This window comes from Corynebacterium callunae, from assembly GCF_046592015.1.
In the GTDB taxonomy this organism is placed as follows: Bacteria; Actinomycetota; Actinomycetes; order Mycobacteriales; family Mycobacteriaceae; genus Corynebacterium; species Corynebacterium callunae_A.
In genome coordinates this window covers 115344-171197 of the sequence record NZ_JAWVOB010000002.1, presented here as the reverse complement: position 1 = coordinate 171197, position 55854 = coordinate 115344, and the positions used below count along the sequence as shown (strand labels likewise).

At 53.9% G+C, this 55854-nt stretch carries 64 protein-coding genes and 2 riboswitches (2 of these 66 running past the window's edge); of the genes, 13 read left to right on the top strand and 51 right to left on the bottom strand.

Translation table 11 applies throughout. From position 1 onward, the window contains the following. A protein-coding gene (gene mycP, locus SFC07_RS03895) for a type VII secretion-associated serine protease mycosin (protein ID WP_411206916.1) crosses the window boundary here: on the top strand, nt 1-620 show its 3' portion. The gene continues 586 nt to the left of window position 1, outside the view; 620 of the gene's 1206 nt are visible here — the last part of the coding sequence; its start codon lies off the left edge, out of view; the stop codon is at nt 618-620. On the opposite strand, the gene SFC07_RS03890 is transcribed toward mycP, so the two are convergent. The 23 genes from SFC07_RS03890 to rpsH form a co-directional block, all read right to left on the bottom strand. After that, nucleotides 617-1045: a TIGR02611 family protein gene (locus SFC07_RS03890; RefSeq protein WP_411206914.1), complete on the bottom strand. Its 429-nt coding sequence runs from the start codon at nt 1043-1045 to the stop codon at nt 617-619. The genes mycP and SFC07_RS03890 overlap by 4 nt on opposite strands. A 124-nt stretch (nt 1046-1169) precedes the next feature. Beyond that, nucleotides 1170-2477 (bottom strand): class I SAM-dependent methyltransferase, encoded by a 1308-nt coding sequence (locus SFC07_RS03885; RefSeq protein ID WP_411206913.1) that lies wholly within the window; start codon nt 2475-2477, stop codon nt 1170-1172. A gap of 97 nt (nt 2478-2574) precedes the next feature. Beyond that, nucleotides 2575-4137, bottom strand: coding sequence for an FAD-dependent oxidoreductase (locus tag SFC07_RS03880; RefSeq protein ID WP_411206912.1), 1563 nt, complete (start codon nt 4135-4137; stop codon nt 2575-2577). A gap of 17 nt (nt 4138-4154) precedes the next feature. After that, entirely contained in the window at nt 4155-5411 is a 1257-nt protein-coding gene (gene eccB, locus SFC07_RS03875) for a type VII secretion protein EccB (RefSeq protein ID WP_411206911.1), read from the bottom strand. A gap of 130 nt (nt 5412-5541) precedes the next feature. Next, nucleotides 5542-7998 (bottom strand): DUF6541 family protein, encoded by a 2457-nt coding sequence (locus tag SFC07_RS03870; RefSeq protein WP_411206910.1) that lies wholly within the window; start codon nt 7996-7998, stop codon nt 5542-5544. A 77-nt stretch (nt 7999-8075) separates the two neighbouring features. Next, entirely contained in the window at nt 8076-8960 is an 885-nt protein-coding gene (gene truA, locus SFC07_RS03865) for a tRNA pseudouridine(38-40) synthase TruA (protein ID WP_411206909.1), read from the bottom strand. Nucleotides 8961-8976: 16 nt separating this feature from the next. Next, nucleotides 8977-9657 carry a hypothetical protein gene (locus SFC07_RS03860; protein WP_411206908.1) on the bottom strand — a complete coding sequence of 227 codons (681 nt, stop codon included), beginning with the start codon at nt 9655-9657 and terminating at the stop codon, nt 8977-8979. Nucleotides 9658-9750: 93 nt separating this feature from the next. Beyond that, nucleotides 9751-10254, bottom strand: coding sequence for a 50S ribosomal protein L17 (rplQ, locus tag SFC07_RS03855; RefSeq protein ID WP_411206907.1), 504 nt, complete (start codon nt 10252-10254; stop codon nt 9751-9753). Nucleotides 10255-10310: 56 nt separating this feature from the next. Next, the gene (locus tag SFC07_RS03850) at nt 10311-11327 is read right to left on the bottom strand and encodes a DNA-directed RNA polymerase subunit alpha (RefSeq protein ID WP_411206906.1); all 1017 of its coding nucleotides are present in this window, start codon (nt 11325-11327) and stop codon (nt 10311-10313) included. A 107-nt stretch (nt 11328-11434) separates the two neighbouring features. Further along, nucleotides 11435-12040 (bottom strand): 30S ribosomal protein S4, encoded by a 606-nt coding sequence (gene rpsD, locus SFC07_RS03845; RefSeq protein WP_411206905.1) that lies wholly within the window; start codon nt 12038-12040, stop codon nt 11435-11437. Nucleotides 12041-12063: 23 nt separating this feature from the next. Further along, nucleotides 12064-12468: a 30S ribosomal protein S11 gene (gene rpsK, locus SFC07_RS03840; RefSeq protein WP_015650421.1), complete on the bottom strand. Its 405-nt coding sequence runs from the start codon at nt 12466-12468 to the stop codon at nt 12064-12066. Nucleotides 12469-12470: 2 nt separating this feature from the next. Further along, the gene (gene rpsM / locus SFC07_RS03835) at nt 12471-12839 is read right to left on the bottom strand and encodes a 30S ribosomal protein S13 (RefSeq protein WP_411206904.1); all 369 of its coding nucleotides are present in this window, start codon (nt 12837-12839) and stop codon (nt 12471-12473) included. A 185-nt stretch (nt 12840-13024) separates the two neighbouring features. Further along, a complete protein-coding gene (infA, locus tag SFC07_RS03830) occupies nt 13025-13243 on the bottom strand; it encodes a translation initiation factor IF-1 (RefSeq protein WP_003854422.1) in 219 nt (72 codons plus the stop codon). 194 nt (nt 13244-13437) lie between these two features. Next, nucleotides 13438-14187 carry a L,D-transpeptidase gene (locus SFC07_RS03825; protein WP_411206902.1) on the bottom strand — a complete coding sequence of 250 codons (750 nt, stop codon included), beginning with the start codon at nt 14185-14187 and terminating at the stop codon, nt 13438-13440. Nucleotides 14188-14331: 144 nt separating this feature from the next. Continuing rightward, complete coding sequence (gene map / locus SFC07_RS03820) at nt 14332-15126, bottom strand: type I methionyl aminopeptidase (protein WP_411206901.1); 795 nt, start codon at nt 15124-15126, stop codon at nt 14332-14334. A gap of 210 nt (nt 15127-15336) precedes the next feature. Next, the gene (locus tag SFC07_RS03815; RefSeq protein WP_411206900.1) at nt 15337-15891 is read right to left on the bottom strand and encodes an adenylate kinase; all 555 of its coding nucleotides are present in this window, start codon (nt 15889-15891) and stop codon (nt 15337-15339) included. Continuing rightward, nucleotides 15891-17213 (bottom strand): preprotein translocase subunit SecY, encoded by a 1323-nt coding sequence (secY, locus tag SFC07_RS03810; protein ID WP_411206899.1) that lies wholly within the window; start codon nt 17211-17213, stop codon nt 15891-15893. Before secY ends, SFC07_RS03815 begins: the two co-directional genes overlap by 1 nt. A gap of 448 nt (nt 17214-17661) precedes the next feature. Then, entirely contained in the window at nt 17662-18108 is a 447-nt protein-coding gene (rplO, locus tag SFC07_RS03805) for a 50S ribosomal protein L15 (RefSeq protein WP_411206898.1), read from the bottom strand. Between the two features lie 7 nt (nt 18109-18115). After that, nucleotides 18116-18301 carry a 50S ribosomal protein L30 gene (rpmD, locus tag SFC07_RS03800; RefSeq protein WP_015650414.1) on the bottom strand — a complete coding sequence of 62 codons (186 nt, stop codon included), beginning with the start codon at nt 18299-18301 and terminating at the stop codon, nt 18116-18118. Between the two features lie 3 nt (nt 18302-18304). Continuing rightward, nucleotides 18305-18940: a 30S ribosomal protein S5 gene (gene rpsE, locus SFC07_RS03795; RefSeq protein ID WP_411206897.1), complete on the bottom strand. Its 636-nt coding sequence runs from the start codon at nt 18938-18940 to the stop codon at nt 18305-18307. Between the two features lie 40 nt (nt 18941-18980). Continuing rightward, nucleotides 18981-19385: a 50S ribosomal protein L18 gene (gene rplR, locus SFC07_RS03790; RefSeq protein WP_411206896.1), complete on the bottom strand. Its 405-nt coding sequence runs from the start codon at nt 19383-19385 to the stop codon at nt 18981-18983. Nucleotides 19386-19388: 3 nt separating this feature from the next. Beyond that, complete coding sequence (rplF, locus tag SFC07_RS03785; protein ID WP_411206895.1) at nt 19389-19925, bottom strand: 50S ribosomal protein L6; 537 nt, start codon at nt 19923-19925, stop codon at nt 19389-19391. Between the two features lie 18 nt (nt 19926-19943). Beyond that, a complete protein-coding gene (gene rpsH / locus SFC07_RS03780) occupies nt 19944-20342 on the bottom strand; it encodes a 30S ribosomal protein S8 (RefSeq protein ID WP_411206894.1) in 399 nt (132 codons plus the stop codon). Nucleotides 20343-20712: 370 nt separating this feature from the next. Here rpsH and SFC07_RS03775 point away from each other — a divergent pair, with 370 nt between their 5' ends. The 6 genes from SFC07_RS03775 (at nt 20713) to SFC07_RS03750 (ending at nt 27386) form a co-directional block, all read left to right on the top strand. Further along, the gene (locus tag SFC07_RS03775; protein ID WP_411206893.1) at nt 20713-21252 is read left to right on the top strand and encodes a GNAT family N-acetyltransferase; all 540 of its coding nucleotides are present in this window, start codon (nt 20713-20715) and stop codon (nt 21250-21252) included. 10 nt (nt 21253-21262) lie between these two features. Next, nucleotides 21263-21407, top strand: a riboswitch (cobalamin riboswitch). 98 nt (nt 21408-21505) lie between these two features. Next, nucleotides 21506-22660 (top strand): hypothetical protein, encoded by a 1155-nt coding sequence (locus SFC07_RS03770; RefSeq protein ID WP_411206892.1) that lies wholly within the window; start codon nt 21506-21508, stop codon nt 22658-22660. 19 nt (nt 22661-22679) lie between these two features. Then, nucleotides 22680-23723 carry an oxidoreductase gene (locus tag SFC07_RS03765; RefSeq protein WP_411206891.1) on the top strand — a complete coding sequence of 348 codons (1044 nt, stop codon included), beginning with the start codon at nt 22680-22682 and terminating at the stop codon, nt 23721-23723. Between the two features lie 2 nt (nt 23724-23725). After that, the gene (locus SFC07_RS03760) at nt 23726-24883 is read left to right on the top strand and encodes an energy-coupling factor transporter transmembrane component T (RefSeq protein ID WP_411206890.1); all 1158 of its coding nucleotides are present in this window, start codon (nt 23726-23728) and stop codon (nt 24881-24883) included. Next, nucleotides 24880-26562: an ABC transporter ATP-binding protein gene (locus SFC07_RS03755; RefSeq protein WP_411206889.1), complete on the top strand. Its 1683-nt coding sequence runs from the start codon at nt 24880-24882 to the stop codon at nt 26560-26562. Before SFC07_RS03760 ends, SFC07_RS03755 begins: the two co-directional genes overlap by 4 nt. Further along, entirely contained in the window at nt 26559-27386 is an 828-nt protein-coding gene (locus SFC07_RS03750) for an ECF transporter S component (protein WP_411206888.1), read from the top strand. The genes SFC07_RS03755 and SFC07_RS03750 overlap by 4 nt, the downstream gene beginning before the upstream one ends. Before the next feature lie 132 nt (nt 27387-27518). Here the strand turns inward: SFC07_RS03750 and SFC07_RS03745 are convergent, their stop codons facing one another. Continuing rightward, nucleotides 27519-28145: a hypothetical protein gene (locus SFC07_RS03745; protein ID WP_411206887.1), complete on the bottom strand. Its 627-nt coding sequence runs from the start codon at nt 28143-28145 to the stop codon at nt 27519-27521. Nucleotides 28146-28280: 135 nt separating this feature from the next. Continuing rightward, nucleotides 28281-28350, bottom strand: a riboswitch (cobalamin riboswitch). Between the two features lie 145 nt (nt 28351-28495). Here SFC07_RS03745 and SFC07_RS03740 point away from each other — a divergent pair. Together SFC07_RS03740 and SFC07_RS03735 are read left to right on the top strand one after the other, a co-directional pair. Then, the gene (locus tag SFC07_RS03740; protein WP_411206886.1) at nt 28496-29293 is read left to right on the top strand and encodes a formate dehydrogenase accessory sulfurtransferase FdhD; all 798 of its coding nucleotides are present in this window, start codon (nt 28496-28498) and stop codon (nt 29291-29293) included. 50 nt (nt 29294-29343) lie between these two features. Then, entirely contained in the window at nt 29344-30153 is an 810-nt protein-coding gene (locus SFC07_RS03735) for an aldo/keto reductase (protein WP_411206885.1), read from the top strand. Here SFC07_RS03735 and SFC07_RS03730 read toward each other — a convergent pair. The 21 genes from SFC07_RS03730 to rpsJ form a co-directional block, all read right to left on the bottom strand. Continuing rightward, nucleotides 30150-30812: a SpaA isopeptide-forming pilin-related protein gene (locus SFC07_RS03730; protein WP_411206884.1), complete on the bottom strand. Its 663-nt coding sequence runs from the start codon at nt 30810-30812 to the stop codon at nt 30150-30152. The genes SFC07_RS03735 and SFC07_RS03730 overlap by 4 nt on opposite strands. A gap of 47 nt (nt 30813-30859) precedes the next feature. Beyond that, nucleotides 30860-31573, bottom strand: coding sequence for a hypothetical protein (locus tag SFC07_RS03725; protein ID WP_411206883.1), 714 nt, complete (start codon nt 31571-31573; stop codon nt 30860-30862). Nucleotides 31574-31657: 84 nt separating this feature from the next. After that, the gene (locus tag SFC07_RS03720) at nt 31658-32347 is read right to left on the bottom strand and encodes a hypothetical protein (RefSeq protein WP_411206882.1); all 690 of its coding nucleotides are present in this window, start codon (nt 32345-32347) and stop codon (nt 31658-31660) included. Then, on the bottom strand, nt 32286-32657 hold the full coding sequence (locus SFC07_RS03715; RefSeq protein WP_411206881.1) for a hypothetical protein: 372 nt from the start codon (nt 32655-32657) through the stop codon (nt 32286-32288). The genes SFC07_RS03720 and SFC07_RS03715 overlap by 62 nt, the downstream gene beginning before the upstream one ends. Before the next feature lie 588 nt (nt 32658-33245). Further along, a complete protein-coding gene (locus SFC07_RS03710) occupies nt 33246-34619 on the bottom strand; it encodes a SpaH/EbpB family LPXTG-anchored major pilin (RefSeq protein ID WP_411206880.1) in 1374 nt (457 codons plus the stop codon). After that, nucleotides 34616-35539, bottom strand: a complete 924-nt coding sequence (locus SFC07_RS03705) for a class C sortase (RefSeq protein WP_411206879.1) — start codon at nt 35537-35539, stop codon at nt 34616-34618. The genes SFC07_RS03710 and SFC07_RS03705 overlap by 4 nt, the downstream gene beginning before the upstream one ends. A gap of 49 nt (nt 35540-35588) precedes the next feature. Next, entirely contained in the window at nt 35589-37157 is a 1569-nt protein-coding gene (locus tag SFC07_RS03700) for a SpaH/EbpB family LPXTG-anchored major pilin (protein ID WP_411206878.1), read from the bottom strand. Nucleotides 37158-38034: 877 nt separating this feature from the next. Next, entirely contained in the window at nt 38035-38610 is a 576-nt protein-coding gene (rplE, locus tag SFC07_RS03695) for a 50S ribosomal protein L5 (RefSeq protein WP_411206877.1), read from the bottom strand. Beyond that, entirely contained in the window at nt 38610-38924 is a 315-nt protein-coding gene (rplX, locus tag SFC07_RS03690) for a 50S ribosomal protein L24 (protein ID WP_411206876.1), read from the bottom strand. The genes rplE and rplX overlap by 1 nt, the downstream gene beginning before the upstream one ends. A gap of 2 nt (nt 38925-38926) precedes the next feature. Next, nucleotides 38927-39295 (bottom strand): 50S ribosomal protein L14, encoded by a 369-nt coding sequence (gene rplN, locus SFC07_RS03685; RefSeq protein WP_411206875.1) that lies wholly within the window; start codon nt 39293-39295, stop codon nt 38927-38929. A 374-nt stretch (nt 39296-39669) separates the two neighbouring features. After that, the gene (gene rpsQ / locus SFC07_RS03680) at nt 39670-39948 is read right to left on the bottom strand and encodes a 30S ribosomal protein S17 (protein WP_411206874.1); all 279 of its coding nucleotides are present in this window, start codon (nt 39946-39948) and stop codon (nt 39670-39672) included. Nucleotides 39949-39950: 2 nt separating this feature from the next. Further along, complete coding sequence (rpmC, locus tag SFC07_RS03675; RefSeq protein WP_015650395.1) at nt 39951-40181, bottom strand: 50S ribosomal protein L29; 231 nt, start codon at nt 40179-40181, stop codon at nt 39951-39953. Then, the gene (gene rplP / locus SFC07_RS03670; RefSeq protein ID WP_003854302.1) at nt 40181-40597 is read right to left on the bottom strand and encodes a 50S ribosomal protein L16; all 417 of its coding nucleotides are present in this window, start codon (nt 40595-40597) and stop codon (nt 40181-40183) included. Before rplP ends, rpmC begins: the two co-directional genes overlap by 1 nt. 2 nt (nt 40598-40599) lie before the next feature. Beyond that, nucleotides 40600-41346 carry a 30S ribosomal protein S3 gene (rpsC, locus tag SFC07_RS03665; protein ID WP_015650394.1) on the bottom strand — a complete coding sequence of 249 codons (747 nt, stop codon included), beginning with the start codon at nt 41344-41346 and terminating at the stop codon, nt 40600-40602. Next, the gene (gene rplV / locus SFC07_RS03660) at nt 41346-41708 is read right to left on the bottom strand and encodes a 50S ribosomal protein L22 (protein ID WP_411206873.1); all 363 of its coding nucleotides are present in this window, start codon (nt 41706-41708) and stop codon (nt 41346-41348) included. Before rplV ends, rpsC begins: the two co-directional genes overlap by 1 nt. A gap of 3 nt (nt 41709-41711) precedes the next feature. Then, nucleotides 41712-41990, bottom strand: a complete 279-nt coding sequence (rpsS, locus tag SFC07_RS03655) for a 30S ribosomal protein S19 (RefSeq protein ID WP_003854296.1) — start codon at nt 41988-41990, stop codon at nt 41712-41714. Between the two features lie 16 nt (nt 41991-42006). Further along, nucleotides 42007-42849, bottom strand: coding sequence for a 50S ribosomal protein L2 (gene rplB, locus SFC07_RS03650; RefSeq protein WP_411206872.1), 843 nt, complete (start codon nt 42847-42849; stop codon nt 42007-42009). Between the two features lie 24 nt (nt 42850-42873). Continuing rightward, nucleotides 42874-43179, bottom strand: a complete 306-nt coding sequence (gene rplW / locus SFC07_RS03645) for a 50S ribosomal protein L23 (protein ID WP_015650390.1) — start codon at nt 43177-43179, stop codon at nt 42874-42876. Next, nucleotides 43179-43835 carry a 50S ribosomal protein L4 gene (rplD, locus tag SFC07_RS03640; RefSeq protein ID WP_411206871.1) on the bottom strand — a complete coding sequence of 219 codons (657 nt, stop codon included), beginning with the start codon at nt 43833-43835 and terminating at the stop codon, nt 43179-43181. The genes rplW and rplD overlap by 1 nt, the downstream gene beginning before the upstream one ends. Further along, nucleotides 43832-44488 (bottom strand): 50S ribosomal protein L3, encoded by a 657-nt coding sequence (gene rplC / locus SFC07_RS03635; RefSeq protein ID WP_411206870.1) that lies wholly within the window; start codon nt 44486-44488, stop codon nt 43832-43834. The genes rplD and rplC overlap by 4 nt, the downstream gene beginning before the upstream one ends. A 32-nt stretch (nt 44489-44520) precedes the next feature. Further along, the gene (rpsJ, locus tag SFC07_RS03630; RefSeq protein ID WP_003854291.1) at nt 44521-44826 is read right to left on the bottom strand and encodes a 30S ribosomal protein S10; all 306 of its coding nucleotides are present in this window, start codon (nt 44824-44826) and stop codon (nt 44521-44523) included. 781 nt (nt 44827-45607) lie between these two features. Between rpsJ and SFC07_RS03625 the strand changes: the two genes are divergently transcribed. Genes SFC07_RS03625 through SFC07_RS03615 form a run of 3 tightly spaced genes read left to right on the top strand, consistent with a single transcriptional unit; the run spans nt 45608 to nt 48724 of the window. After that, entirely contained in the window at nt 45608-46702 is a 1095-nt protein-coding gene (locus tag SFC07_RS03625; protein WP_411207031.1) for a FecCD family ABC transporter permease, read from the top strand. Then, on the top strand, nt 46703-47893 hold the full coding sequence (locus SFC07_RS03620) for a FecCD family ABC transporter permease (protein WP_411206869.1): 1191 nt from the start codon (nt 46703-46705) through the stop codon (nt 47891-47893). A 15-nt stretch (nt 47894-47908) separates the two neighbouring features. Continuing rightward, nucleotides 47909-48724, top strand: a complete 816-nt coding sequence (locus SFC07_RS03615) for an ABC transporter ATP-binding protein (protein WP_411206868.1) — start codon at nt 47909-47911, stop codon at nt 48722-48724. Between the two features lie 2 nt (nt 48725-48726). Here SFC07_RS03615 and SFC07_RS03610 read toward each other — a convergent pair whose 3' ends face one another. The 5 genes from SFC07_RS03610 to rpsL all read right to left on the bottom strand — a co-directional run bounded on the left by SFC07_RS03610 (nt 48727) and on the right by rpsL (nt 54470). After that, nucleotides 48727-49428 carry a hypothetical protein gene (locus SFC07_RS03610; RefSeq protein ID WP_411206867.1) on the bottom strand — a complete coding sequence of 234 codons (702 nt, stop codon included), beginning with the start codon at nt 49426-49428 and terminating at the stop codon, nt 48727-48729. Nucleotides 49429-49568: 140 nt separating this feature from the next. Beyond that, complete coding sequence (tuf, locus tag SFC07_RS03605) at nt 49569-50759, bottom strand: elongation factor Tu (RefSeq protein WP_411206866.1); 1191 nt, start codon at nt 50757-50759, stop codon at nt 49569-49571. Between the two features lie 393 nt (nt 50760-51152). Then, nucleotides 51153-53282 (bottom strand): elongation factor G, encoded by a 2130-nt coding sequence (gene fusA / locus SFC07_RS03600; protein ID WP_411206865.1) that lies wholly within the window; start codon nt 53280-53282, stop codon nt 51153-51155. A gap of 345 nt (nt 53283-53627) precedes the next feature. Next, entirely contained in the window at nt 53628-54095 is a 468-nt protein-coding gene (gene rpsG, locus SFC07_RS03595; RefSeq protein WP_411206864.1) for a 30S ribosomal protein S7, read from the bottom strand. Nucleotides 54096-54101: 6 nt separating this feature from the next. Beyond that, nucleotides 54102-54470, bottom strand: a complete 369-nt coding sequence (gene rpsL / locus SFC07_RS03590; protein WP_015650380.1) for a 30S ribosomal protein S12 — start codon at nt 54468-54470, stop codon at nt 54102-54104. A 393-nt stretch (nt 54471-54863) separates the two neighbouring features. Here rpsL and SFC07_RS03585 point away from each other — a divergent pair, with 393 nt between their 5' ends. Then, entirely contained in the window at nt 54864-55562 is a 699-nt protein-coding gene (locus SFC07_RS03585; protein WP_411206863.1) for a DUF1707 domain-containing protein, read from the top strand. A 133-nt stretch (nt 55563-55695) separates the two neighbouring features. Here the strand turns inward: SFC07_RS03585 and SFC07_RS03580 are convergent, their stop codons facing one another. After that, a protein-coding gene (locus SFC07_RS03580) for a DNA-directed RNA polymerase subunit beta' (RefSeq protein ID WP_411206862.1) crosses the window boundary here: on the bottom strand, nt 55696-55854 show its final stretch. Its footprint extends 3843 nt past the window's final position; only the last 159 of its 4002 coding nucleotides appear in the window; its start codon lies beyond the right edge, outside the window; its stop codon occupies nt 55696-55698.

Here is a 55854-nt window from a genome sequence, read left to right as displayed (position 1 = left end):
CAAATCCTGCTCAATTCCAACCCCTCAACGAAGCTTTGGATAGGGCCGAACAAAGCGGAGTGATTGTGGTAGCTGCAGCTGGAAACCTCAGCACCACCTGCGAGGCTGGATCAACGGTCTACCCAGCACACTCCGATACGGTGTTGGCGGTTTCAGCCCGTGCCAATGCCCACACCATTGCGGCCTATTCCATGCCTTCAACACAGCAAATTCTTTCAGCTCCCAGCACCGTTGGAGCTGGTCTTTCCCCACATGATGATGGTTTTGCAAGCGCCATAATCACCCAATCTGGGCCCAGCCCTTTTGAAGGCACCAGCTTTGCCACTCCCGTTGTTAGTGCCACTGCTGCCCTCCTGCGACAACGTTTTCCAACAGCAACCCCGCTGGAGATTCGCAACCGGATTTTTCAAAGCATTGATCCAGCCCGCGGCGCTATCGATCCCTATAGGGCATTAAGTTTTCAATCTCCCGGGGAGCCTCAGCTAACGGAGATCGCTTTGAATTTCCCCACGGCTCCCGATACTTCCACCCAAACTCGGGGCACTGTGGTGATAGCAGTGCTCTGTGGTCTGCTCTTCCTCGGAGCCGTGCTGATGGGGCTTAGCAAAAACCGTAGTTAGCGGTTCAATCCCAACCAGTGGAAAAAGTCATCGGCCCAAGGCAAGGTTCCGGCATGCCACATAGCCCAAAAAGTGATGCTGAAAATGATCCAAATAAGAATCAGCATCAGGGCTAACATCGCCATGCGGAAGCGGAAGGACTTGCCGGAATACCAATTAAAAAAGCGGTCATATTGGTGCACGCCCCAGGCCAAGAGTCTTTTAGCCCATTCCAATTCCAGGGATAAAATTCCGACGCCAATGAAGGTGGTCAACCAGCCTTGGCCCGGAAGTGGAATGGTAATCAGCCCAATAACCGTCACCAACCAGCCCAGCACCAAGGTTCCGGGGCGAACTAAGAAGCCAAACTTCTTTTGCTTGGAGCGCTCATGAGAGGCCTGCAAACGATCAATACGGTCAGAGACCATCTCGCGCATAGAACCCATGCTTAATCACACCTCGTGGGCAAGGTGTGACAATCAGGGAACATTGGCATAGGGAATCCTGGCTTCTTTTGAAAACATCCACAATAATGTTGATCCAGTTTACTCGCTGGACACCTATGAATGCCTAAACTCGCCACCACATGCGCTCAGGAACATCACCACGGCTGCCGTTTTCATCAACTTTTACGCCCAGTACCTGGTGCAATTGCACAATATTGTGTTCAAAGCCCCATTCGGAACCAGCCATATAAAGTCCGAAGAGTCGAGCAGTTGGTTCCCCGGCAATTGCTACAGCCTCGTGCCAATTACGTTTGAGGTTCTCACACCAGTCATGCAAAGTGCGCTGATAATCAAAGCGCAGGTTCTCCTCATGCAGGACCTCAAAGCCATTGTCTTGCATGTGTCGAATAATGGTGCCAGAGCCGGTGAGCTCACCATCGGGGAAAATATAACGGTCAATGAAAGCACCAGCATGGCGCGGCCGGTTATCGGGATAGGTAATGCCGTGGTTCAGCATTAGACCGCCTGCTTTGAGCTTGGAGTTCAGCAACTCAAAGTAGTCGCCATAATTACCCACACCAATGTGCTCGATAATTCCAATGGCGGAAATTGCATCAAACTCAGTTTCCGGTACATCGCGGTAGTCCATAAAACGAACCTCAGCGAGATCTTCTAGGCCTTGGCGTTTGATCTCTTCCTGAGCCCAGCGGTATTGCTGTTCCGACAGGGTAACGCCGAGTGCTTTGACTCCACGCTTAGCTGCGTAGCGGACCATGCCACCCCACCCGCATCCGACGTCGAGAAGCCTATCTCCTGCCTTGAGGCGCAGCTTCTCAAACACCAGGCGGTACTTATTTTCCTGAGCATCTTCGAGGGAGGATTCCGGGGTTGGGTAATAGGCGCAGGTATAGGTCATGGTGGGGCCAAGGAACAGCGAGTAAAAATCATTGCCCACGTCATAGTGGTAGCTAATGGCTTTTTTATCGCGATCTTTGGAGTGGCGAGAAGCAAGACCATTAATCAGAGCTTTACGCCAGGCTGGTGCCTGCTCCATCTCTGGGATGGCCTGGAATTTTAGAGCATTCATTTTGCGCAAGGTGCGCATAATACGCAGCGTGGTGCTGGCATCGGGGCGTTTAAAGCAGCCATAAAAGGCCTTGAGGGCATCAAAAATTCCATAGGGGTGGCCTGGATGCTCACCTTCCACCACAAGATCACCCATAAGGTAGGCACGTGCCAATCCGAGGTCACCAGGTGCGGTGGCAATATAGGAAATTGCATCGGTATTGGCTACGTGTAGCCGATAGGGTGCATCTTCTGGTCCTGTGGAACTGCCATCAAAAGCCGTGATGTGGAAAGGAATCGGCGCTGTGGTCGTGGCCTCGACGATGTCGGCGATGGTCATGAGGTCCTGCGCGACGGCGTTACTCATAAGTGCATTCCTACTCTGCGAAAAAGTTCTTCTCCTCCAAGGGGCTATCCCCTTAAAGAGTGCTTATGCTGCGTTAATATGCGGCTAAAACCCGAGTTTAGGCTCCTTTAACAGTCTTTTCATATAAGCCTGGGAATCTTCCCTGCGGATCCCATTGCTTTTTGAGCAGCTGCGGGATCTCGCCACCATAAAGCTGCTTAAATTCCTCCAGGCTATAAAAAGCCTCAGAATATAGGGATTTATGTCCACCAAAGGCAGCGATTTTCTTCTCAATTGCACGATTAAAAGCTCCAGGACCTGCATCTTCACCCAGCAGGTTGACCGGTACCGAGGACCAAAAACCAATATTGACCCACGTAATCTCACGCTTGAGTGGATAAAGTGGCCAGGGGTGTTGACCAGCTCCATCGGCAAGGGCTTGTGCAGAGGACAATAGTTCGCCAGCGTCGAGAGGTACTTGTTCCCCGCTTTCATTGCGGTGGTGGCGCAGGCGGATTGGGCAAAGCCACACTGGTTCAATATCGCAGCTATCAAAGAACCACTGCAAAAAATCGGGCACTTTATCAGCGGTAACTTCTACGTCTTGCACCACCCTTTCGCGGGCATGACGTCCCTTGCGCTTTTCCAGACGATCAGCAATGTCATATTCGCGGTCTAGTCCAATGAGCTTCCAATAGAAGCTTGAACGCAGCAGATCGCGGGGCCACAGTTTACGGATGCGGGGATTTTGGGCGCCAAAAGCTCGGGAGCACCAGAACCAGTCTGGGTCCCAGCGCCAAATATAATCCCTGATTTTTAGGCGGTCGCGCTTAATAGAACCCTCGTGTTGCAGGCCTCGATAAAAGCTGGTGTCTTGGGTGTAATCACTGGTGGGACCTGGTTTTGCAGTTTGGGTACCAAGGATCAGATAGGATTCGGTGGGCGAAAACACCACGCCATCAAGGTAGTCCACGCGTTCCTCCTCAAAGGAGCGCGCCACGGAAACTTCTTCCAGGGTGCGGCTTAAAACCTCTAGGTCTGAAAAGCGCACATAGCGCAAGGAAACATAATCCAGCACTGGTTCCAGCTCGATTTTTAGGCGCACGGCATAACCTAAGGAGCCATAGGAGTTGGGGAAACCACGGTAGAGGTCCACATTTTCTTCCGGCGAGCAGGTCACAATCTCACCGGTGCCAGTCAAAATATCCATTTCCAGCACAGATTCATGGGGCAAACCATTACGGAAGCTGGTTGATTCCACGCCCATGCCAGTCACGGCACCACCCAAAGTGATGGTTTTAAGTTGGGGCACCACCAAAGGCATGAGCCCATAACTTAAAGTTGCATCCACCAAATCTTCATAGGTGCACATACCTTGAACTTCGGCAGTGGAATGTTCGGCATCAATGGCAATCACACCATTCAGCGCAGATACATCTAAGCCTTGGGCGTTACCGCTGCGGCCGCGGAAAAGGTTGGAAGTCTTCTTTTTAAGGCGCACCCGCTCCCCCGGCGCAATCGCTGCAAAACTTTCTTGCAGGCGCGAAATGGCAGCTCGATGAGCATCCCATCCAACAGGGGTTATTTCTTGGGCATCAATTCCACGACCAATGGAAATGCTATTAGTGAGTTTTCCGAGGGTGGTAAAAAAGACACTATCCGGATCTACAACTGCACTCATGTAGGGCAATCATACCCCTAATACATAGGTGTCAACGCAGCCTCTCTGGAAAGTTCACTGCCCTCCGGCAGCAGCCGCAAAACACTCCACGGCACCTGTTGAGTCTGGCTTAACCCCAACGCTTCCAGCGCTTGGGCATCCACAAGATGGTGGCGCAAGCCGGAATCGGCCACTAAATAAAACCCAAATCCACTATCCACCGCTACTCCACCGCCAAGATCAGAGATAAAACTCGCCGCCACAGTATTTCCCGACAGCGCCACGCCCTCCGGCAGCTGCCCATAAAAACCAACCTTGCCTTGCCCATCTGCGCAGATCACCGGCGGTGCACTCCACTCCACCAAGGTGGTGGGCAAACTAAGCGCAGAATCCGTTTCGGGGTAGCCACCCAGCAAGGCGCGCGATTGCGCGGTGCTGCGGGAGCCTGCGTCGAGAAGCATTCCCTCAGTGAGCGCGTTGATTGGCGCGATGCCGGCCTCGCTATGCACCCACGCACGGGTGCCGGTGGTGATGATCTCCGGCAGCGGATCGGGGAAGCTAATATCTGGCAGCTGCGGAATGTTATTTAACAGGTCCGCGCTGAGATACACCCGTGGTGTGTCGGCGTTAATCCCCAGGTGGCGGCGCACAATGCGGCCATGTTCACTGTCCTCCGCGGGCAATAATTGCCGTCCCTGCGCGGTGATAAGGTGCCAGTTCAGCTCACCATTTCCGCTTTGCGATGCCCCGAGCCACCCCTGTTGCCCAGCCAACAACCTGGGTTGCGCGAGCTGCCCCGTTCCTGCAGCCACCACATGCGTGGTGCCGGACTCTGTAACTTGGCAGGCAAACCACGCAGTCTCATGCTCCTCGGTACTGATAATTCCCGGTGCATCCACCAACCCCAGCGGAATGCCACGCGGCCACTGCGCCAGAATCTCATCACTTGCGGCGGCAGGTTCCATGACCTCGCCCAAAATCAATTGCGCCGAGGCCATATTGGCAACCGGATGTACCTTATCCTCCACCCGCACAAATAGTGCCCCAGATTCTGCGCGGATTAGCCGTGCTTCTCCTGGATTTAAAGCCGGGCGGAAAAGCGCCAAGACCAGCGCGCCCACAGCCAACATTACGCAGGCCACAAGCCCAAAAACCATTGCTCGCCGACGGCTGGCCAAAGGATCGTGAATCATCCTAATATCGCGCAGCACCAAACCATGTTCAATCCTGCGTACCAAAAATTTATGCCCCGAAACCTGCGCCGAGGTGGTGGGCATCAAAATGCCATCTGCCATACGTCTTACTCCCCCACACGAATATTGCCCCCGACCTTATCTAAGGTCAGGGGCAAAATCTGCAGCAAGTGGGATTGTTCTCAAAAGTTTTTTTGAGGGAACCTTCTGCGGTTTTTAGCAGTCTAACTAGTTATTGCGTTGGCTCTGTGGCTGCACTTCTCGTCGCCGTAGGAGCTGGCTTTTCGGTGGTTTCACCTGGTGCGACAAAGTTAGGCTTTGAAGGATCGGGAGCATAGGGAAGATCATTTTCTGCAGCATCGCCAGTCAAAGCAGCGTCGGTGGGACGGTGATAATAAGGCTCATCCCATTCCGCTGCGGTTTCTGCCAGTCCCAGCTCGCCCTTGGTCTGAACTGGTGGCAGTGGCTGCGGGGAATTTCCAGGCTCGCGCATCTGATTGAGCTCTTCATCGGTGAACATATCATTCACCGCAAAAACCACCGCTTGCTGATTCTGATACACCGGGGTGACACCAGGGGTTGTCCACAGCTGATCGATCATACGGAAATTAGGATTTTGGAAAGCCCAGAATGGCCAAGGGCTGACCACAAAGAAGCCAACATTAAGATCGCGGGCTGCTTGATCAACCTGATTTACCTGATCCGGATTGTCCTCAGTGCCAGTGCCCAAGAGCTGTGGCCACCAGAACAACACTGCCGTTGCCGAACCCTCGCCTGCTGCGGGCCAGGCATAGTGTCGCGATACCGAATGCAAACCGTTATAGGCATACATCCAGCCATAAGCATCAGCTGGATCACCCATAATGTTGTATTCCATGCCACCGGGTTGTTGTGCCAACCAATCCCAGGCAGCAAGGTCTGCGGCATTCACCATGCGGTCATCATGTGGCGCCAGCATGGTATTTTCGGAGCCTTCCTCCACAAAGTCTTGCGCCCAGCTTTGCAAAGGTACAGCCACCACCAATCCCAGAATGACAGAGGCAATGCTGGAAATGGTGGCAAATTTCTTAATTGGCCCCAAGCAAATCAGGCGAATAATCGCCGCAATTGCAATGCCTGCAGCAGCAAAAGTAAACATTGCCACTGGCATGATCAAACGGTGGCCGGTGGAATAGTGCAAACCGCCGACGATGGTGAGCCAATCGCCCCAAGGATCGCCAAAAGGCTTGAGTGAATTAACGGTGAGCGCCAAGCTGAAGAAATAAAAGAGTGGCGCCCACAGGTTGCCCCGCCAGATCAAAGCGACAAGACCACCGATAGCGGCGAGTACCAGGACTGGGGTCATATCGATATCGCCAAAGAAGTCCACGTGGCGAGTTTCCATATGCAGTGCCAGCAGCCAGGATTCGGTACGGCTAACAGCTTCCTCTGCAGAATAAGCCAAGACATCTTCGGTTTGTTCAGAACCAGAGATCACCTGTGGCAGGACCAAGATCACGCCCAAGATACCGGTGACTGCCAACAGAGCAACATCTTTAAGTCGGATGAGCAAGCCCTGTTTGAAGCCCTTGACCTTCTTACTTGGCAACCACACCAATTGCAGCAACCACCACAGCAGCAGCCCAATAATCACGATGGTCGCTGGTGCTGGATGCAATTGGAACATGCCAATAAAGGCCAATGCCGTGGCAAAAATCCGCACTGGAACAGCAGGAACTGACATAAACAAAGCCAGCACAATTCCGGAAGCACCGATCGCTGCTACATAAGGCCACGCTCCTACATAGTTACCCACCCAGAAAAGAACGGGCGAGGCCATCGTTGCCAAGGCAGCAAGGCCAGCTCCCAATTGCGCGGTGAGTCCACGATTATTGAGCAGACGCCAGGCGATAAGCGCAATGGCCAGTGGCAATAACAAACCAGAAAGAACAATGCCCGTGAGGTTGGTAGCAGCAATTGGAGAAATATTGGCTACATCTGACAGCACATAGGCGCCGGCATGCCAAGCACTGGGGTAAAAGAGTTCCTGTTGGGTTTCAACATTGCGCAGCTGCCCCATCAAGGTGGAGGAAGCAATGCCGGTTTCCTCAATAAAACGCACTGTAGATGCGTGCCAGTGCACATCCCAACCCTGGAAAATATCATCAAGCCCGCGCTCAGTGCTCAGGAGAAGGTCGAGGGCGCGGTCGATAATGATCCAGGCACCTGCAATGGAGCCGGCGGCTGGCAGCAACCAACGAGGATCTAAAATTCCGCCATTGCGCATATACCCAAAAACAGCTGACCAAAAACCACGGCGAGCTTCAGGTTCGGAAGTTTCCTCGGCTTCAGAATCGTGGGTAGCAATAGCTACTGCGTCTGCATCAGTGCTTTCAACGGTTGCGTCTTCTGCTTCGGATACTGCTTCAACCGGTGGTTTTTTGCGACGGTTTTTTAAGGCCCAACCGCCGATAAAACACAATCTCCACAACAGGGCAACGCCTAGGAAGATGAGCGTGGCAATGGTGACGGAGTTGAGATCAAAGCGCAGATCCAACATGCCCAAGATCCAGGCCGCAAAACCATAAATGCCAAAGGTTGCGGGGATGGAGGCAGCAATAGCCCACGGGGCCTTAAGACCAGATACCCAAGAGACGACTAATCCTGGAACGGTAAACACTAACACCGCAATCCAAACTGTCATCAGCATTCGGATACCCACTTCACTTTCTTATTTTCCAGCATCTCTTCGGCCTCAATGGCCGAAAGTTCCCGCAATGAGTCTAGTCAAACCTCGTCTTGTTCCAGACTTAGGCTCGCGGGGACTTCACGATAAGCTCGGGTTTCCAGGGCTCTTTCCTGCATTTTCTCCGCTGGTGGATAATCAACCTGCACCAAGCTTAGTCCGCGAGCAGGGGCAACCGGAACCATTGGGCTGCGTTGGGTTTCGTCGAGAAGCGTGGCGGTAAAGTCCCGGCTGCGTCGCCCCTCCCCTACCGCCATGCACGAGCCTACTAGGGAGCGCACCATTGACCAGCAGAAAGCATCGGCAACCACGTGGGCTTCATATAATTGTGGTTCGGTGGGGGTTGAAATATCGCGCCAAGAAAACTCTTGCAGATCACGAATCGTGGTGGCGTTGGGTTTGGCTTTACAAAAGGCGACAAAGTCATGCAAGCCCAGCAGCATATCGGCTGCTTCCTGCAGACGTTCCAGCTCCACTGGCTTTGGCCACACAGCGGTATCACGAATTCGCGTGGGCAAAGGACCAGCCGGGTGGGTGGAAATCCGATACACATAGTGCCGCCGCAGCGCCGAAAATCGAGCATCAAATCCAACCGGCGCGAAGCTCACCTCCTGCACCCGAATATCTTCTGGCAACAGCCGTGCCAATCTTCGCACCAAACGCTGCGGATCGCCATCAATAGAGCGTTGTTCCAAAGCGTGAGCTGGAACATCGAAGTGCGCTACCTGACCCGCAGCATGAACCCCAGCATCTGTACGACCTGCCACTGTGAGTTCAATAGGTTCCCTTAACACTAGCGTGAGGGTTTCTTCCAGAACCTTTTGTACCGTGCGCAGGTCACTCGTACCCTGGCGCGCCCAGCCATGAAAATCGCTTCCATCATAAGCTAAATCCAGGCGCAGACGCACCGTCTCAGTTGTGGTCAAAGTTATAGGGCACCTTTCAAATATCTGCATCCTGATCTTGGCGAACGTGCTGCTGCAAAGACATACTGCTCATTTTCTCGCGATAGCTAGGAATAGAAAATACTCCAACACCTAGCAACACAAACCATAGGTAGAGGGGATACATAGCAAGTCTTTCGAAAATTCCCGGAGTCAGTCCATTACTGCCAAGCACTCCGAGCGCAATAAATCCACCGATAGAAACCAAGAGTAGCAAGAGTGTGGGTGCACCATTTACAAGGGGAATAATGCTTTTCGACGGCGCCCAGCGTGGCCACCATGCCCACAGCATGGTGCCCCACAAGCTGAAAACATGAATGAACAACATTGGAATTGAGTTATTCAGGCCGTACACCTTGGTGCTGGCACCAACAAAGGCCAGGAGTACACCACCTAGATGCATAGAGGTTTTACGGACTGCCCACAAGAAAAGGCCACCACAGAGTATGAGGAAGCCACTTAAAATGAGACCGCCATCGAACCACATATGGCCAGGGCTACATACCAAGCGTTTACCGAAGGAGTCCACAAAAGCGCCGCAGGTGCTTAGGCCGAGGTCTGAGGTGAGATAGGTGTCAAGCAGGTAAAACCCATCCCACATTGCAACTGCGATGGCTTGAGTGAATAACACAATGATCGTGCTGAGAATAAAGAGGATTCCAGAGATGCGGTAGATCACAATTTCACCGTAGTTTGTGTGAAATATAGAAAAAGTCCCTACTTCAAATTGTTACCAATTGAAGTAGGGACTTTAAGAAAAGTAAAGAAGAATTTACTTCTCTTCTGCAGCCTCTTCGGTTGCAGTCTCAGCAGGAGCTTCTGCTACCTCTTCGGTCTCAGCTTCTTCAGCCTGAGCCTCTTCAGCAGCCTTCTTGGAAGCAGCTGCGCGGGTTGCTCGGGATGCCTCTGCAGAAACAGTCTCCTCGAGAACGAGGGAGATCTGGGACATAGGAGCGTTGTCGCCCTTACGGTTCTCCAGCTTGATGATGCGGGTGTAGCCACCTGCACGGTTTTCGAACTGTGGTGCAAGATCGTTGAACAGGTGTGCAACAACGTCCTTGTTAGGAACGAGTGCCAAAACGTTACGACGATCAGCAACGGTACCGGACTTAGCCTTGGTGATCAGCTTCTCAGCGTAAGGACGCAGAGCCTTTGCCTTGGCATCGGTGGTCTTGATTGCGCCGTGCTCGAACAGGGAAGCAGCCAGGTTGGACAGAAGCTTCTTCTGGTGGCTGGCGGATCCGCCGAGGCGGGCGCCTCTCTTAGGGGTAGGCATTTAGGTGTACTCCTTGTACATTGATTTAGCGCGGCCCAATTTTTGGACCAGGCGACTTACTCGGAATCTTCCGCCTCAACATCGATGTAGCCACCAGTTTCAGCGTCATATCCTTCAAGAGTTGAAGGATCGAAGTCTTCAGGAGCATCCTTTAGGGTAAGACCCAGGCCAGCAAGCTTGATCTTGACTTCGTTGATTGACTTTTGTCCGAAGTTACGGATGTCAAGCAGGTCGGTCTCTGCACGCTCGGCAAGTTCACCCACGGTGTGGATGTCTTCGCGCTTGAGGCAGTTGTAGGAACGGACGGAGAAGTCCAGATCCTCGATTGGCATGCTGTAGGCAGCGATGTACTCGGTCTCCTGTGGGGAGGGTCCGATCTCGATGCCCTCGGCTGCGATGTTCAGCTCGCGAGCGAGTCCGAACAGCTCAACCAGGGTCTTACCTGCCGACGCCAGGGCGTCACGGGCAGTGATAGAGTTCTTGGTTTCAACGTCGATGATCAGCTTGTCAAAGTCGGTACGCTGCTCAACACGAGTAGCTTCCACCTTGTAGCTAACCTTCAAGACTGGGGAGTAGATCTGGTCGACCGGAATTCGGCCGATCTCACCACTGGTTGCAGTCAAGGTTGCAGGCACGTAACCACGGCCACGCTCGACGATGAGCTCAATATCCAGCTTTGCGGTGTCGTTCAGGGTAGCGATGTGCAGATCCGGATTGTGGATCTCAACACCAGCTGGTGGCTGAATGTCGCCAGCAGTGACGACGCCAGCGCCTTCCTTAACGAGGTGCATTACTACTGGCTCATCAGAGTCAGAAGAAAGAACCAAACCCTTGATGTTGAGGATGATGTCAGAAACATCTTCCTTGACACCATTGATGGTGGTGAACTCGTGGAGTACACCATCAATCTTCACGCTGGTTACTGCAGCTCCAGGAATGGAGGACAACAGGGTGCGGCGCAAAGAGTTACCGAGGGTGTAGCCAAAGCCTGGCTCCAAAGGTTCGATGACGAACTTGGAACGTGCGCTGTCGACGAATTCCTCAGTAATGGTTGGGCGCTGGGAAATGAGCATTGAACTCTCCTTGGGTGACGTCCGCTATTTGACGTCTTAAAGGGGCGGAAAGGATGGTGAAAAATCGGAAGATTCCTGTGCACCCGGGGCAGCCGGGTAAGCAGAAATTACTTCGAGTACAGTTCGACGATGAGCTGCTCTTGCAGCGGAACATCGATCTGTGCGCGCTCGGGCACCTGGTGCACGAGGATACGCAGGTTCTCAGGAACGACCTGGAGCCAAGCTGGAACGATTGCATCGACCAGGTTGTCCTGAGCCTCTTCGAACCAGTTCATCTTCTGGGACTTCTCACGAACATCGATGATGTCGTACTGAGAAACGCGGAAGGAAGGAACGTCGATTGCCTTGCCGTTGACCAGGAAGTGGCCGTGGGAAACAAGCTGACGAGCCTGGCGACGGGTGCGTGCCAAACCTGCACGGTAAACTACGTTGTCGAGACGGGTCTCAAGCAAAACGACCAGGTTTTCACCGGTCTTGCCTGGGCGACGGTTAGCCTCAGCGTAGTAACGACGGAACTGCTTTTCCATGACGCCGTAGATGAAACGAGCCTTCTGCTTCTCTTGGAGCTGCAGGAGGTACTCGGACTCCTTGATGCGTGCACGGCCAGCCTGTCCCGGAGGATATGGACGGCGCTCAAACGCCATGTCTCCACCGATGAGGTCGACGCGCAGACGACGGGATTTACGGGTTGCGGGGCCGGTATAACGAGCCATAATGTATTACCTTTCCTTCCCTATTAAACGCGACGACGCTTCGGCGGACGGCAACCATTGTGTGGCTGTGGCGTCACGTCGGAGATCGAGCTGACCTCGAGGCCTGCGGCCTGGAGTGAACGGATAGCGGTCTCTCGGCCCGAACCTGGGCCCTTGACGAATACGTCAACCTTCTTCATGCCGTGATCCATTGCCTTGCGAGCAGCGTTTTCAGCGGCCATCTGAGCAGCGAATGGAGTGGACTTACGAGAGCCCTTGAATCCAACGTGTCCAGAGGAAGCCCAGGAGATGACAGCACCGTGTGGATCAGTGATCGAGACGATGGTGTTGTTAAAGGTGGACTTGATGTAAGCGTTGCCGTGGGCAACGTTCTTCTTTACGACGCGACGGCCGGTACGGCGCGCGCCAGAGCGTGCTTTTGGAGGCATTTTTACTTCTTCTTTCCGGCGATCGTCTTCTTAGGGCCCTTACGCGTACGCGCATTGGTCTTGGTACGCTGACCACGAACAGGCAAGCCACGGCGGTGACGAATACCCTGGTAGCAACCGATTTCGATCTTGCGGCGGATGTCAGCCTGTACCTGGCGGCGGAGGTCACCCTCGACCTTCCAGGTGCCTTCAATAACATCACGAAGAGCAGCGAGCTGATCATCGTCGAGGTTGTCAGTGCGCAGGTCTGGGGAGATTCCGGTCTCCTCGAGAAGCTGCTTGGAACGGGCTGGGCCGATTCCGTAAATGTAAGTAAGTGCGACTTCCATACGCTTGTTGCGTGGAAGGTCAACACCAGCTAGACGTGCCATGTGGCAGAACCTTTCCGGTTGTTGCGATGGTTTTCCCCATAATCGTCCCTGCCACGCAACGCTTTCCCCGGACGGATACCGGAGGGTGGGTTGTGATTCGCAAGGCTCCAGCCATCGATGCCTGAAGGTGCGTCAACTCGGCGGGATATCCCCGGCGAGCCCTGATATATGGAGGCTAAAGCTTTTTACTTGTAGCGGTAAACGATGCGACCGCGAGTAAGATCGTAGGGCGACAGCTCTACAACGACGCGGTCCTCAGGAAGGATACGGATGTAGTGCTGGCGCATCTTTCCACTGATGTGGGCGAGTACCTTGTGTCCATTGTCGAGCTCGACACGGAACATTGCATTCGGCAAAGGCTCGACAATGCGACCCTCAACCTCAATAGCGCCTTCCTTAGCCATATCCTCCACTTTTCCAGAATTCTCCCCCTCGGGAGATTCTAAGTTTTTCCACTGCAAAATGGTGGTGTCATACGAATTGCATACACACCATCGATACAGGTTACACAAGCCCGGGGTAAATATCAAACATTTGGTGAATTTCATAAAAAGAACGCGGAATAGGGGTTCCTATTCCGCGTTCTTTGTTGGCTTTCTTAGTAGATATAAACCATGTCGCCGATATCAACGTTGTTGAAGTAGTAGATGGCGTCCTGCTGTGCAAGGCGAACACAGCCGGCAGAGGTGGTTGCTACATTGCCCTGGTGGAATGCGTGGCCACTGTAGGTGAAGTACATGGCATAAGGCATTGGGGCGTTATTGAACTCATAGGAGATTTCATCCTTAACCTTGCGGTTAATGTAGAAAGTTCCACGCGGGGTCTCTTGTCCAACGCCACCGGAGGATACGGCTACTGAGCCATATACAACCTGGCCATTTTCCTGCAGCCAAGAACGGCCACCGTCGATATCAACACAGACCTCGGCACTTGCTGGGCAAGATCCGGTGTCAAAGCGGGCAGCCTGCTCTGCGGCAATACGAGCTGCCTCGGCTTCGCGGGCTGCTGCTGCATCGCGCTCTGCTTGAGCACGCGCTGCGGCTTCCTGTTCTGCGATCTTTTGATCAATAAGTCCAGGGAAGACGGTGTTGATGGTTTGATCAACAGCAACCTTGGCACCTAGTGCAGCAGGACCCATGGTGTCGAGCTGAGCTTGGAGGTTGTTGCGGGTGACCCATGCACCTTCGCGGGCATTTGCGGCGATGGCAGAGCTACCAACAGCAAGATCTTGTGCGGATGCGGTTGCTGGAGCGCCAACAAGTGCAGCGGTTGCTGCGGCTGCGGTAAGGATGGCAGCGACGCCACGCTTAACGGATGAAGCGTAACGGGTGCGGGAAAGTTTCTGCATAAACAGCAGTATATAAGCCATCTTTAGCAAATTGATACTCAAGAGCGCAGTTTTCTTTAATTTTCGTGATTTTTAAACAGTCCAACAACGTTAAACCCCGCAACACCGGTGGTGTTGCGGGGCAGGGGCGCGTCGAAAAGCGTATTAGTAGCGCGGGGTCAAGATACGGGGGCCGCCAGCGGTGGCTGCTACGGTGTGCTCCCAGTGTGCAGCCCAGGAACCATCGAGGGTAACGACGGTCCAATCATCTTCCAGCACTGCAGAGTCCTCGGTGCCAAGGGTGAGCATTGGCTCAATGGCCAGCACGGAACCTTCCTGGATGATAGGACCCTTGCCGGGGCGACCCTCGTTGGCGAGGTAAGGATCCTCGTGCATGGTGTGGCCGATGCCGTGTCCGCCGTAGCCATCAACGATGCCCAGCAGCACACCGAACTTGGTCTCAGCCTTGCGGGTTGCTACCTCGAGGGCATTGGAAACGTCGGTGAGGCGATTGCCTGGAACCATGGCCTTGAGGCCCTCCATCAACACCCACTCGGTAGCAAGGTTAAGAGCCTGGACGTCCTCATCAAGTTCGCCGATGCCGAAAGACCATGCGGAATCTCCCACCCAGCCTTCAAAGGTGGCGCCGCAGTCGATGGAGAGCAAATCGCCCTCCTCCAAAATAACGTCCTTGGAAGGAATACCGTGGACGATAACCTCATTTACCGAGGCACACACCGAGCCTGGGAAACCCTGGTAGCCCAGGAAGGTTGGGATGGCACCGGCATCGCGGATAACCTGCTCGGCGATCTGGTCCAGATCCCAGGTACTCATGCCAGCCTTAGCCTCTGCGCGCACAACCTGGAGAGCCTTGCCAACGATTTCCCCTGCTGCTTGCATCGCATCAAGTTCGCCTGGGGTCTTGGCGGGAATGGTCTTTTTCTTGGAACGGAAACCCATCTGTGGGAATCTCCTTTTCTGCTGGACTACTGCTTGGAACAGCAGCCGTTTAAAGTTTATTTCTAAAAGAGCTATAAAAAATAGTGCTAATTACAAATTGAATCCAAAGTAAACACAAAAAGGCCGGTACCACACACATTGGGTGGGTCCGGCCTGATCTATGTTGGCCGCTTAACTTATCGTAGGTTTAGCGACCAGCTTCTGGGAAATTTACTTTCCCAGTGCCTCAAGAGCCTCGAGGGTGCGGGCGTTGATTTCCTCAACGGTGCCTTCTGCCTCGACGTTGATGATCTTCGCACCGTAGTGATCGATCAGCGGTGCAGTCTCATCGCGGTAAACGCCAAGGCGGGTACGGATAGTCTCTTCATTGTCATCTGCACGGCCGCGGGAGAGCATGCGCTCCACGACGACGTCTTCAGAGACCTGGTAGTTAACAACGCCGTCTAGCTGCTGGCCGGCTTCGGTGAGCAGGTTAGCCAGGATGTCAGCCTGCTCAACGGTGCGTGGGAAGCCATCTAGCAAGAAGCCTTCTGCAGCGTCAGATTCCGCAAGGCGGGATGCAACCATACGAGCAGTAACGTCGGTAGGAACCAACTTGCCAGCGTCGATGTACTGCTTTGCCTCAACACCAAGTGGGGTTCCCTCGCCGATGTTGGCACGGAAAAGGTCACCGGTGGAGATGTGTGGGATGCCAAGCTTCTCAGAGAGAATTGCAGCCTGGGTGCCCTTGCCGGCACCGGGAGGTCCAAGGAGAACGAGTCGCATTATTTCAGAAGTCCTTCGTAGTTGCTTTGCAGGAGCTGGCTCTCAATCTGCTTCACCGTAGTCAGTGCAACAGATACAAGAATCAGAATTGCGGTACCACCGAATGGGGTGGATCCGGCCGAACCGGCGTCAACGCCTAGATCCAGCATAATGTTTGGCAGCACAGCGATGAGCGCTAGGTATAGGGAACCGACAAAGAGCAGACGATTCATCACATAACCGAGGTACTGCGCGGTGGGTCGACCCGGGCGAATACCCGGAATGAATCCACCGTACTTCTTCATATTGTCTGCTTGCTCGGCTGGATCGTACTGCACCGAAACATAGAAATAAGAGAAGAAAATGGTCAAGGCAAAGTACAGCACAATGTACTGCCAAGAAGATGGAGTCTGCAGGTGCGCAATAACATTGCGCTGCCACCAGTTATCAGAAACTGTGGTGGAACCTGAGGTCACAATCTGGGTGATCAGGACCGGCATGTAGATCAGGGAAGACGCGAAGATAACTGGGATAACACCAGCCTGGTTCACCTTCAAAGGAAGATAAGTGGAGGATCCACCGTACTGACGGCGACCAACCATGCGCTTTGCATACTGCACCGGAATGCGGCGCTGACCCTGCTCCACGAAGACCACGCCGACAACCAAGACGAGGACGGAAACCAGGACTACTGCGAAGACCACGCCACCGGAGTTTCCAAGAATGTTCATGCCGTCGGTGGGGAGACGAGTGGCAATACCCGCGAAGATCAGCAGGGACATACCATTGCCCACGCCCTTTTCAGTGATGAGCTCGCCGAGCCACATCACCAAGATCGCACCTGCGGTCATGGTGAGGACAAGGACAATCAAGTCAAAGAAGTTACGGTCTTCTTCCAGCACGCGAATGCCGGCGCCAAGTAGCTGCTCGCGGTCTGCCAACGCCACAATGCCTGAAGACTGCAACAAAGCCAGAGCGATGGTCAAGTACCTGGTGTACTGCATCATCTTGGCTTGGCCTGATTGGCCTTCTTTTTTCAGCTCTTCAAAGTGCGGGATGACTACTGTCAACAGCTGCACAATAATCGACGCCGTAATATACGGCATGATGCCGATGGCGAAGATGGACAATTGCAGCAGCGCTCCACCGGAAAACAGGTTAATCAGCGAATAAACGCTTGATTGATCCTCGGTCAAGTCACGCAAACGACCACTGATCGTTGCGTAGTCAACTCCCGGGGAAGGGATCTGCGCACCGATGCGGTATAGAACGATCAATGCGATGGTGAAGAGAATCTTCTTTCGCAGATCGGCGTCCTTGAATGCCTGAATAATGGCGGACACATATCCTCCTGGCCCCCACCTCATCCGGAAAATTTCCAAACAGAAATTCCCACATGGCGGGAGATGTATTTTTAGATCCTGGCCCATTAATCACATTTTGATAAACGGGCACGATTGACCTATTTACCCTACCAGCTTTCGCCAGCATGAGGGATTCCAAGCCCTCATTTTGTTAGGTGAGTCATAGCCTTAAAAGCACAAACGCTTTCTAGTGCGGGTGAAATAAACACCTCCGCGCCAGAAATTATGCACCACTCCCCCTACATTTAACGCGCGCAATCAGGCCCACCCCAGCCTCATGCCCGATGTCTCCTACCCCAGCCCCGTGCTTCATATCCCGCAGGCATGACCCACAGGCATTGACCAACAAACAACAAAAAGCTCTTCCCTTCGGTTAAGAAGGAAAGAGCTTTGAGTTAAAACCCGAGGGTCCTTAAGTTCCTAGAACTTATGCAACGGTGATGGAGCCGCCAGCGGCTTCAATCTTTTCCTTTGCAGAAGCAGAGAACTTGTTTGCGGTGATGTTGAACTTAACGTTCAGATCGCCATTGCCAAGAACCTTGACAAGTTCGTTCTTGCGGACAAGTCCGGAAGCAACGAGATCAGCAATGCTGATTTCGCCACCCTGTGGGAACTTCTCTGCAAGATCTGCAACGTTAACTACCTGGTAGTCAACCTTGTTAGGGTTCTTGAAGCCCTTGAGCTTCGGCAGACGCATGTGCAGTGGCATTTGGCCACCTTCGAATGCAGCAGAGACCTGCTTGCGAGCCTTGGTACCCTTGGTACCGCGACCTGCAGTCTTACCCTTAGATGCTTCGCCTCGACCTACGCGGGTCTTAGCCTTGTTTGAGCCCTTTGCTGGGCGCAAATCGTGGAGCTTAATTGGTTCGCTCATTTGTTACCTACTCCCCCGCCACTTCTTCGACGACGATCAGGTGGCGAACTGCCAGGATCATGCCACGTACCTGAGGGGTATCGGGACGGATCACAGAGTGGCGGATTCGCTTTAGACCGAGGGAACGAAGATTTTCGCGATGCTTGGGCTTGGTGCCCACAGTGCCTTTGATCTGGGTAATCTTCAGCGCCATTTCTTACGCCTCCTGACCTGCGCGTGCACGCAGGATACGTGCTGGGGCAACCTCTTCGAGGGTCTTGCCACGACGGGCAGCAACCTCTTCAGGGCGGACCAGCTGCTTCAAGCCAGCCACGGTAGCGTGGACGACGTTGATAGCGTTGTCAGAACCAAGGGACTTGGAAAGAATGTCCTGGATACCAGCGCACTCAAGCACTGGACGAGCTGCGCCACCAGCGATAACGCCGGTACCTGGAGCAGCAGGCTTCAGCATAACGATGCCGGCTGCCTTCTCGCCCTGAACTGGGTGGGTGATGGTGCCGTTAACCATAGGAACGCGGAAGAAGTTCTTACGAGCCTCTTCTGCACCCTTCTGGATAGCAGCGGGAACTTCCTTGGCCTTGCCGTAACCGACACCGACCATTCCCTTGCCGTCGCCAACGATCACAAGTGCGGTGAAGCTGAAGCGACGACCACCCTTAACGACCTTGGAAACGCGGTTGATGGTAACGACGCGCTCGATGTACTGTGAGCGCTCGTCCTGCTGCTGATTGCGACGATCATCGCGGCGGCCGCCGCCACGACGCTCGTTGCGATCGTTTTGCTTGTTGTCGTCGGCGGATCGTCCGCCGTCACGCCGTTCACGTCCCGGCATTACGCAATCCTTCCGTTGATGTTCTTGGAAATGGTCATCATTAGAACTTCAGACCACCTTCACGAGCGGCGTCAGCAAGAGCTGCCACACGGCCGTGGTACTTGTAACCAGCGCGGTCGAAAACGACCTGCTCGATACCAGCTGCCTTAGCGCGCTCGGCGATCAGCTGACCGACCTTTGCGCCCTTGGCCTTCTTGTCACCCTCGGTTGCACGAACCTCAGGCTCGATGGAAGAAGCTGCAGCCAAAGTGTGGCCTGCAACGTCATCGATGATCTGAACGTGCATGTGACGAGAGGAACGGTGGACAACCAAACGAGGAGCCTCTGGGGTTCCACGCAGGTTCTTGCGGATGCGGAAGTGGCGGCGTGCACGGGCAACGCGACGACGAGTCGCGATGTCCTTACCGATAGAAACGCGCTTCTGCTTGTTTTCAGTGTTGCTCATTGCTTACTTACCCGTCTTTCCGACCTTGCGGCGGATCTGCTCACCCTCGTAGCGGATGCCCTTACCCTTGTAAGGATCATCCTTACGTAGGCGGCGGATCACAGCTGCGACCTGTCCAACCTTCTGCTTGTCAATGCCAGAAACTGAAAGCTTGGTGTTGCCATCAACTGCGAAAGTGATGCCATCCTTGGCCTCGATCAGTACTGGGTGTGAGTAGCCGAGGGAGAACTCGAGGTCCTTGCCCTTCAGCGCGACACGGTAACCGACACCGAAGATTTCCATCTTGATGGTGTAGCCAGTGGTAACGCCAACAACCAGGTTGTTAACCAGGGTGCGGGAGAGACCGTGCAGGGAACGGTTGGTGCGGTGGTCATCCGGACGGGAGACGATGATCTTGCCATCTTCAATAGCGGCAGTGATCGGAGCAGGAATGGTGACGTTCAGGGTGCCCTTAGGACCCTTAACCTCAACAAACTGGCCGTCAATCTTGGTCTCTACACCGGATGGGATGGTGATCGGTTCTTTTCCGATACGTGACATATTTAGTCAATCCTCCCTTTACCAGACGTAGGCGAGAACTTCTCCGCCTACGCCCTTCTCGGTAGCCTGACGGTCGGTCAGGAGGCCCTGTGACGTGGAGATGATAGCCACGCCCAGTCCGCCCAGAACCTGTGGCAGATTGGTGGACTTAGCGTACACGCGCAGACCCGGCTTGGAAACGCGGCGCAGACCAGAAATGGAGCGCTCACGGGTGTTGCTGTACTTAAGCTCGAGGGTCAAGGTCTTGCCGACCTTAACATCCTCAACAGTGTAGTTAGCGATGTAGCCTTCCTGCTTCAGGATCTCGGCAATGTTTGCCTTGATCTTGGAGGATGGCATGGACACGGTGTCGTGGTGCGCATTGTTTGCATTGCGCACGCGCGACAACATGTCGGCGATTGGATCAGTCATGGTCATAAGAGAGTGACCTGATGCCTTTCTCGTTGGGGTTCCCTACCCACCTTGGACGTTAACCGTGTGTTTTCTGGCCACTCAGCGCTCCCCGAACTCAATAGTCGGTTTGCTCGCTGCCATTTCCCACTCGGATCGCCATACATGGCGGGGGGCCTACAACAAAGTAGGGTGTTTACGATTACATGGATCTTCTAGACGCCGTATTTCTCTATGGAGTTTTCTTGCGCAAAGTCCAAACGGACAGAGTACAGGACAAAACCTAGAAAAAGCAAGTGCTTCTCGACGTCGCCATGCATCCAACCCACAACCCCGCAGCACGCCTTAAGTGCGCGGGGGGAGGCGTCGACAAGCGTTATTGCTTTAAACTGGCACTATGCACCAATTAGTTGCCCCCGACCCGCAGGGATATAAGCGCTGGGCAGAGTGCTTAAGAGAGTTTGATGGCGGCTCGATCGACGGCTCTGGCTTTAATAATCCGGCCGAAGTTGCTGATCTTTCAGCAGCCAGTTTTGCCCGCTATTTAAGCTCACGAACAGCGCTTGCTGATACCTCAATTCCGGCGCCCGCAGGCTTTGTGCACTGCACTTTTTATTGGATTGTGGATGAATCCGCGGAGTTATTGGGATTTGTGGCGTTGCGTCATGAGCTCAATCAATTTCTTTTTGAACGCGGTGGGCACATTGGCTACAGCGTGCGGCCGCGTGCGCGCAATAAGGGTGTGGCGGGTGCTGCCTTAAATTTGGCACTGCTGGAAGCACAAAGCCGTGGCATTGAGCGCACCTTGGTTTGTGCGAAGGAGACAAATCTTGCCTCCCGGCGCGTGATCGAGCGCGCTGGCGGAGTGTATGAATCCTCAATGCATGGGGTGCGCCGCTATTGGTTTGATACCGCTGCTGCTCATATTGACAGTTAGGGCTTGACCCTTTGAACTGCTATTTTTATGGTTAGTTCAGCAAGTTTCTATTTTCAGGGGAAGTTCGGTGAGATTCCGACGCTGACCCGCAACCGTATGTGTGTGCTTTTATAGGCGCTGAAGTCGGATTACCTGAAAGTATTTTGTGGCTCCAACCGTCGTGGATTACGGTTCTGCAGCCCGTGCCGAGGGCCCATTGTGTTCTTTTTGCGGGGAATCAGAATCTTTTCCCTTATTTTTAAGGACTGCCATTATGGCTTTAAAGAAACCCCTCGCGTACTCGCTTACTTTCTCTCTCACCGCCGCTGCCCTTTCTGTGGCTTTGGCACCCACCGCACAGGCGGAAATTTATGCGCCGGCAGCTACTGAGCTGCAAGCCAGTGCTGATTTCTTGAGCCGGGAATTAGCGGCTGGCCAAGATGGCATTATCGCTGGCCTCTCCGGTCTTAAAGATATTGGGCTCACCCAGGACATGCTCTTGGCTCTAGACGCACTTGATCCCGATTCCACCCAGGCTCAGATCAGCTTTAATGCCATGATGTCTGCTCTTGATGGCTATCTTTATTTTGGCGGCGAGGTTGATGCTGCCCGTCTGGCCAAAACTGTGGTGGTTGCAGATGCTTTTGAACAGCCCAATGAGCAATTGGTGGAGCAACTGGTCGACACCGTGCAGGACAATGGCCAGTTAAAAAATGAAACCGCCGGAGCACCCACCTCTGATGTCCAGAACTTTGGCCAATCATGGGGTGTGCTGGCGTTGGCTCGCGCTGGCAAAACCGCTGAAGCTCAGCGAGCTGCGGACTTCCTGGAAACCCAAATTTGCGCCGATGGTGGTGTGCCTTTGACTCAAAAAATTGAGCAAACCTGCGCCTCCACCGATCCAGATACCACTGCCCTAGCAGCCCAGGCATTTGCTCTTGTGAATGGCGTGAAAGATGAGAGCACCACTTCCACCTTGAATTACCTCAAGGCAGCTCAGGGAGATGATGGCGGAATCACGAGTCCATTTTTGGGAGCGAATGTTAACTCCACTGCCCTGGCAGCCTCGGCTTTTGCCTTAGCAGAAGAAGAGGAGCACTTTGCACAAGCACACTCTTATCTTGAGAGCGTTCGTTTTGGGAATTCGGCTGCTTCCGGTCTCTCCGGTGGTTTTGCCTGGCGCAGCAGTGATGTTGCCAGCGCCACCAGGGTCACCGATCAGATTCGTCGTGGCAGCGCCCAGGCAGCAATCGCCTATGCGGGTGGAAATTACGCCAATGATGCGGTGATTTTTAGCGATGCGCCTGCTCCTACTGATTCTGGCTCCTCCGCCGGATCTGCGGGAATCGTCATCGCAGTGCTAGCGGTTTTGGCTGCTATCGCTGGTGTATTGGGACCTTTGCTCACCACCCTGCCCGCACAGTTCTAAAACTTTTTAAGGCACCTTTATGCACTGTACTTTCCGCTCCATCGTCGCGATCCCGGCCGTAGCTAAAGCCATTGCGATTGCTGTAGCACTTTGGCTACTGCTTGCGCTCTCACCTTGGGCGCCCTGGGCACCTGCAGCGCATGCTCTCACCACCCCCTGCACTGATGAACAGGTCACGGTATTAGTGGAGGGCCACCCCATGAGCTGCGCTACTGCCGGTGGCAGCGGTTATGACGTCTTAGTGGAGGCCGGTTTTAGCATTGAGGGCACTGTTAAATTCCCGGATTTTATTTGTCGCATTAATAGCTTCCCCTCCGTGGCAGTGGATAACTGCCTAACTACCTCCCCGGACGATGCCTATTGGGCTTATTGGAAAGCTCCCCTTGGTGGCAGCGATTGGGAATATAGCAATCTGGGTGCTTTTTCAGATTTCCCGGCGGCAGGCACCGTTGTGGCATGGCAATGGGGTGCAGGTGAACGCCCCGGTGAGATCCCTGCTAAAGCAGCCTCCACCGAAGTATCCGTTACCGAGGAGGAGGATCCTTTAGCCACCTTTAACCCCAATGACCTCATCATTCCAGAGCTTGAAGAGTTCCCTACCTCGGCCACCACACCGGCTCCAACCCCTGTAGCTCCTGGTTCTCCCGCAGCGGCACCCGCAGCAGCGCCTGTGCCAAGTCCGGTGGTAAATCCTGACAATCCCCAGGAAGTGCTGGTCTACCAAGACGCTGCTGGCAACCCCATCACCAAAGAGCAATATGATGCCCTCGTTGCAGCTGCCAACAGTGGCACCCTAGCCCCCTCGGCTGCAAGCCCGACCAGTACCAGTCCCGGCACCGGCCCCGGCGCGCCAGCAAGCGCAATAACCAGCGCAAATCCAACCTCTACCCTGGTTATGCAAGCACCCGCAGCTACCCAAACCACGCTGAGCGCCACAGCCCCAGCTGCAGCCACCAATGAATCCGAAGCTTGGATGATTGGCCTGAGTTTGGCATTCACCACGGTTATTGGCGCCTCCGCACTCGGCACCTGGGTTGTGCGTCGCTCCGAGATCCAAGGCTAAAAGTGCACGCTATTAAGAGGTATTTATTATCCCGTCGCCTGGTTCATCCCTGGGCCTGGTGGGTGTGGGCGCTCGGTATCGCCGGTACGGTGAGCATGAGCAATAATCCTTATGTGCTGGCTTTAGCCTTGGCCACCTTGTGTTTTGTGGTGGCTAAAAGGCGTGGCGCTTCCCCCTGGTCACGAGCCTTTCCCATCTACCTCATCATTGGTTTTTGGATTGTGGTTTATCGCGTGGTGATGCACATTTTGGTGGGCGCAAAAATCGGAAGTATCACCTTGTTCACATTGCCCTCATTCCAGCTTCCGCAGTGGGCTGCTGGCATTAATATCCTGGGCACGGTCTATGTCGAGGGCCTGGTCATAGCGCTGATCCAAGGACTTTCGCTAGCAACCATGATTGTGGCCGTAGGCGCGGCAAACTCTTTGGCAGATCCGAAAAAGCTGCTTAAAGCCCTGCCTGGAGCTTTGAGAGAACTCGGCACCGCGATCATCATCGGCATGTCAATTGCTCCCCAAATGGCGGAATCTGCCGTGCGGATCCACCGCGCTCGTACCCTCAGAGGCGATAACACCGCAGGTCTACGCGGTTTTTCCCGCATTCTCCTACCCGTTTTTCAAGACACTTTAGATCACTCCCTCGCCTTGGCGCATTCCATGGACGCCCGCGGTTATGGCCGCCGCGCCCAAACTTCCCGCACGGAACAGCGCATCACCTCGGCTTTTGGGCTGCTGGGTATTGTCGGCGTGTGCATCGGACTTTTTGTCATTTTGGATTCCAGCTCCCCGCTGTATATCGCGGTGCCCATCTTGGTGGCCGGCTGCGGCTTTGTGGTGGTATCTCTTTTTATTGCTTCTCGACGAAAAACCTCGAGCACCTACAACCCTTTGCCCTGGGGTACCGCTGAGTGGCTAACCTGCATCTGCGGTCTATCACCCCTGCTGGCAGCCATTCTCACGCGGATTTATGATCCTGCCTCAATGATCACCACCTGGGTGCCTTTACACATTCCGAATACGATCCCACTTTTTGTAATTTTCGGATTAGTGCTCGCAGCCCTACCTGGCTATTTAACCCCCATGTTGCCCAGAAATACCCACAGAGTCAGGCGTCGAAAAGCACTTACTCCTGACATCCTTAAAGGACGCACCCAACAATGAGTTCCGCACTTCCCCCACGCGTGGCGTGGTCCACCGAGCCGATTCTGGAGCTGGAGCGCGTCTCCGCTTCCTATTATCTTGATGAACGCCAGCTGGCGGCGCCGCAGCTTCGCGATGTTAATCTCACCCTGCATGAAGGCGAGATTCTGCTGGTTATCGGCCGTACCGGGGCAGGTAAAACCACGCTGTTGAATGCCATGTCGGGCGCTATGCCCCATGCCACCGGCGGGCGTTTGGATGGGCATGTGCGCATTGTCGGCCGCGATACCCGCGATTTTCCACCGCATCTGCTTTCCGATGTGGTTGGCGTGGTGGGTCAGAATCCGGCCGCGGGTTTTGTGAGCAACACCGTGGAAGAGGAGCTGGCTTATAGCATGGAGCAGCTGGGGCTGGCCCCGGAAATCATGCGCAAACGTGTGGAGGAAACCCTCGATCTGCTCGGCATCGCAGAGCTGCGCCAGGTACCACTGACTGAGCTTTCTGGCGGCGAACAGCAGCGCGTGGCTATTGGTGCGGTGCTCACTACTCGCCCGGCGCTGATTATTCTTGATGAGCCCACCAGCGCGCTCGACCCCAATGGCGCTGAAGAAGTCCTGGCCACGATCACCAAATTGGCCCATGACCTGGCAATGACGGTCGTTCTTGCCGAGCACCGCATTGAAAGGGTGCTGCAATATGTTGACCGCGTCGCCCACGTAGACGCCTCCGGCACCGTCACCATTGACTCCCCCGCCACAATTATGCAGACTTCCGACGTTGCCCCTCCGTTGGTCGAGCTCGGCCGCTGGGCAGGCTGGAATCCGCTGCCTCTTTCCGTGCGCAGCGCCCGCACCTATGCCCCGGAGCTGCGACAACAACTCTTCCAACAGGGTGTGGTCACCCACAAAATTCCCCGCGCGCTAGAACCACTCCTGGTGGCCACCGATGTGGTGGTGGATTTCCCCGCGATCCGCGCCGTGGACAACGTATCGCTGCAGCTCAACGCGGGTGAGATCAGCGTGCTCATGGGCCGCAACGGCTGCGGTAAGTCCAGCCTGCTCTGGGCGCTGCAGGGATCAGGCAAGCGCACCCACGGCCGGGTGTACGTTGACGGCACCGACCCCCTCACCCTTAAAGCTGCTAATCGACGCCGTCTCGTTTCGATGGTTCCGCAAAATCCCAGTGACCTCCTCTATGAGGTCTCCGTTGTGGCGGAATTGCAACGTTCCGACCGCGATAGCGGCGCCCCTGCGGGTACAACACGTGCAATTTTGGATTCCCTGGTGCCCAATATTACCGACCATGTGCACCCGCGTGATCTTTCTGAAGGCCAAAAACTAGCCCTAGCACTAGCTATTCAATTGGCGACCCAACCTCCCGTGGTCTTCTTTGATGAGCCCACCCGCGGCCTGGATTATGCTGCAAAGAAGGCCCTAGCTGCTGCTTTTAAACAACTTGCAGCCCAGGGACGTGCCCTTTTGGTGGTAACTCACGACGTCGAATTTGCCGCACTGTGTGCCGACCGCGTGCTTTTTATGGCCAATGGCTCCATCATCGCCGATGGCTCTGCAGTAGAAATGCTGGCCTCCTCCCCTGCCTACGCACCTCAAATTGCCAAGGTCACCTCGGGGCTTTTTGAAGCCTCCCATTGGCTGACAGTTCCCGATGTCCAACGCGCACTTTCCGAGGTCCTGCGATGAATCGGATCATTTCCCTCAAGCCCAAAACCTTCATCACGCTGGGAGTTTTAGCACTTCTAAGCGTGGTGATCTTCCTCTGGCCCCTTTTTGTTGATCCTTCGTCCGCGCTTTCCAACGATGCCCAAGCTCCCTTATACCTGGCACTTGTCATTCCCCTGGTTCTGGCCGCCGTGATTTCCGAGATCAGCGAAGATGGCTTCGATGTGAAAGCCATCGCCATGCTTGGAGTACTGACTGCTCTAGTAGCCGTGGTGCGTCCTTTTGGAGCCGGAACCGCAGGCTTCGAAGCCGTCTTTTTTGTACTTATCCTCGGTGGCCGTGCCTTTGGACCCGGTTTTGGATTCATCCTGGGCAATACCGGGCTTTTTGCATCTGCCCTGCTCACAGCTGGAATCGGCCCCTGGCTGCCCTACCAAATGCTCGCTGCCGCCTGGGTTGGTTTTGGTGCAGGCCTTCTCCCACCCCTGCGCGGGAAGCTGGAACTGCTGCTCATTATTTTTTATGGCATCTTCGCTTCTTTGGCCTATGGCTTCTTAATGAATATGAGCTTCTGGCCCTATGCCATTGGCGCCTCTACCGAGCTCTCCTTTGTCCCCGGCGCACCAGTGCTGGACAATCTTCACACTTTTGTGTTGTTCTCCCTCACCACTTCTTTGGGATGGGACCTCGGCCGCGCACTTTTTACCTCATTTTTGCTGCTTCTCACCGCCACTCCGGTGCTCGGCGCTTTAAGACGTGCTAGCCGACGCGCCGCTTTTGGCGTTGAGCGTAGCTTTGGCGATACTTCCCTCCCCCGACATGCGTCACCTGACAAAACACAATGAGCAGAATCCCACACAAAACCCCATTTTGAGAAGATTTGTGCAGGATTCTGCCATTTCAGCGGCCCACAAACGGCAGAATCCTACACATTTCGCCGTTTTAGAGCGTTTTGTGCGTAATTCTGCTCAATTCCACTAGATCTTAGGCAGAACCAAGCCGGGGATAGAGATAAGTCCGCTGTAGAGAGCAGCAACTGCGCCACCAACAACGGCAAAAACTCCAGCAATGAGGGCAAAAATGCCATTACTTTCGGAGGAACCAGTTGGTGCTACCGGAATCGCAGTTAATGCTGGATCAACTGTGCCATCGGAAACCACCCAAGCCTCAACAGAACCGGGAGCTGGCGTGGTGTCATCGCCGCCAACGATGGCATATTCGTAGCTCACGGTGTTATCCGCAGCAACGGTGCCGGAGTAGTTGTTCCAGTAGGTGCCAGTTTCCTCCCATACTGGCACTACTCCATCAATGCCCTTCAAAAAGCGGCCAAATTCGAACTGGTCATACTTGGCCACAAAACCTGCGGATTCCAGTGCTTCAAAGCCGGTGTCGAATTCAGTGGCGCATGCGCCCTTGGAGTTTTTGTCGGTATCTGCGCCGTATTCCACATAAACCCACACGTTATTAACCTCGAGGCAATCAGCAGCATTGTCAATGCTAGAAGAGTCGAGCGCGTGAGCTGTAGGAACTGCACTGAAAAGGGAAATGGTGGTGGCAGCTGCCGCGAGAGTTGCGGTCGCGGTACGAGGGAAAGAAATGCTCAAGGTGTAGCCTTCCATGAGATATAGGAAAAGTAGAGTCTTAGCGAGCCAGCGTTAGGGCTTTTCACTCATGGGGATGCTCAATAAAAACTTCCGTATTCCACGACGGTTGTTCTAAGCCAATTCCAGAGATCTTGAGTAATCCGACTCATCACCCCTCAAAGGTGATCTACGGTTGCGGGTCAGCGCCGGGATTTGACCGGCTTCCCTCAAAAAGCGATCTCCGGTTCTTTAACACAGTTAGCACTGAAGACTCCTCAAGAATACTCTATGAACTGCTATTTCTTGGAATTTTTTGAGCATCTAGCAGCGTTGGATTCAACAGAAACACAAATAATAGGAGGCAAAGGTCAATGGGGCGTATCACCCAGAAATTGCAGGTTCCCCGGGTGGTGGCTACCCCGGCAGAGGTTTTTATCAACACCCGCCCCGATACCGTTGCAGTGGAAGAGCCTTTGGATATCCGAGTTAATGGCAGCATCTTTAGGAAAACCACCCGCACTCCCGGTCAAGATATTGAATTAGTACATGGATTGCTGCTGGCTGAAGGCCTGATTAAGAACGCTACAGAGCTTTCCACCGCGCGATACTGCGCCGGAGCCGTAGGCCCAGATAACCAAAATTCTTATAATGTCCTAGACCTTGATGTTCTGGGGGCACAAACTTTACCCCTGCAAATTAGTGGTCCGGCATGTGGTGTTCCCCCAACTCCACAGCCCCATCTGCACTGGAGTATCGAACCCATTAGTCCCCAGGCCAGCACGGTGATTGCACTGCCGGCACAGCTCGATAAGCAGCGGCCGATTTTCCAAAAGACCAAGGGTATCGAAGCAGCAGCTCTAGCCACAGTTGAAGGCGAAATCCTGCTGGCCAGGGAGGATATTAGTGCAGAAAATGCGGTGGATAAGGTGACCGGGCATTTCCTGATGGCGCAGCAACTCCCCCAGCCGCAAACCATGCTCATTGTTACGAGCAAAGTCACCCAGGAAATCCTCAAAAAGGCGGCGATGGCGGGAATTTCCGGAGTTATTAGTACGGAATCAGTGTCTTCGATGGCGATTGAAATTGCACAAGAAAATCAGATCTTCTTGGCTGGTTTTGTGCAGGACAATAAATTCAATCTTTACTCAGGCGAGGTCGCGAAAGACTAAATACCCAGCGCCGCAGGCAGGCGTCGAAAAGTTTGGTTAGGGTGGCGCCCATGACCCTTAAAATTCCTGCAATCGGTTTTGGCACTGTCCACCTTGATGGCGCGCCCGGCGTCGCGGCGATTACCTCGGCCATTGACGCTGGTTATCGCCTTATTGATACCGCTTTTAACTATGAAAATGAGGGCACCGTCGGCGTTGCGCTGAAGCAATCCGGGGTGCCGCGCGAGGAGCTTTTTGTCACCAGTAAGCTGCCTGGTCGCTTCCACGCCCGCGAGCTGGGCCGCGTGCGGATTGAGGAAAGCCTATACCGTTTGGGCACGGATTACCTTGATCTTTTGCTGATTCACTGGCCTAATCCGCAGCGTGACCTCTATGTTGAAGCTTGGCAGACCCTCATTGAGGTGCGCGACGCTGGGCTGGTGCGCCATATCGGCGTATCCAATTTTCTGCCAGAGCACATCCTGCGCCTAGAAAAAGAAACCGGGGAGTTGCCAGCCATCAATCAAATTGAGCTGCACCCCTATTTCCCCCAGGTCGAGCAGGTGGCCTTCCACGATGAGCACGGCATCCTCACCGAAGCGTGGAGCCCGCTGAGCAACGGCCGCGGCCTCGTCGAAGAGCCAATCCTCGCCGAAATCGGCGCGCGCCACGGCGTTGGTGCCGGCGAGGTCGCGTTGGCGTGGCACCACGCGCGCGGCATCATCCCCATCCCACGTTCCACCAACTCAGCGCGTCAGCGCAGCAACCTCGCTGCCATCCAGATTGCGCTTAACGACGAAGAGATTGCCGCGATCACTGCTCTTGGACGGGAAAATGGCCGGATCAAAAATCAAGATCCGGCCACTTATGAGGAGTTCTAAGCGAGTCGTCGGCCGCTAATAGCTCCGGCGATCAGCAGTATTAACCCTGCTCCGATCCACCAAGCCACTCCACTGCCACCTGCTTCTGGCAGTCCGGTGCAAATATCAGACACTGACATCACCACCATATTTGCTGGCTGATTAGCAGTAGTGATTGCCACCGCGCTGGGGTAATTGGCCGGATTAATGATCTCCAAATTAAGGCTGCTGCCAGAAGTTGTGATCTTAAAAGGCACAGGTGTTGGCAGTAGCTCATAGCCACTTGGTGCCATAGTTTCCACCAGCTGGTATTCCTGGCCGATGGTCAAAGCAGCTGCAGTGGCTGCAAAGCTGCGACCAGTGGAGTCATTAACATCCGCAATTTTTACACCATTTTGGTACCCAGCGAAGGCGTATCCTGCTTCCAGCGGAATAACCGTTCCCTCGGAATCAGTCTTGACCACGCCCAGGGCTGCATTCTGCATGGCAGGAATATTTCCGCAGGCATCATCAGTCAATGGGGTGGTGCTTGCTGGAAGGTTGAGACTTGCCACGTTAAAGAATCCGCTGCCGGCTGTTGTCGCTGCACAATTAAGTGTTGTGGAACCTAGTGCTTTGGACGTGTAGTCATAGCTAAATTTCACTTTGAAATTTGTGGTGGAACCTGGTGCAAAGCTCATGGGTGAGGCTTGAGTACCAGCGACGGAATAGGTTCCGTTGCTAGCAGTTACTGCCGCTCCATTAACGGTGGCGCCGGTGATGGTGTGATGGTGACAGCATCTGAGAACTTTAGAGTATCAGTAATCCAGCCTTGCTGCGCAGATGCTGCTGGATTAGTGACGGCAATGTTGTACTCCACAGTCTTAGCCGTAGGATCCACTGCGATGACGTCCTTGAGCATGGTCATGGCCTGCGTAATCTTTAGTGGTGCACAAGCATTGTCTTCCTTTGTAACTGAAGTTTTCACTCCATCAGGCCCCACCGTAGAAGTGGTGACCTTAGCATCGTCATATCCGCCACTGCCTGCTGTAGGTACAGCAGTGCAGGCAAGTGACGTGGTATTTGCCTGGTTATAGGTGGCGTTGGGCTTATAGGTCACGCGAATTACATAGGTCTCGGTTTGTCCATCGGCCAAAGGTTGATCCTTGGCTAGCTCGTAGCCATTGGTGCCACGGGTTTTTACGCCGGTGCTAATTCCGGTTGGTGCAGAAATCAGCTGGAAGTTGGTGACATCTACGACGCTGGCAAAGCCTGGAACATCTTCCAAGGTATAAGGCCAGGAATCCACTCCCGGGTACACGCTGCCTGGGTTTTTCACTGTGATCTTGTACTCGATAAATCCATCGCTTTGGGTCAATACATCCTTTTGTACCTCTGGCGCAGGGTTGCTGGTCCAAATGGGAAGAAAACCATAGGAACGGTAACCATTTACCTTCTGCACCGGGGCAATGGTAGTTTCCGTAGTGCAATGGCGGATAGCAATGCGCTGCCAATTAGGCGTGGGCAATCCAACCTCATAGGTGTTTTATTTGGTACTAGCTCCGATACTCTGTGGCGTTGCACCTGGATTATCGCTGAGATACTTGCCCATATCGAGGAAGTTAAACTGCACACTTCCCACGCCACCACTCTGGAGGATCATCACGCCGATTTTCTTATCTGGTGACACCATAAGCAGAGCTGGAATACTGTTGGTCGTGGTCTTGACATAGGTCCAGCCTGGATCGTCAGTGTTGATAACTCCATCGATATAAAGCTGAAAGCCTGGCTTGCCGGTGTTTTTAAAATTGGCATCCATCACTGGGGCTGGAGTCGAATAAACGGTATAAGTACCGCCATGCCAAACACCGCCGGCGTCGCCGCCACCAATAAGGAACTCCGAGGCACGGTAGGTGGCGGTGCCATTTTGCCAAGCGTATTGCACATCGTCGCGGCTATAAAATAGTCCCTGCTCCGCGACGGTGTGGTCATAACAAAGCAATCCTGAACCGCCGGTTCCACCCAGGGGATTGTCCGGGCCACGTACCGAGCGGTCACCCACATCCTGGTAGTAATCAGTACACCAGTTACGGTGACGTACTGGATACGCTGGATTGTCTCCATAGATATAAGTTCCAGTTGTCTCGTTATAACCAACACCAAATGCTGGGTCATTAGAGAACCGGTATAAGGGATCTCGGCATTGGAGTAAAGCGCTCAGGTCGGCCGGCGACAAAAACTGGATTGCCAATGGTAGGAGTGCTGGGGCGATCTGACAGCACGGCGGCAAATAGGGCGAAAGAACGCATTAAGGTTTGTGAACCTGGGGTGGTAGCTTCCACATAATTAAATGCGCTGTCTTTATTGAGCTCATCAAAGGACCAGGTGCCGTCCTCAATGACAGTTTCACCAAGGTCGTCGGTGGTTGTATAAGTGACCACCACTTCTTCACCCTCTAGCCAAGCGATAGTGCCGGCATCGATGCTGAGCAAATCATAATCGAGGCCGCTCATATTGGCTGGAGCAAAACCAAAGGGAACGTCCACTCCCCCAATAGTTACAGATAGCACCTCTGAAAAAAGCTGCTGTAGAGTGAGAACGAGTAAAAGTAAGTTCCCCCAAAAGACTTTGTCCGGCACCCGGTGCAGCAACCAGAGCAGATAGCTGGTTATTGCCTGCATCGGTCTGGGTGAGCTTGATGGTGGACTGGTCCAGAGGAGAAATCTCAGGAAGTACAGCAAGCGGAGTAGTTAGAGATTCAAGCGTTGGATCTGTGACAGCAGTTGTCGGTGCAACCTCGGCAGCTGTAGTTGTGGCCTCGGGGGTCACAGTGGGTTCTGAAGTGGCGATAGGCTCTGCCACTTGCGTAGTCACTGCATCGAGAGAAGTATCTTGAGCATTTGCGCTCACAGTGGCGGACGAGGCGATTATTGCTGCGCCACAAATGTAGGCGAAGCGTCTGATCAACTTACGCATTGCTAAACGCAAATCCTCTCTCTTAGAACCTTTACTGGTCAGTGCTGCTGATTTCAGATAAATAAATGTTTATGTATTTTTTCGAGACGTACGTCTCCCCATTTTCCCAATAAAGACCGGGGTAATCCGAGGATTTTATAGGCAGTGAGGTGCTTTAATTACTCGTCGCGCTTGCGCTTTGATGCCGCAAGAATGAGAGCTCCAAGCAGAAGCATGCCGAGGCCGATTCCCATCACCCAGAGCGTATTAGCGCCAGTTTGTGCCAACGCTGATCTCAAGTCACCTGGTGGAGTGGTGGGAGCCGTTGGGCTTTGCGGGAGTACAGATTGAGAAGGCTGCGGGATGCCCGGGCCAGGCACAGGCACCTCTACCCTGGTGGTCGGAACCGTGGTGGGAGTTGAATTACCAGGTTTTTCGGTAGGAGTTGCGGTCGGAGTGGGGGTAATACATGGAACCCCAACTTCCACCTCATTGGTAGGAACTCCAGGACGGATAGTGGGATCAAATTCGGGATATCCCTCGGTGAGGAGATACGCGATATTCTCCAAGGTTCCATCTTCTGGACGCTGGTCAATCTTGAGCTCAAAACGCCAGGTCACAACAACACCAGGATTATTTTCACGAAGTGCTGCAAGACCTGAGAGGCCAGCATCTTTGAGAGAGAGTCGAGCCAGACCACCTTCAGTGGTTACTTCGAAATCACTGCCCACAGTAAGCTCGGTGTTAACTGCTTCACGGTAAGTGTCAGTCAAAATAACAGTTGAGGTATCAGGAACCAGCGAAGTGTCGGCGGGGAGAACATCAACAATCTGGTAGCGGCTGATTCGTCCGTCTCGAGTTGGAGCCGGGACTGTGGCACTAATGCCATATTCAACGGTATCTCCAACTGCAGCGCAGCGTCGATTAGCGGTTTTTGACGCCGCTAGGCGTTGGTCTTTTGCATGCACGGTGACTGAATACAGCCAGGTAGCACGATCAACCACGTCAGTGGTAGGAACTGCGACGACAAAGGGCGATAACACGGTCAAACCCTGATTTTGGGCCGGCTTTGGAGACTCGGTGACATAGTAGAGACCCAAATCCAGATCACTAAAGACTGCCACGCCTTCAGAGTTTGTGGATGCCGTGATCTTTTCACCGAGGCGGTAGGCCTCGCTACCACCGGGCACCAGCTTGGTATCATCCAGGGCCTGGGCTTGGCGCCAACCCTCATTGGTGGTCAGATCAAAACCACTGATCTTTTGGATATTAAACTCAATCCCAGCTACCGGCTGTTGAATAACCGGCGCACCAGGGTTCGTAGGATCACCAAACTGGGTAAAAGGATCGCCAGCCGACTTGACCACCCGCAGTTCACCGCGAGCAGCGGGATTGATGGTGGCTGCATCAGCCGGAGCAGCCGCAGCTTGGGAGGCTTGGGCTGTATTTGGGATTGCCGTTAAGGTCACAGCAGTGGCAACTACAGCAAGAGTAAGAATAACTGCAAGCTTAAGAAGCAAGAGCTTTAAAAATTTTTCTACCTTTTGGTTCACTGCACACCTCCTGAGACGTTTACTTTGTTGTTTTTAGATTTTTTGATACGACGAATTATCGCAATGATAAAGAGAATTAGGACAAAACCCACCACTACGAGAACTGCTGTCATCCACCACTGCCAGGGCTGGTGCGTTGCATTAAAAACTGCTTCATCGGCAGGGTCCATAGGGACTCGTTGGGCAGTTAAGAGCAAGCGGTGTGAATTCACTCCATAGGGAGTACAGGTGATCAGTGTTATTTGATCTTTGCCCAATTCTGGAACCAGCGAGGAAGTTTCATCTGGTAGCACCACGCGGATTTGATTAACCTCGTATTTTAGTTTTTCACCCGCGACCTCGATATAAACGGGGTCACCTTCTTTAACCTTGGTGAGGTTGTCCCACAGGGTTGCTCCAGAGAGGCCTGTGTGGCCGGTGAGGACCGCGTGGGCGTTATCTCCACCTACCGGCAAAGATGTGCCGAAAAGGTGTCCAACACCCTTACCCAACACTTCTTCTGTAGTGCCGTGATAAATGGGCAAATCAGAATTAATTGCCGGGATGATGATGCGAGCCATAACATCGTTGAGATCAAGTTGCTTGATGTAGCCGCGATACTCTTCATTATCTTCAGTTATGCGCGCTAGCCATGGATCAAGAACGGGCTGCCCTTGATTGTCGGTGTTCCATTGGTGTGCTTCAGCTAATTCCGCGGCGCGTTCTTCGGCACTTACCTCAGAGATCATTTGCTCCGAGTAGACCCGGGCACCGCTGGACTGGCTGTAGTTTTTTTGAATGGTTGCGACGACTGGATAGAGCAAGACGATGATCCCGGCGAGTGCCAGCAACAACGGAATTAGTCGGTGCAGCTTTCGTGAGCGTTTTTTAGCCGTATGTTTGGGAGCACGGCTGGAGTAATTCTCCATTAAAAGCGACATGAAAGGACCTTCTTGTTGTTACTGAACTCGCCGAGATGAAGCGGAGAAACTATGCGTTACGACGCTGCATGAGGTAGTAAGCGCCGCCTGCAATGAGCAGGATCAAACCTGCACCGAGGATGATTGCAACACCCTTACCACCGGTAAGTGGTAGATCGAAGCCTGCATTTGCCTGGACGTTCTCAATTTCCGTCATGAGCTCGGTAGGGGAAATCGTGCCCTCAATAAGGTTTGCTCGAACCTGGAACTCGATCGGATCGGTGAGCAGTTCATAACCCGGTGCAGCCTTGGTTTCCACCAGGCAGTACTTGGTTTCCAGGGTGACAGCTTCTCCCCTTGCCTCTAGATCTGCAACAGTCGGAGCGCCATCAATGAAGTTGTTGGCATGCAGACCGGTGATATAAAGCTCACCATTTGCGTTGGTGACACCAGAAAAGCCCTCAAGCAAAGTGCCAAGTTCGTCAGCGCTGGTGCACTCATAAACCTGGAATTCCGCACCAGCAAGCTTAACTTCCTGGCCACTGGAATTCTGACCAGTCTTGATCAACTTCACTGCGCCGTAGAAGGACTTTGGAAGGGTGTTTGGATCAAGAGGAACTGGCACAGTGCCTGTTGGCGGAACTGATGGATCAGTGACCCCTGGGGTGCCCTGGTTACTTTGAGAAACCTCAGCATTATTGGTAATTGGACCCAGGGTAGCTGCTGGAGTAGCAGTCAAATTGATAACATCAAAGCTTAGATTGGCCTTAACTACGCTGCCACCATTTGGCGCTGCCGAGAGCTTAAGCAAACCTGCCGAAGTCATGGTGATTGCAACTTCTCCGGCAACAGTGGTGTTGATGGTGTAATCAGTGGAAGCCAGAGCGGTTCCATTGAGAGTCACCGAATTGACCACTGGGTTCTCTAGACGATCAGTGGGGTACTTATCCTTGATCTGGAAGAAGGTGAAGTCGGTGTAACCCTGCAATGGTGAAGTGATGGTGTAATCCAGAGCATCGCCGGCCTGTACACCTGCGTCAGCTACCGTCTTGGTAGGAACAGTTGGATCGACCACGTCATTTTTTGGATAGACGTGAACGTCATACATCCAGGCGTTACGATCGGTTGGGTTCGTCATAGGCAAGGTCACCAAAAACGCATTGTTGGTGGAGTTATATCCAACAGGGGCTTGGACTTCCTTCACACGATAAAGACCCAATGGAAGATCAACGGTGATTTCACCGTTAGTATCAGTGGTGTAAATACCAGTCGGATGTAGGGGATCGGTGACCAAGGTGGCCTTTGGAGTTGAAGGATCAATATCCTGAGCTGCTTGCCAACCAGCGGCAGTGGTCAGATCAATTGCAACGTTATTATCGTCGTTAAGTCGCTCGATGGTGAATTGTGCGCCAGCAACACCTGGGGAGGTGACAGTCTGCTGAGCGCCGTTACCTTCAACCAGATCACCTTCAGGAGTAGCGTGCTTGTGAATATGCAAGGTTGCATCTTGTGTGCCATCAACCAGGGAAGCCAATTGGCTCGGAGAAGCCTGCGCGGACGCGGTTGCGCCGATTCCGCCACCAGCCACAATAAATGACGTTGCAATGGTGGCAACGAGGGCCTTTTTAAAGATGTTCATTTCATTCCTCAGATACTAGCTTCGCACCACGGACAGTTTTGCCAATTACTCCCCTGGTGGGGCGAGGTCGAGGCTCACGCGAAGCTTTAGGTGACTTATACAACCGCGCTGGATAGCTGTTTTGGTTGCAAGCTGAGTGTAAGAAACTTTGATAAGGCACACAACCTGGTTTTAAAGGTTTTTTATAATATGTAAAAGTTATATACCTCGTTATATATCCTGAACTGGCGTATTGCACTTGAGAGCAATATTAATAGATGGGGTATTTAATGGACACCCCCTTACTACCCCCTGTCAAAAGCTGCAAAATTTACCCTTAAGTGCAGGTACGAGCAGTTTTTGATAATTCCTTTGATCGATCGCTTATTCAGGCATTTTCAAGGACCCATCTATCCCTATGGCAACTTCAAGAGCAAACCGCTTTAGCATCTGTATTAATTGCAGAACTGTAAAATAAATGCAGAATGATAGAAAAACTGCTTATGTATTACAGTTGAATAACTTGCAGAAAACGTTATGGCCACAACATAGAGCCCTTACGCAAATTGTATAAGTGACATTCTGTCAATAGGTACTATTTAATACAATTCAAAACATTTATTACAGGTCACAGCTATATTTTTACTTTCAAAATGAAATCTGATTAACAATCGCTCTCTATTTTGAAAATGGAATATACTTCAGCCACGTTTAGACAGTTTTATACTTTTCAACTCATGCATAAACTTTATTCAGAAATAGAAAACCCAGCAAAAAACGCTAATAAATTACAATCTGAAGTACATTTAAAACGCATTTTGGGTTTTGCAGAAAAACCAAAAAAGTGCGCTCCCCAGCCAAGCTGGGAAGCGCACTTAAGAGAACTTAAAAGTCCTAATTATTGCTGACGGTTTCCGTCTTCACCTTTGAAAGGGAAGCCGAGCTCGCGCAGCAGGGAGCGACCTTCATCGTCGTTTACCGCAGTGGTAACAACGGTGATGTCCATACCACGAGGACGGTCGACCTTGTCGACGTCAATTTCGTAGAACATGGTCTGCTCGGTGAGGCCGAAGGTGTAGTTACCGTGGCCGTCGAACTGCTGGTCAGAAAGTCCTCGGAAGTCGCGGATACGTGGCAGAGCCACGGTCAGCAGACGGTCGAGGAATTCCCACATACGATCGCCGCGCAGAGTAACCTTTGCGCCGATTGGCATGCCTTCACGGAGCTTGAAGTTAGCGATGGACTTCTTTGCACGGCGAAGCTGTGGCTTCTGACCGGTGATTGCGGTGAGGTCCTCGATAGCTCCGTTGATGAGCTTGGAGTCACGAGCTGCGTCGCCAACACCCATGTTGACAACGATCTTGGTTACGCCTGGGATCTGCATAACGTTAGCGAACTCGAATTCGCCCTGCAGCTTGGTGCGGATTTCGTCCTGGTAACGGCTCTTCAGACGAGGGGTGTAGTTCTCGGTCATTAGATGTCCTTCCCATTACGACGAGAGACGCGAACCTTCTTGCCGTTCTCATCTACACGGAAACCAACGCGAGTTGGGTTTCCGTCAGAATCGATGACCATGACGTTGGAGACATGGATCGGAGCTTCTTGGGTTACGATTCCGCCGGACTCTGCGCCACGCTCTGGTGCGGAGTTAGCTACGTGCTTCTTGATGCGGTTGACGCCTTCGACGAGAACTTTCTCAGTCTGAGGGAATGCCGCGATAACCTGTCCCTTTGCACCCTTGTCAGGGCCAGCGATGACAAGAACCATATCGCCCTTATGGACCTTCATTCTTAAATCACCTCCGGTGCAAGAGAAACGATCTTCATGAACTTCTTCTCGCGAAGCTCACGAGCAACTGGTCCGAAGATACGGGTGCCGCGTGGCTCGTTGTCGTTCTTGATGATGACAGCTGCGTTCTCGTCGAATGCAATGTAGGAGCCGTCTGCACGACGGGTTTCCTTCTTAGTGCGAACGATAACAGCCTTTACAACTTCGCCGGCCTTTACGTTGCCGCCTGGGGTTGCTTCTTTGACAGTGGCGACAATGACGTCACCAATGCCAGCAAAACGTCGGGTAGATCCACCGAGGACGCGGATGCACAGAATTTCACGTGCACCAGTGTTATCGGCGACCTTCAGACGCGATTCTTGCTGAATCACTACTGGTCTCCTGACCTGGATTTATGCATGCTGGATTTCCGTCCCAAACATGCGTGGTCTATGTACTACAGATGTCTACACACTCCACCAAAGTGGGCAACGAACCTAAACGTCGAGGGGTCTCGGGAAAGCGACTCGGAAAAGCACCGCTAGCCCGACCTACGCAGACAACCTAAACATTTAACCACATCATTACCCCCGAATACAAATCGCAGTTGCGCATTAGCGCAACGCAGATTATGGCAGACCTTGTACCCCGCTCCCCTGCTGTACCACCAACGCAGGGAGGCGTCGAAAAGCGCAAAGAAGTCCCTATCTGGAAAACCAGATAGGGACTTCTTTAGGTTGTTATCCAGAGCGGATAACGGCCCAAATTACTTAGCCTTCTCGACGATCTCGACGAGACGGAAGTGCTTGTCCTTAGACAGTGGGCGGGTCTCTTCGATACGGACGAGGTCGCCGACGCCGGCGATCTCAGCCTCGTCATGTGCCTTCACCTTGGTGGCGGAGCGCATGATCTTGCCGTAGAGAGCGTGCTGCTTACGGTCCTCAAGCTCGACGACGATGGTCTTCTGCATCTTGTCAGAAACCACGTAGCCGGTGCGAACCTTGCGGGTGCCCTTTTCCTTGTTGTCCACGTTTGCCTCACTCATAATTAAGCCTCAGCTCCCGGAACCACGGACAGGCCCAGCTCGCGCTCGCGAATAACGGTGTAGATGCGGGCGATGTCACGCTTGACTGAGCGTAGGCGGCGGTTGTTGGTCAGCTGGCCAGTAGCAAGCTGAAAGCGAAGGTTGAATAGTTCTTCCTTAGCCTCGTTGAGGCGGGTAACCAATTCTTCCTCGTTGAGTTCACGGAACTCGTGTGCTGGGGTACCGATAGCCATTAGAGCTGATCCTCCCTCTTGACGATACGGACCTTGCAGGGAAGCTTCTGGCCAGCGCGACGCAATGCCTCGAGAGCAGTAGCTTCATCCGGGTAGCTCATCTCGAAGAGAATACGGCCCGGCTTGATGTTTGCGACCCACTTCTCCACAGGACCCTTACCGGAACCCATACGAACGCCGAGTGGCTTCTGGGTCAAAGGACGGTCTGGGAAGATGTTGATCCATACCTTGCCACCACGCTTGACGTGGCGGTTGATGGCAATACGTGCAGATTCAATCTGACGGTTGGTGATGTAGGCAGGCTCAAGAGCCTGGATGCCGTACTCACCGAAAGTGACGCGGTTGCCGCCCTTGGAAATACCACTACGGGTAGGACGGTGCTGGCGACGGTACTTAACGCGCTTAGGAATAAGCATGTTTAGCCCTCCTGCTTCTGCTCAGCACGCTGGCGACGCTGGCCACCACGACGCGGACGTGCGTTGCGGTCGCCGCGGCCGCGACGCTCTGCGGGTGCATTGATCTCGCTCTCGCGACGTCCACCAACGACGTCACCCTTGTAGATCCACACCTTGACGCCGATGCGTCCGAAGGTGGTGTGAGCCTCGTAGGTGCCGTAATCGATTTCAGCGCGAAGGGTGTGCAGTGGTACACGGCCCTCATGGTAACGCTCGGTGCGGGACATCTCGGCACCGCCAAGACGACCGGAGCACACGACCTTAATACCCTTAACCTGTGGCTGACGCATTGCAGACTGGATAGCCTTGCGCATTGCGCGACGGAAAGCCACGCGGTTGGTCAGCTGCTCGGCGATGGACTGAGCCACCAGCTGAGCGTTGGCATCAACGTTCTTGACCTCGAGGATGTTGAGGGCAACCTGCTTACCGGTGAGCTTCTCGAGCTCCTTGCGGATGCGGTCTGCCTCAGCACCACGACGGCCGATGACGATGCCTGGGCGTGCGGTGTGGATGTCAACGCGAACACGATCGCGGGTGCGCTCGATAACAACGTCAGCGATGCCGGCGCGGTCGAGGCCCTTGGAAAGGAATTCACGAATCTTGATGTCTTCAGCTACGTATGCAGCGTAGGACTTATCGGCGTACCAATGGGACTTCCAGTCGGAAGTGATGCCCAATCGGAGGCCGTGTGGATGGATCTTCTGGCCCACTAGTTGGCTCCTTCCTTCTGGCTCTCAACTACCACGGTGATGTGGGAGCTGCGCTTACGGATCTGGAAAGCACGGCCCTGAGCACGTGGCTGGAAACGCTTCATGGTTGGACCCTCGTTGGCATAAGCCTCGGAGATAACCAGGGTGCGTGGATCCAGTCCAAAGTTGTTCTCAGCGTTGGCAGCTGCAGAAGCAACAACCTTGGCAACAGGCTCGGAAGCGGCCTGTGGAGCGTACTTAAGGATAGACAGTGCCTCAGCGACGGTCTTGCCGCGTACAAGATCAATGACGCGACGAGCCTTCATTGGGGTAACGCGGACAAAGCGAGCAGTCGCGCTTGCGGAGGTGATGTTTTCACTCATCGCTTATCGACGTCCCTTCTTGTCGTCCTTGACGTGACCCTTGAAGGTCTTGGTTGGGGCGAATTCGCCCAGCTTGTGGCCGACCATGGCATCATCCACGAATACAGGCACGTGCTTGCGTCCATCATGGACAGCAAAGGTGTGACCGATGAAATCGGGGAGAATGGTGGAACGGCGGGACCAGGTCTTGATGACCTGCTTGGTACCCTTTTCGTTCTGAGCGTCTACCTTGTTGAGGAGGTGCTCATCGACGAACGGGCCCTTCTTAAGGCTGCGTGGCATTCTTCGTTACCTCCTCTTAGCGCTTCTTGTTCTTGTTAGCACGACGGCGACGAACAATCATGTCATCGCTATAGCGCTTAGGCTTGCGGGTGCGGCCTTCCTTCTGTCCCCATGGGGAAACAGGGTGACGACCACCGGAAGTCTTACCTTCACCACCACCGTGTGGGTGATCGACCGGGTTCATAACGACACCACGGACGGTTGGGCGCCAGCCCTTCCAACGCATACGGCCAGCCTTGCCCCAGCGGATGTTGATCTGGTCAGCGTTGCCGACCTCACCAACGGTTGCGCGGCAGCGGATGTCTACGCGACGGATCTCAGAGGATGGCATACGCAGAACTGCGTAAGCTCCTTCCTTACCAAGAAGCTGTACAGAGGTACCTGCGGAACGAGCCAACTTTGCACCTGCACCTGGCTTCAGCTCCACGTTGTGGATGGTGGTACCGGTTGGGATGTTGCGAAGTGGCAGGTTGTTGCCAACCTTGATGTCGGCATTTGCGCCGGACTCAAGAAGAGCGCCCTGCTGCAGCCCCTTAGGAGCGATGATGTAACGCTTCTCGCCATCCAAGTAGTGCAGCAATGCGATGTTAGCGGTGCGGTTTGGGTCGTACTCGATGTGAGCGACCTTAGCCAGGATGCCGTCCTTGTCATTGCGACGGAAGTCGATGACGCGGTAACGACGCTTGTGTCCACCACCGCGGTGACGGGTGGTGATGTGTCCGTGAGAGTTACGGCCGCCGGTCTTGGAGATCGGGCGAAGCAGTGACTTCTCAGGGGTCGAACGGGTGATCTCCGAGAACATGGAAACGGAGCTCTGACGGCGACCCGGGGTTGTCGGCTTGTACTTACGAATAGCCATAATGTGTCCTTTTCTATCGACGTCTTAAGCGACGGAGCCGTTGAAGATGTCGATGGAGTCGCTGCCCTCGCGAAGAGTGACATAAGCGCGCTTGGTGGCCTTGCGGGTACCGAAGCCGGAGCGGGAGCGCTTGCGCTTACCTGCACGGTTTACGGTGTTCACAGCGGCAACCTTGACGCCGAAGATCTCTTCGATGGCAATCTTGATCTGAGTCTTGTTGGCATCGGTGGAGACGAAGAATGTGTAAACATTCTGCTCCATGAGGCCATAAGACTTCTCAGAAACGACCGGCGCGAGGATGATGTCGCGTGGATTGGCGATAGTAGCCATTAGTTCTGCTCCTCCTTTGCCGCAGCAGTAGCGCGGTTGATGAAGGTGTGGAGAGCCTCAACGGAGAACACAACGTCATCAGACTTGAGAACGTCGTAGGTGTTCAGCTGATCAGCGGCCAGGATGTGGACGCCGGGCAGGTTGTTGGCACTCTTCTGGGCGTTGATGTCCTCACGGCTCAGTACGAGCAGGATGGACTTACGCTCGGACAGACGCTCGATGAAAGCCTTTGCAGACTTGGTCGAAGGAGTCTGGCCTGGCACCAATTCGGAGATGACGTGGAGACGATCGTTACGAACACGATCGGAAAGGGCGCCGAAAAGGGCAGCCTTAATCATCTTCTTAGGGGTGCGCTGTGCGTAGTCGCGTGGCTTAGGGCCGTGGGAAATACCACCACCGGTGAAGTGAGGTGCACGGATCGAGCCCTGACGAGCGCGACCGGTTCCCTTCTGGCGGAATGGCTTACGGCCACCGCCGCGTACTTCACCGCGGGTCTTGGTGGAGTGGGTGCCCTGTCGAGCTGCTGCAAGCTGTGCATTGACAACCTGGTGCAGCAGTGCGACGGAAACCTCACGGTCAAAAATCTCTGCAGGTAGGTCAACAGAACCAGCGGTAGTACCGTCGGCAACCTGGACGTCCAGCTTCAGATTTGTCATGCGTGTGCACCGCCCTTCACTGCGGTCTTAACGGTAACGATGCCGCCACGGTTGCCCGGGATCGCACCCTTGATCAGGATGAGGTTGGCATCGGCGTCAATCTTCTGAACCTTAAGGTTCTGGGTGGTGACGCGGTCATTACCCATGCGGCCAGCCATACGCTTGCCCTTGAAGACACGACCTGGGGTAGAAGCCTGTCCAATGCCACCTACGCGGCGGTGGGCAGCTTGGTTACCGTGGCCGGCTCCCTGGCCAGCGAAGCCATGGCGCTTCATAGCGCCGGCGTAGCCCTTACCCTTGGAGGTACCGGTGACGTCAACGAACTTAATGTCGTTGAAGATTTCAACGGTAACGTCCTGTCCAACCTCGTAACCGGAGACATCGTCCATACGAATCTCGGTGACGTGGCGCCGGGGGGTAACGCCTGCTTTGTTAAAGTGACCAGTCAAAGGCTGGTTCACCTTGCGGGGGTCGATTTCGCCGTAGGCGATCTGGATGGCATTGTAGCCATCGGTCTCAACGGTGCGAATCTGGGAAACTACACATGGACCAGCTTCAACGACGGTAACCGGAATAACGCGGTTTTCCTCGTCGAAGATCTGAGTCATGCCGAGTTTGGTACCCAGAATGCCCTTGATCTCGTTTTCACTCATTATTTATTCTCCGCTGCCAAAAGTTCCGTCGATCACTGAATGTTCACATCGACGCTGGCCGGAAGGTCGATGCGCATAAGGGCATCAACAGTCTTCGGCGTCGGGTCGAGGATGTCGATCAGGCGCTTGTGGGTGCGCATCTCGAAGTGCTCGCGAGAGTCCTTGTACTTATGGGGAGAACGAATAACGGCATATACGTTCTTTTCGGTGGGCAAAGGCACCGGTCCAACGACTCGGGCACCCGTGCGGGTGACCGTCTCAACGATTTTGCGTGCAGACGCATCAATCGCCTCGTGGTCGTAGGCCTTGAGCCTAATGCGGATCTTTTGTCCCGCCACGCTTATCCTCTTCCTCGCTAGTCCCACATCTTCCATTTGGAGAGCGGTGGGAATTCGCTTCATTCATTTTCTCTATAACGTTGTCCGGGCTAGGGGCTCGGGCGCAACGCCAGTGTTTAACCTGACCTGTCAAAAATCTCTGACATTGGATCACGGGCGCTGTACAAATAAAACGCGCCACGATTGATCTGATAAAAATCAGGAAAATCGGAAGGGACCTAAATGCGTATGCGTGGCCCTAACGTAACTGCCGCTGTTTATTTGCCATGCCCCTTCTCCGGTTCCGCCTTCACCAGTTACCCGGCTTCAGTGGATACCTCCTGAAGTTGAATACCTAGGAAAACCTAGATTCTCGACCTCAATGGAAGGTGTCATGTTTGCCTTACCAACTGGCATATCCATCTCCCTAAAAACATAGGGAAACACACGCCGTGTTAAAGCAACCTAAGTAGTTAACCATATAGTCACTTGGAATACAACCCCTATCTGCAAAAACTTTGAAAATCCATCCGAAACCCCACTCCCCCGCAGCTTTGCAATCCAGATCACACCCCCAGCCTCTGAAACCGAAAGGAAGCGGAGGGAAAACCAAAGAAAGACCCAAGAAAAGCCCTGCCTCATCAAGCACCGCATCTTTTCGTCGAAAAGCATCTTTTTTATCTTTTACCCTTTGTGGCACTATGGATTAGATCAGGCTAACCTAATTACTCCACCCTTTCATCGCCCAACCCCGTCATCAGAAAACCCCGCCGCCAAAATGGCAGCGGGAGAAAGGCCCATGATGACCAGAACACAAACCCCAGCACAACCCCCAACAAAAACCGAAACAAACCCCGGAACCAAAACCAATAGAACCAACAAGCCCACCAACCCCGCTCAACTGCACCGCCGGCGCGCACTCGGTTTAGTGGTTATCGTGGTGGCGCTGGTTATCGTGTCCGCGCTGAGTTTGGCTTATGGTGCAAATCCGCTGTCCTTGAGCGCGGTGTGGCAGGGGTTTCAGGCCCACGATAATTCCGAGGCCTCGGTAATTGTGTGGTCGCTGCGCATTCCGCGCACGGTGGTGGGGATTTTGGTGGGCGCGGCCTTTGGGGTGGCCGGTGCTCTGATTCAGGCGCTAACCCGTAATCCGCTGGCAGATCCCGGCATCCTCGGCGTGAATGCGGGCGCGGGTTTTGCAGTCACCCTCGGCGTGGGATTTTTTGGTTTGAGCAGTGTCACTGGCTATATCTGGTTTGCCTTTATCGGTGCCGCGCTAGCCACCGGGATGGTGTACCTTATCGGTTCCAGTGGTGGTGGTAGCGCGCAGCCAATCACCCTGGTGTTGGCCGGAGTTGCGCTGGCAGCGGTGCTCGGAGGTGTGACGTCATTTTTGACGCTCATTAATCCTGACACATTTCAGAGCGTGCGCAATTGGAGTCTTGGTTCCATTGCGCGTACTGATCTCCACGATACTTTTAGCGTGGCGCCTTTTCTCCTGCTGGGTTTGATTATTGCGCTGCTGCTTTCCGGTGCTCTTAATTCCATTGCGCTGGGTGATGATCTCGCAGCTTCCCTCGGTACCCGCGTTGTGCGCACCCGCATCCTTGGCCTCATTGCACTTACTCTGCTGGCCGGCGGCGGTACCGCGCTGACCGGCGGCATTAGCTTTGTCGGTTTGATGATTCCCCACATTGTGCGCTGGCTGGTCGGCCCGGATCAGCGCTGGATCATGGCCTATTCCGCGCTCAGCGCCCCAGTATTGGTGCTGGCTGCAGACGTTATCGGGCGCGTTATCGCACGCCCGGGGGAAATTGAGGTCGGAATTGTCACCGCAGTGGTTGGTGCGCCGGTGCTGATCATGCTGGTTCGAGGAAAGAAAGTGAGCGGCCTTTAAATGCCCAAAAACTCCCCCCAGGCCCCAGGTGGCTCCGGTTTTCCGGGTGCTGACAGCAGCTCACAGGCGCTTTTCGACGCAAACCTCGCGGAAATTCCGCACGCTTCTACCTCGCAGCAACCTCCATTAGACCGTGGTTATCGTGCGCTGCAGCTTCGAAGTAGCTTCATCTCCCTCGATTTCCCCATCCGCATTGTGGTCGTCTCCTTAATTTTGCTGGTGCTGGCCCTTGCCAGTGCCACCTTTGCCATCACTCTTGGGGATTATCCCCTCTCCCTGTCGCAGGTAGTTCCAGCGATTTTTGGCATTGGTGAGAAATTCCCTGTCCTAGTGGTGCGCGAATGGCGTCTGCCAGTAGCCATCGCCGCCGTAGTTTTTGGAGCCTTGCTCGGAATCGGCGGCGCCATCTTCCAGTCCCTCACCCGAAATCCCCTGGGCTCACCAGATGTTATTGGTTTTGATGCGGGTTCCTATACCGCTGTTGTACTGGTTATTTTGGTCTTGGGGAACAACCAATATTGGACGATTGCTGGTGCAGCTATTGTGGGCGGATTGCTTACAGCACTCGTGGTTTATCTTTTGGCCTGGCGCAAAGGTGTCCAAGGTTTCCGCCTGATTATCGTTGGCATTGGTGTCTCTGCCATGTTGGGATCAATCAACGCCTACCTAATCACCCGCGCCGATATTGAAGATGCCATGGTGGTGGGCTTTTGGAGCGCAGGTTCCATCAATCGCGTGACCTGGCAATCCCTTATTCCTTCTCTATTCATTGCAGCAATAATCTTCATCGCTGCCATCGCGCTTTCCCGAGCACTCCGATTCTTGGAGATGGGTGATGATGCCGCTGCCACCTTAGGTTTCCACCTCAACTCCACCCGGTTGGCACTCATTGTGGTGGGTGTGGCCACCACCGCCCTGGTCACAGCAGCAGCTGGCCCCATTTCCTTTATCGCGCTGGTTGCGCCACAGCTTGCTCGGCGCATCACCCATACTCCGGGCGTTAGCTTGCTCTCCTCCGCAGCTATGGGTGCTGCTCTTTTGAGTGTTGCCCATTTGGCATCTCTTGTTATTGCCAGTTTTTACCGCAGTATTCCAGTTGGTCTACTCACAGTCTGCATCGGCGGTTGTTACATGATCTGGCTTATCATCCGCGAAACCCGCCGCCAGAACTTCACCGGCCACAGCCACTAAATTAAAGGAGCCCTCATGAGTGAATCTCTACACTCCCGGTTGCGCATGGAACATGCCACCATCGGATATGACAAGTGCACCATCTCAGAAGATCTCAGCATCTCTATTCCCGATAATTCTTTTACCGCGATTATCGGCCCCAATGGTTGTGGCAAATCCACCCTGCTGCGCGGTTTTTCCCGAGTCATCTCCCCCACCGCTGGACGCGTGCTCTTAGACGGCCGCGAGACCAAGGACTATAAGCCTAAAGAAATCGCCCGCGAACTAGGGCTTCTTCCCCAAACCTCCATAGCCCCCGAAGGCATCCGCGTGGCGGACCTGGTGGCTCGTGGCCGCGCGCCTTATCAAAGCCTCATTCAGCAGTGGCGCGAATCTGATGCTGATGCCGTGGCCCAAGCACTCGCAGCTACTCGTCTGACCGAACTTTCCGCACGTTTAGTGGATGAGCTCTCCGGCGGTCAGCGTCAGCGCGTGTGGGTGGCGATGCTCCTCGCGCAGCAAACCCCCATCATGTTGTTGGACGAGCCCACCACCTTCCTCGACATCGCGCACCAATATGAGTTGCTGGAACTTTTGCGAGCCTTCAATCACGCCGGCAAAACAATTGTCACGGTGCTGCACGATCTCAACCAGGCCGCGCGCTATGCTGATCACCTCATCGTCATGAAAGAAGGCCGGATTATTACCACCGGCAGCCCACATGAGGTCATCACCGCCGAGCTCATCTCCGAGGTCTTCGGCCTCGATTGCCTGATCACCGCAGATCCCGTCACCGCCACTCCCATGGTGGTGCCGCTCCCCAAAACCGCGCTTCTCGACGAAAAACCGTGAGTTTAAGCGTCAATATGGATAATCTGCACCACATTTCCGCCTTTAATAGTGAGCATGCCCGTGTTGCTTTGAACTTTTAGCTCTTTGCCCACAGCACACTCTGCTAATTTCACCCATTTAAACTTTTGTTTGTCCACACTGCAACGCTGTTCCACAAAGACACTGAGATTTCTTTCAATAAGCACGTAGGACCCGTCTTCTAGGAGAACTAGGAATACCTGATCACCAATGTCTTGCTGTTTCATGTTGTTGAGCTGATCCACCTGTGGCAGCGGTTTTTCGTCGACAAGCCTAATACGCACGGTGGTACCTAAGTGGTGGGTGGTACCCGCGCGGTCCTCAATGTGCAATGGGGCACCCACGAAGGCCTTGATGTGGCGATATTCCCAAATGCCCGGCTGACGCACCTGGTTGAGGGGGCGCACCACAATCCGATAGGGGTCCACCGTGACCAAATTTTGGGGATTCTCGGTTTCCACCACATATCGTTCGCGCATATCAATCACGGGACCCTGCAGACTGGCTGGGAATTGCTTGCGCATTATCTGCAGCTGCCTGACTAGGTCTTCATCCTCGCTGCCCCATCCCACGCCATTATTGGCCAGAATTCCAAAGAGCGTAGCTAGAGAAAGCTCCGGCTGCCCTTCCCATGTCTCTTGAAGTTCAGCGAGGACAGCGGGTATGCGGGCGGGATCTTTGCTCATGGGTTTTAAGCCTAATCCAGTTTGCCCGTGCTTCGATTTTTGGGTCTGCTAACACAAAGAAACCCAGAGGAAAAATCCTCTGGGTTTCTTTAGGTTAAAGCTGCTGAGTTTTTAGGCTCAGAGCTTTGTTAGATCATTAATTACTTGATGATCTTGGTGACGCGGCCGGCGCCAACGGTGCGGGAGCCTTCGCGGATAGCGAAGCGCAGGCCCTCATCCATTGCAACTGGCTGAATCAGGGTGACGGTCATGTCGACGTTGTCGCCAGGCATAACCATCTCGGTGCCCTCGGGAAGCTTCACAACACCGGTAACGTCGGTGGTGCGGAAGTAGAACTGAGGACGGTAGTTGTCGAAGAATGGGGTGTGGCGGCCGCCTTCATCCTTGGACAGAACGTAGACAGAGCCCTCGAACTCGGTGTGAGGGGTGTAAGCGCCTGGCTTAACGATAACCTGGCCGCGCTCTACGTCTTCGCGCTTGATGCCACGGAGAAGCAGACCACAGTTGTCGCCAGCTTCAGCGGAGTCAAGAAGCTTACGGAACATCTCGATACCGGTAACGGTGGTGGAGGTGGACTTCTCCTTGATGCCGATGATCTCAACGTCGTCGTTAACGTTCAGGGTACCGCGCTCAACACGACCGGTAACAACGGTGCCACGACCGGTGATGGTGAAGATATCCTCGATAGGCATGAGGAATGGCTTGTCGGTCTCACGAACTGGGTCTGGGATGTTGTCATCACAAGCCTGCATGAGCTCAAGGATCTGCTTGCCCCACTTCTCGTCACCCTCAAGAGCCTTAAGAGCGGAGATGTGAACGATTGGAGCGTCCTCGTCGTAGTCCTGCTCAGCAAGAAGTTCGCGAACTTCCATCTCAACGAGCTCGATGATTTCCTCATCGTCAACCATGTCGCACTTGTTAAGAGCAACGAGGATGTAAGGAACGCCAACCTGGCGAGCAAGAAGAACGTGCTCACGGGTCTGAGGCATTGGGCCGTCAGTTGCAGCAACAACCAAGATTGCGCCGTCCATCTGAGCAGCGCCGGTGATCATGTTCTTGATGTAGTCGGCGTGGCCTGGAGCGTCAACGTGTGCGTAGTGGCGCTTCTCGGTCTGGTACTCAACGTGGGAGATGTTAATGGTAATACCACGTTCCTTCTCCTCCGGAGCCTTGTCGATGGCGTCGAAGGCGAAAGCCTCGTTGAGATCTGGGTAAGCATCAGACAGAACCTTGGTGATAGCCGCGGTGGTGGTGGTCTTACCGTGGTCAACGTGACCGATGGTGCCGATGTTAACGTGGGGCTTGGTACGCTCGAACTTCGCCTTTGCCACTGTATGTCCTCCTGGACTTCGTGGTGGCTACGACTTTCGCAGCCACGAATTGGTTTAGCCTTCACTGTGAGAGCCAGCCTCGGGGGCTGAAAGAACACAGATCTAGCGCATTACAAAATGTGCCAGTTACTGAATCCTAGGGGCAACGGCGTTGATTTTCAAACTACCAGCTACCCTGTGGACTTTCGCAGGGTAACGGCCAGCTAGATACATTGCAAAACACACTAGAAATATACTTAAAAGTGCAGGCTCAATGTAGCTAGCAAGCCACTACCCTACTCCACCCTACGCGCCCTCTGACACGTTTAAACACGCGGGGTGGTTTAAGGGACAAAGTCCCTTATTTGTGCGCCCTAGCGACGCTCTCGCACCGAAATGCGAGAGCTTTAGAAACTAGGAAGCGGTGCCGTTACGCTCAGCGATAACGTCTGCTGCAACGTTGGCAGGAACCTCAGCGTAGGAATCGAAGACCATGGAGTAGTTTGCACGACCCTGGGTCTTGGAACGCAGGTCACCAACGTAACCGAACATCTGAGACAGTGGAACCTTAGCCTTGACGACCTTAGCGCCTGCACGGTCTTCCATGGAAGCGATCTGGCCACGGCGGGAGTTTACGTCGCCGATAACTTCACCCATGTAATCCTCAGGGGTAACGATCTCAACGGACATGATTGGCTCCAGCAGAACTGGCTTTGCCTTTGCAACAGCTTCCTTGAATGCCTGGGAACCGGCAAGCTTGAAGGCCATTTCAGAGGAGTCAACGTCGTGGTAAGCGCCGTCTTCGAGGGTTGCCTTGACGTTAACCAATGGGTAGCCGGCGAGGAAGCCGTACTGCATTGCGTCCTGGATACCTGCGTCGACGGAAGGGATGTATTCACGAGGAACACGACCACCGGTAACAGCGTTCTCGAACTTGTAGATTGCGGATTCGCCCTCTTCAAGCTCTTCCTGTGCAGGTGCGTAAGGCTCGATGGAGATAACAACCTTAGCGAACTGACCGGAACCACCGGTCTGCTTCTTGTGGGTGTAGCTCAGGGACTCAACAGGCTTACGGATGGTCTCGCGGTAAGCAACCTGTGGGTCACCGATGTTTGCCTCAACCTTGAACTCGCGACGCATACGGTCAACAAGAACGTCGAGGTGAAGTTCGCCCATGCCGCCGATAACGGTCTGGCCGGACTCGTCATCCAAGTGAACGGTGAAGGTTGGGTCTTCTTCAGCAAGCTTCTGGATAGCAACACCCAGCTTCTCCTGGTCAGACTTGGTCTTAGGCTCAATTGCAACCTGGATAACTGGATCCGGGAAGTCCATGGACTCAAGAATGATTGGTGCGTTCGCATCGCAAAGGGTATCACCGGTGGTGGTGTCCTTCAGACCAATGAACGCGTAGATGTTACCAGCGTGTGCAACGTCAACAGGGTTTTCCTTGTTAGCGTGCATCTGGAACAGCTTACCGATGCGCTCCTTCTTGCCCTTGGTGGAGTTCAGAACCTGCTCGCCTGGCTCAACCTTGCCGGAGTACAGGCGAACGAAGGTCAGCTTACCGAAGAATGGGTGAGCTGCGATCTTGAATGCAAGAGCGGAAAGTGGCTCATCATCGGAAGGCTTACGGGTAAGAACCTTCTCAGGATCCTTCACGTCGGTACCTTCGGTAACACCGAGGTCGAGTGGGGAAGGCAGGAAGTCGATAACTGCGTCGAGCAAAGGCTGAACGCCCTTGTTCTTGTATGCAGTACCACAGTAAACAGGGTAGATCTCAGAGTTGATAACCATCTTACGGATGGCACCCTTGATCTCTTCCATGGTCAGCTCTTCGCCGCCGAAGAACTTCTCCATGAGCTCTTCATCGGACTCAGCAACGGTCTCGAGGAGCTTCTCGCGGTACTCAGCAGCCTTGTCAGCAAGTTCAGCTGGGATTTCCTCGATGGTTGCTTCGGTACCAATTGGGGTAACGCCACGCCAGGTCAGAGCCTTCATGGTCAGCAGGTCGATGACGCCGTCGAAAGCATCCTCGGCGCCGATTGGAAGCTGCATAACCAATGGCTTAGCGCCAAGGCGATCCTCGATGGTGCCAACGGTGTAGTAGAAGTCTGCACCCAGCTTGTCCATCTTGTTCACGAAGCAGATACGTGGAACGTCGTACTTGGTAGCCTGACGCCACACCTGCTCAGACTGAGGCTCAACGCCTTCCTTACCGTCGAATACTGCAACGGCGCCATCAAGAACACGGAGGGAGCGCTCAACCTCAACGGTGAAGTCAACGTGGCCCGGGGTGTCAATGATGTTGATCTGGTTGTTCTGCCAGAAACAGGTAACAGCAGCGGAGGTAATGGTGATGCCGCGTTCCTTCTCCTGCTCCATCCAGTCAGTGGTGGATGCACCGTCGTGGGTCTCGCCGACCTTACGGTTAATACCGGTGTAGAAGAGGATGCGTTCGGTGGTAGTGGTCTTACCAGCATCGATGTGAGCCATGATGCCGATATTGCGAACCTTATTTAGGTCCTTAAGCACTTCTTGTGCCACAGTGGTACCCCAACTTATTGGTTGCGGCGCTTTGCCTCTCACTGGGGCCTTAAAGCCTAAACTTTAAGACCCCAGTCATCAGCTCGACGCCTACGGATAATTCTCTTGTTACATTTTGCCACTAACTTGCGCTTTAAGCAGCATGCTGCCGTTATTGCAAGCGGACTTTTTATATAACGCACTGTTTAAACAGTGAGGATTTCTTCACCCTTTAGGGCTTTGTACTGCATAAATGAGACTAAATGCCCAGTCACCACAGGCCACTTACATTGCCAGCATATTCCAATATTGAAATATCTAGGCAAGCAGTGAACAAGGGTGATTGGGCATTCATATCTTAAAGAACTACCAGCGGTAGTGAGCGAAGGCGCGGTTGGCCTCAGCCATCTTATGGGTGTCTTCGCGACGCTTCACGGAAGCACCAAGACCATTAGCTGCATCGAGAATCTCGTTTGCAAGGCGCTCGATCATGGTGTTCTCACGACGCTGACGGGTGAAGGTAACCAACCAACGCAGTGCCAGGGTGTTGGCACGTGCTGGACGGACCTCAACTGGAACCTGGTAGGTTGCGCCACCAACGCGGCGGGAGCGAACCTCGAGGTCTGGGCGAACGTTGCCAAGAGCCTTTTCGAGGGTGCCAACTGGATCGGTGCCGGTCTTCTCGCGGCAGATCTCGAGTGCACCGTAAACGATACGCTCGGCGGTGGACTTCTTGCCGTCCAAGAGGATCTTGTTTACGAGCTGGGAAACAACCTCAGACTGGTAAACAGGATCGAGAACGATTGGACGCTTAGGAGCTGCTGATTTACGCATTTTTAATTATCCCCTCTTCGCGCCGTAGCGGGAACGAGCCTGCTTGCGGTCCTTGACACCCTGGGTATCAAGTGCACCACGGATGATCTTGTAACGGACACCAGGAAGGTCCTTAACACGACCACCGCGAACGAGCACCATGGAGTGCTCCTGGAGGTTGTGGCCCTCACCTGGGATGTAAGCGGAAACCTCAATGCCGGAGGTAAGGCGCACACGAGCAACCTTACGAAGAGCAGAGTTAGGCTTCTTAGGGGTGGTGGTGTACACACGGGTACAAACACCACGACGCTGAGGGGAGCCCTTCAGTGCCGCAGTAGCCACCTTTACGGTCTTATCGTGGCGGCCCTTACGGACCAGCTGCTGAATAGTTGGCATGAACCATCCTTATTTCGGAGTTGTTCTTTTTAAGCTGACGTGACGCCCGGGGGACGAACACGAAGGCTGAGCTTCTGATGGCGCGTGTTAAATGAGAAAATGTTCCCAGACACGCAAAAAAAGGGGCTCTTTTGGGGGCCCGACCAACGTGTCACGGAAACCTACTCTAAGCTCACATGCGCCACCGCGTCCCGGAAAACCAGGTGCGATACCAGCGCGTGTTTGCGAGGTGCCGTCAGTTCCCAACTACTAGAGTGGGACTCAACGCCAAACCTTACCACTACCCCTTTGATTCTCCAAACCACGCTTCTTCATCGTTTCAATATAGAGACAGCACCTAACCAGCACTGCACCTACCTACCCCGAGGCTTTTAGGGCAATATACTGGCGCTCATGAGCGATCTACCAGCTAATTATCCCATCCGCCGGCGCGCAACCGACACTGACCGCAACAACACGGTCACTGAGCTTTCAGCAGCTCTTTCCCGCGGCCAACTCGACATTACAGAGTTTGAGGAACGCTCTTCCCAAGCGTGTTCTGCGCGTTTTGTCGATGAGCTTGCTCCCCTGCTCGCTGATGTCACTATTACCCCGGACCTTCTCCCCTACTCCAGCAACTCCCCTGACCAGCATGTAGAACCGCACCTGTCGGCGTCGAAAAGCACTTTTAACAGTCAAACAGCCACGCAGGCGGTGGCGCGGGTTCGCGCGCAGATCACCGGTACTCCTGGAGGCTCGTCTCTGTCTATTTCAGTCATGGGCGGCGCCGAGCGTAAAGGCAACTGGGTCTGCCCCACCAACCACACCTCCCTTGCCCTCATGGGTGGCAATGCCCTGGATTTGCGCGAGGCGCTGCTGGAAAGCGATCACATCCATATCAACGCCTTTGCAGTCATGGGTGGCATTGACATCATCGTCCCCGAAGGCGTGCGCGTCATCTGCAATGGTTTAGGCCTCATGGGTGGTTTCGGCTCCACCGTGGACAAATCCGCAATCATCCAACCGGGCAACCTCCCCGCCGACGCTCCGGTGGTCACGGTCAGCGGCCTTGCCCTCATGGGCGGCGTAACGGTGATTACCAAAGCGCGCTAGCACGCTTTTCGACGAACCCCTGCGCCTCGCACTTTCAGCAACGGGAAAAGCCCCGCTAAAACTTTTCGGTTCTAGCGGGGCTTCATCCTTTCAGCGACCAATTTTTGCTCTGCTGGAAGAGTACTTTCTTGCTCTAGAAAGCCTCATCCAATGGCACAGATGCTCCGGTGAATTCACCGAATCCATCGTCACCATAAATCGACTCACCATAGGTAGGAATCGAGTAAGCAGCATTGCGTGCAGCTTCGGTCGGCTTGATGGAGATGTTGCGGTAACGGGAGATACCGGTACC

Excerpts from the sequence above, each read along its gene's own strand:
- SFC07_RS03890 (WP_411206914.1), bottom strand. The coding sequence starts at position 1,045 with ATGGGTTCTATGCGCGAGATGGTCTCTGACCGTATTGATCGTTTGCAG.
- SFC07_RS03885 (WP_411206913.1), bottom strand. The coding sequence starts at position 2,477 with ATGAGTAACGCCGTCGCGCAGGACCTCATGACCATCGCCGACATCGTC.
- SFC07_RS03880 (WP_411206912.1), bottom strand. The coding sequence starts at position 4,137 with ATGAGTGCAGTTGTAGATCCGGATAGTGTCTTTTTTACCACCCTCGGA.
- eccB (WP_411206911.1), bottom strand. The coding sequence starts at position 5,411 with ATGGCAGATGGCATTTTGATGCCCACCACCTCGGCGCAGGTTTCGGGG.
- SFC07_RS03870 (WP_411206910.1), bottom strand. The coding sequence starts at position 7,998 with ATGCTGATGACAGTTTGGATTGCGGTGTTAGTGTTTACCGTTCCAGGA.
- rplQ (WP_411206907.1), bottom strand. The coding sequence starts at position 10,254 with ATGCCTACCCCTAAGAGAGGCGCCCGCCTCGGCGGATCCGCCAGCCAC.
- SFC07_RS03850 (WP_411206906.1), bottom strand. The coding sequence starts at position 11,327 with ATGCTCATTTCCCAGCGCCCAACCATTACTGAGGAATTCGTCGACAGC.
- rpsD (WP_411206905.1), bottom strand. The coding sequence starts at position 12,040 with ATGGCTCGTTATACCGGCCCCGCAACCCGTAAATCCCGTCGTCTGCGC.
- rpsK (WP_015650421.1), bottom strand. The coding sequence starts at position 12,468 with ATGCCTCCAAAAGCACGCTCTGGCGCGCGCCGTACCGGCCGTCGCGTC.
- rpsM (WP_411206904.1), bottom strand. The coding sequence starts at position 12,839 with ATGGCACGTCTAGCTGGTGTTGACCTTCCACGCAACAAGCGTATGGAA.
- infA (WP_003854422.1), bottom strand. The coding sequence starts at position 13,243 with ATGGCTAAGGAAGGCGCTATTGAGGTTGAGGGTCGCATTGTCGAGCCT.
- SFC07_RS03825 (WP_411206902.1), bottom strand. The coding sequence starts at position 14,187 with ATGCAGAAACTTTCCCGCACCCGTTACGCTTCATCCGTTAAGCGTGGC.
- map (WP_411206901.1), bottom strand. The coding sequence starts at position 15,126 with ATGGGTTTCCGTTCCAAGAAAAAGACCATTCCCGCCAAGACCCCAGGC.
- SFC07_RS03815 (WP_411206900.1), bottom strand. The coding sequence starts at position 15,891 with ATGCGACTCGTTCTCCTTGGACCTCCCGGTGCCGGCAAGGGCACCCAG.
- rplO (WP_411206898.1), bottom strand. The coding sequence starts at position 18,108 with ATGAGCGAACCAATTAAGCTCCACGATTTGCGCCCAGCAAAGGGCTCA.
- rpmD (WP_015650414.1), bottom strand. The coding sequence starts at position 18,301 with ATGGCGCTGAAGATTACCCAGATCAAAGGCACTGTGGGCACCAAGCCC.
- rpsE (WP_411206897.1), bottom strand. The coding sequence starts at position 18,940 with ATGCCGGGACGTGAACGGCGTGACGGCGGACGATCCGCCGACGACAAC.
- rplR (WP_411206896.1), bottom strand. The coding sequence starts at position 19,385 with ATGAGCAACACTGAAAACAAGCAGAAGCGCGTTTCTATCGGTAAGGAC.
- rplF (WP_411206895.1), bottom strand. The coding sequence starts at position 19,925 with ATGTCACGTATCGGAAAAGAACCGATCACCATCCCATCCGGTGTAGAG.
- rpsH (WP_411206894.1), bottom strand. The coding sequence starts at position 20,342 with ATGACCATGACTGATCCAATCGCCGACATGTTGTCGCGCGTGCGCAAT.
- SFC07_RS03775 (WP_411206893.1), top strand. The coding sequence starts at position 20,713 with ATGCACCAATTAGTTGCCCCCGACCCGCAGGGATATAAGCGCTGGGCA.
- SFC07_RS03770 (WP_411206892.1), top strand. The coding sequence starts at position 21,506 with ATGGCTTTAAAGAAACCCCTCGCGTACTCGCTTACTTTCTCTCTCACC.
- SFC07_RS03765 (WP_411206891.1), top strand. The coding sequence starts at position 22,680 with ATGCACTGTACTTTCCGCTCCATCGTCGCGATCCCGGCCGTAGCTAAA.
- SFC07_RS03755 (WP_411206889.1), top strand. The coding sequence starts at position 24,880 with ATGAGTTCCGCACTTCCCCCACGCGTGGCGTGGTCCACCGAGCCGATT.
- SFC07_RS03750 (WP_411206888.1), top strand. The coding sequence starts at position 26,559 with ATGAATCGGATCATTTCCCTCAAGCCCAAAACCTTCATCACGCTGGGA.
- SFC07_RS03740 (WP_411206886.1), top strand. The coding sequence starts at position 28,496 with ATGGGGCGTATCACCCAGAAATTGCAGGTTCCCCGGGTGGTGGCTACC.
- SFC07_RS03735 (WP_411206885.1), top strand. The coding sequence starts at position 29,344 with ATGACCCTTAAAATTCCTGCAATCGGTTTTGGCACTGTCCACCTTGAT.
- SFC07_RS03730 (WP_411206884.1), bottom strand. The coding sequence starts at position 30,812 with ATGAGCTTTGCACCAGGTTCCACCACAAATTTCAAAGTGAAATTTAGC.
- SFC07_RS03705 (WP_411206879.1), bottom strand. The coding sequence starts at position 35,539 with ATGTCGCTTTTAATGGAGAATTACTCCAGCCGTGCTCCCAAACATACG.
- SFC07_RS03700 (WP_411206878.1), bottom strand. The coding sequence starts at position 37,157 with ATGAACATCTTTAAAAAGGCCCTCGTTGCCACCATTGCAACGTCATTT.
- rplE (WP_411206877.1), bottom strand. The coding sequence starts at position 38,610 with ATGACCGAGAACTACACCCCTCGTCTGAAGAGCCGTTACCAGGACGAA.
- rplX (WP_411206876.1), bottom strand. The coding sequence starts at position 38,924 with ATGAAGGTCCATAAGGGCGATATGGTTCTTGTCATCGCTGGCCCTGAC.
- rpsQ (WP_411206874.1), bottom strand. The coding sequence starts at position 39,948 with ATGAGTGAGGCAAACGTGGACAACAAGGAAAAGGGCACCCGCAAGGTT.
- rpmC (WP_015650395.1), bottom strand. The coding sequence starts at position 40,181 with ATGGCTATCGGTACCCCAGCACACGAGTTCCGTGAACTCAACGAGGAA.
- rplP (WP_003854302.1), bottom strand. The coding sequence starts at position 40,597 with ATGCTTATTCCTAAGCGCGTTAAGTACCGTCGCCAGCACCGTCCTACC.
- rplV (WP_411206873.1), bottom strand. The coding sequence starts at position 41,708 with ATGAGTGAAAACATCACCTCCGCAAGCGCGACTGCTCGCTTTGTCCGC.
- rpsS (WP_003854296.1), bottom strand. The coding sequence starts at position 41,990 with ATGCCACGCAGCCTTAAGAAGGGCCCGTTCGTCGATGAGCACCTCCTC.
- rplB (WP_411206872.1), bottom strand. The coding sequence starts at position 42,849 with ATGGCTATTCGTAAGTACAAGCCGACAACCCCGGGTCGCCGTCAGAGC.
- rplW (WP_015650390.1), bottom strand. The coding sequence starts at position 43,179 with ATGGCTACTATCGCCAATCCACGCGACATCATCCTCGCGCCGGTCGTT.
- rplD (WP_411206871.1), bottom strand. The coding sequence starts at position 43,835 with ATGACAAATCTGAAGCTGGACGTCCAGGTTGCCGACGGTACTACCGCT.
- rplC (WP_411206870.1), bottom strand. The coding sequence starts at position 44,488 with ATGAGTGAAAACGAGATCAAGGGCATTCTGGGTACCAAACTCGGCATG.
- SFC07_RS03625 (WP_411207031.1), top strand. The coding sequence starts at position 45,608 with ATGACCAGAACACAAACCCCAGCACAACCCCCAACAAAAACCGAAACA.
- SFC07_RS03620 (WP_411206869.1), top strand. The coding sequence starts at position 46,703 with ATGCCCAAAAACTCCCCCCAGGCCCCAGGTGGCTCCGGTTTTCCGGGT.
- SFC07_RS03615 (WP_411206868.1), top strand. The coding sequence starts at position 47,909 with ATGAGTGAATCTCTACACTCCCGGTTGCGCATGGAACATGCCACCATC.
- SFC07_RS03610 (WP_411206867.1), bottom strand. The coding sequence starts at position 49,428 with ATGAGCAAAGATCCCGCCCGCATACCCGCTGTCCTCGCTGAACTTCAA.
- rpsG (WP_411206864.1), bottom strand. The coding sequence starts at position 54,095 with ATGCGTAAATCAGCAGCTCCTAAGCGTCCAATCGTTCTCGATCCTGTT.
- rpsL (WP_015650380.1), bottom strand. The coding sequence starts at position 54,470 with ATGCCAACTATTCAGCAGCTGGTCCGTAAGGGCCGCCACGATAAGACC.
- SFC07_RS03585 (WP_411206863.1), top strand. The coding sequence starts at position 54,864 with ATGAGCGATCTACCAGCTAATTATCCCATCCGCCGGCGCGCAACCGAC.